This window comes from Limosilactobacillus alvi (assembly GCF_016900115.1).
In the GTDB taxonomy this organism is placed as follows: Bacteria; Bacillota; Bacilli; order Lactobacillales; family Lactobacillaceae; genus Limosilactobacillus; species Limosilactobacillus alvi.
On the sequence record NZ_JACJJQ010000002.1, the window covers coordinates 1 to 57671 of the forward strand.

The 57671-nt window shown below is 41.0% G+C and carries 46 protein-coding genes and 2 pseudogenes (1 of these 48 running past the window's edge); 45 read left to right on the forward strand and 3 right to left on the reverse strand.

Annotated elements, in window-relative coordinates:
• Positions 1-197: 197 nt before the first annotated feature.
• From H5993_RS00475 to H5993_RS00655, 38 genes and pseudogenes are all read left to right on the forward strand, one after another.
• Positions 198-1130: a glycosyltransferase family 2 protein gene (locus H5993_RS00475; protein WP_204775797.1), complete on the forward strand. Its 933-nt coding sequence runs from the start codon at positions 198-200 to the stop codon at positions 1128-1130.
• Positions 1127-2227, forward strand: coding sequence for an AI-2E family transporter (locus H5993_RS00480; protein ID WP_204775798.1), 1101 nt, complete (start codon positions 1127-1129; stop codon positions 2225-2227). The genes H5993_RS00475 and H5993_RS00480 overlap by 4 nt, the downstream gene beginning before the upstream one ends.
• Before the next feature lie 82 nt (positions 2228-2309).
• Positions 2310-2774 carry an acyltransferase family protein gene (locus tag H5993_RS09680; RefSeq protein WP_428980923.1) on the forward strand — a complete coding sequence of 155 codons (465 nt, stop codon included), beginning with the start codon at positions 2310-2312 and terminating at the stop codon, positions 2772-2774.
• Positions 2725-3363, forward strand: coding sequence for a hypothetical protein (locus H5993_RS00490; RefSeq protein WP_204775869.1), 639 nt, complete (start codon positions 2725-2727; stop codon positions 3361-3363). The genes H5993_RS09680 and H5993_RS00490 overlap by 50 nt, the downstream gene beginning before the upstream one ends.
• 649 nt (positions 3364-4012) lie before the next feature.
• Positions 4013-5848 (forward strand): DUF6020 family protein, encoded by a 1836-nt coding sequence (locus H5993_RS00495; RefSeq protein WP_204775800.1) that lies wholly within the window; start codon positions 4013-4015, stop codon positions 5846-5848.
• Complete coding sequence (locus tag H5993_RS00500; RefSeq protein WP_204775801.1) at positions 5841-6788, forward strand: glycosyltransferase family 2 protein; 948 nt, start codon at positions 5841-5843, stop codon at positions 6786-6788. The genes H5993_RS00495 and H5993_RS00500 overlap by 8 nt, the downstream gene beginning before the upstream one ends.
• Before the next feature lie 22 nt (positions 6789-6810).
• The gene (locus H5993_RS00505) at positions 6811-8529 is read left to right on the forward strand and encodes a glycosyltransferase family protein (RefSeq protein WP_204775802.1); all 1719 of its coding nucleotides are present in this window, start codon (positions 6811-6813) and stop codon (positions 8527-8529) included.
• A gap of 15 nt (positions 8530-8544) precedes the next feature.
• Positions 8545-10125 (forward strand): peptide chain release factor 3, encoded by a 1581-nt coding sequence (locus tag H5993_RS00510; protein WP_204775803.1) that lies wholly within the window; start codon positions 8545-8547, stop codon positions 10123-10125.
• 379 nt (positions 10126-10504) lie between these two features.
• Positions 10505-11203, forward strand: a pseudogene (locus H5993_RS09435) (DUF6056 family protein).
• A 180-nt stretch (positions 11204-11383) separates the two neighbouring features.
• Positions 11384-13414 (forward strand): ArnT family glycosyltransferase, encoded by a 2031-nt coding sequence (locus H5993_RS00520; protein WP_204775805.1) that lies wholly within the window; start codon positions 11384-11386, stop codon positions 13412-13414.
• 34 nt (positions 13415-13448) lie between these two features.
• Positions 13449-14423: a glycosyltransferase family 2 protein gene (locus tag H5993_RS00525; protein WP_204775806.1), complete on the forward strand. Its 975-nt coding sequence runs from the start codon at positions 13449-13451 to the stop codon at positions 14421-14423.
• Positions 14423-15115, forward strand: coding sequence for an acyltransferase family protein (locus H5993_RS00530; protein WP_204775807.1), 693 nt, complete (start codon positions 14423-14425; stop codon positions 15113-15115). Before H5993_RS00525 ends, H5993_RS00530 begins: the two co-directional genes overlap by 1 nt.
• A 76-nt stretch (positions 15116-15191) precedes the next feature.
• Positions 15192-15416 carry a hypothetical protein gene (locus tag H5993_RS00535; protein WP_204775808.1) on the forward strand — a complete coding sequence of 75 codons (225 nt, stop codon included), beginning with the start codon at positions 15192-15194 and terminating at the stop codon, positions 15414-15416.
• Between the two features lie 333 nt (positions 15417-15749).
• A pseudogene (locus H5993_RS09440) lies at positions 15750-16174 on the forward strand (glycosyltransferase); the annotation flags it as partial.
• 68 nt (positions 16175-16242) lie between these two features.
• Complete coding sequence (locus H5993_RS00540; protein WP_204775809.1) at positions 16243-19191, forward strand: LTA synthase family protein; 2949 nt, start codon at positions 16243-16245, stop codon at positions 19189-19191.
• Between the two features lie 155 nt (positions 19192-19346).
• On the forward strand, positions 19347-19847 hold the full coding sequence (locus H5993_RS00545) for a hypothetical protein (RefSeq protein ID WP_204775810.1): 501 nt from the start codon (positions 19347-19349) through the stop codon (positions 19845-19847).
• A gap of 162 nt (positions 19848-20009) precedes the next feature.
• A complete protein-coding gene (locus tag H5993_RS00550; protein WP_204775811.1) occupies positions 20010-22193 on the forward strand; it encodes a peptidoglycan amidohydrolase family protein in 2184 nt (727 codons plus the stop codon).
• 126 nt (positions 22194-22319) lie between these two features.
• Positions 22320-24572: a KxYKxGKxW signal peptide domain-containing protein gene (locus tag H5993_RS00555; protein WP_204775812.1), complete on the forward strand. Its 2253-nt coding sequence runs from the start codon at positions 22320-22322 to the stop codon at positions 24570-24572.
• 207 nt (positions 24573-24779) lie between these two features.
• Positions 24780-26027, forward strand: a complete 1248-nt coding sequence (yfmF, locus tag H5993_RS00560) for an EF-P 5-aminopentanol modification-associated protein YfmF (RefSeq protein ID WP_204775813.1) — start codon at positions 24780-24782, stop codon at positions 26025-26027.
• A 1-nt stretch (position 26028) separates the two neighbouring features.
• Positions 26029-27306: an EF-P 5-aminopentanol modification-associated protein YfmH gene (yfmH, locus tag H5993_RS00565; protein WP_204775814.1), complete on the forward strand. Its 1278-nt coding sequence runs from the start codon at positions 26029-26031 to the stop codon at positions 27304-27306.
• 93 nt (positions 27307-27399) lie between these two features.
• The gene (locus H5993_RS00570) at positions 27400-28494 is read left to right on the forward strand and encodes a helix-turn-helix domain-containing protein (RefSeq protein ID WP_204775815.1); all 1095 of its coding nucleotides are present in this window, start codon (positions 27400-27402) and stop codon (positions 28492-28494) included.
• Between the two features lie 24 nt (positions 28495-28518).
• Complete coding sequence (pgsA, locus tag H5993_RS00575) at positions 28519-29103, forward strand: CDP-diacylglycerol--glycerol-3-phosphate 3-phosphatidyltransferase (RefSeq protein ID WP_180871564.1); 585 nt, start codon at positions 28519-28521, stop codon at positions 29101-29103.
• A 314-nt stretch (positions 29104-29417) separates the two neighbouring features.
• Entirely contained in the window at positions 29418-30668 is a 1251-nt protein-coding gene (locus H5993_RS00580) for a competence/damage-inducible protein A (RefSeq protein ID WP_204775816.1), read from the forward strand.
• 81 nt (positions 30669-30749) lie between these two features.
• The gene (gene recA, locus H5993_RS00585; protein WP_180871566.1) at positions 30750-31820 is read left to right on the forward strand and encodes a recombinase RecA; all 1071 of its coding nucleotides are present in this window, start codon (positions 30750-30752) and stop codon (positions 31818-31820) included.
• Between the two features lie 405 nt (positions 31821-32225).
• Positions 32226-33779 carry a ribonuclease Y gene (rny, locus tag H5993_RS00590; RefSeq protein ID WP_370524326.1) on the forward strand — a complete coding sequence of 518 codons (1554 nt, stop codon included), beginning with the start codon at positions 32226-32228 and terminating at the stop codon, positions 33777-33779.
• A gap of 255 nt (positions 33780-34034) precedes the next feature.
• The gene (gene mutS / locus H5993_RS00595; RefSeq protein ID WP_204775864.1) at positions 34035-36602 is read left to right on the forward strand and encodes a DNA mismatch repair protein MutS; all 2568 of its coding nucleotides are present in this window, start codon (positions 34035-34037) and stop codon (positions 36600-36602) included.
• 9 nt (positions 36603-36611) lie between these two features.
• Positions 36612-38588 (forward strand): DNA mismatch repair endonuclease MutL, encoded by a 1977-nt coding sequence (gene mutL / locus H5993_RS00600; protein ID WP_204775817.1) that lies wholly within the window; start codon positions 36612-36614, stop codon positions 38586-38588.
• A 14-nt stretch (positions 38589-38602) separates the two neighbouring features.
• Positions 38603-39205, forward strand: coding sequence for a Holliday junction branch migration protein RuvA (gene ruvA, locus H5993_RS00605; RefSeq protein ID WP_204775818.1), 603 nt, complete (start codon positions 38603-38605; stop codon positions 39203-39205).
• Between the two features lie 24 nt (positions 39206-39229).
• Complete coding sequence (gene ruvB / locus H5993_RS00610; protein WP_204775819.1) at positions 39230-40255, forward strand: Holliday junction branch migration DNA helicase RuvB; 1026 nt, start codon at positions 39230-39232, stop codon at positions 40253-40255.
• Positions 40252-41166: a tRNA-guanine transglycosylase gene (locus H5993_RS00615; protein WP_204775820.1), complete on the forward strand. Its 915-nt coding sequence runs from the start codon at positions 40252-40254 to the stop codon at positions 41164-41166. The genes ruvB and H5993_RS00615 overlap by 4 nt, the downstream gene beginning before the upstream one ends.
• A gap of 80 nt (positions 41167-41246) precedes the next feature.
• Positions 41247-41651 (forward strand): preprotein translocase subunit YajC, encoded by a 405-nt coding sequence (gene yajC, locus H5993_RS00620; RefSeq protein WP_204775865.1) that lies wholly within the window; start codon positions 41247-41249, stop codon positions 41649-41651.
• 131 nt (positions 41652-41782) lie between these two features.
• Positions 41783-42730, forward strand: coding sequence for a DHH family phosphoesterase (locus H5993_RS00625; protein ID WP_204775821.1), 948 nt, complete (start codon positions 41783-41785; stop codon positions 42728-42730).
• A gap of 23 nt (positions 42731-42753) precedes the next feature.
• Entirely contained in the window at positions 42754-44136 is a 1383-nt protein-coding gene (locus H5993_RS00630) for a DEAD/DEAH box helicase (RefSeq protein ID WP_204775822.1), read from the forward strand.
• A 389-nt stretch (positions 44137-44525) separates the two neighbouring features.
• Positions 44526-47174 carry an alanine--tRNA ligase gene (alaS, locus tag H5993_RS00635; RefSeq protein ID WP_204775866.1) on the forward strand — a complete coding sequence of 883 codons (2649 nt, stop codon included), beginning with the start codon at positions 44526-44528 and terminating at the stop codon, positions 47172-47174.
• A gap of 476 nt (positions 47175-47650) precedes the next feature.
• Complete coding sequence (locus H5993_RS00640; protein WP_204775823.1) at positions 47651-47791, forward strand: hypothetical protein; 141 nt, start codon at positions 47651-47653, stop codon at positions 47789-47791.
• Between the two features lie 81 nt (positions 47792-47872).
• Positions 47873-48133, forward strand: a complete 261-nt coding sequence (locus H5993_RS00645) for an IreB family regulatory phosphoprotein (protein ID WP_180871574.1) — start codon at positions 47873-47875, stop codon at positions 48131-48133.
• Positions 48133-48570, forward strand: coding sequence for a Holliday junction resolvase RuvX (ruvX, locus tag H5993_RS00650; RefSeq protein ID WP_180871575.1), 438 nt, complete (start codon positions 48133-48135; stop codon positions 48568-48570). The genes H5993_RS00645 and ruvX overlap by 1 nt, the downstream gene beginning before the upstream one ends.
• Before the next feature lie 9 nt (positions 48571-48579).
• A complete protein-coding gene (locus H5993_RS00655) occupies positions 48580-48891 on the forward strand; it encodes a DUF1292 domain-containing protein (RefSeq protein WP_204775824.1) in 312 nt (103 codons plus the stop codon).
• Positions 48892-48958: 67 nt separating this feature from the next.
• On the opposite strand, the gene rnhC is transcribed toward H5993_RS00655, so the two are convergent.
• Positions 48959-49864, reverse strand: coding sequence for a ribonuclease HIII (gene rnhC / locus H5993_RS00660; RefSeq protein ID WP_204775825.1), 906 nt, complete (start codon positions 49862-49864; stop codon positions 48959-48961).
• Between the two features lie 65 nt (positions 49865-49929).
• Between rnhC and H5993_RS00665 the strand changes: the two genes are divergently transcribed.
• From H5993_RS00665 to H5993_RS00680, 4 genes are all read left to right on the forward strand, one after another.
• On the forward strand, positions 49930-50457 hold the full coding sequence (locus H5993_RS00665; protein ID WP_180871578.1) for a CvpA family protein: 528 nt from the start codon (positions 49930-49932) through the stop codon (positions 50455-50457).
• 20 nt (positions 50458-50477) lie between these two features.
• Positions 50478-52850, forward strand: a complete 2373-nt coding sequence (locus H5993_RS00670; RefSeq protein ID WP_204775826.1) for an endonuclease MutS2 — start codon at positions 50478-50480, stop codon at positions 52848-52850.
• A gap of 102 nt (positions 52851-52952) precedes the next feature.
• Positions 52953-53267 carry a thioredoxin gene (gene trxA, locus H5993_RS00675; RefSeq protein ID WP_180871580.1) on the forward strand — a complete coding sequence of 105 codons (315 nt, stop codon included), beginning with the start codon at positions 52953-52955 and terminating at the stop codon, positions 53265-53267.
• A 365-nt stretch (positions 53268-53632) separates the two neighbouring features.
• On the forward strand, positions 53633-54343 hold the full coding sequence (locus H5993_RS00680; protein WP_204775827.1) for an EAL domain-containing protein: 711 nt from the start codon (positions 53633-53635) through the stop codon (positions 54341-54343).
• 292 nt (positions 54344-54635) lie between these two features.
• Here the strand turns inward: H5993_RS00680 and H5993_RS00685 are convergent, their stop codons facing one another.
• A complete protein-coding gene (locus H5993_RS00685; RefSeq protein ID WP_204775828.1) occupies positions 54636-55280 on the reverse strand; it encodes a YslB family protein in 645 nt (214 codons plus the stop codon).
• 153 nt (positions 55281-55433) lie between these two features.
• Between H5993_RS00685 and murI the strand changes: the two genes are divergently transcribed.
• From murI to H5993_RS00700, 3 genes are read left to right on the forward strand one after another with little or no spacing between them, the layout of a single operon-like run.
• Entirely contained in the window at positions 55434-56231 is a 798-nt protein-coding gene (gene murI / locus H5993_RS00690; RefSeq protein WP_204775829.1) for a glutamate racemase, read from the forward strand.
• A complete protein-coding gene (locus tag H5993_RS00695; RefSeq protein ID WP_204775830.1) occupies positions 56232-56825 on the forward strand; it encodes an XTP/dITP diphosphatase in 594 nt (197 codons plus the stop codon).
• Positions 56825-57346 (forward strand): metallophosphoesterase family protein, encoded by a 522-nt coding sequence (locus tag H5993_RS00700; RefSeq protein ID WP_204775831.1) that lies wholly within the window; start codon positions 56825-56827, stop codon positions 57344-57346. Before H5993_RS00695 ends, H5993_RS00700 begins: the two co-directional genes overlap by 1 nt.
• A 141-nt stretch (positions 57347-57487) precedes the next feature.
• On the opposite strand, the gene H5993_RS00705 is transcribed toward H5993_RS00700, so the two are convergent.
• A protein-coding gene (locus H5993_RS00705) for a matrixin family metalloprotease (RefSeq protein WP_239457926.1) crosses the window boundary here: on the reverse strand, positions 57488-57671 show its end. The gene runs 524 nt beyond the window's last position; 184 of the gene's 708 nt are visible here — the last part of the coding sequence; its start codon lies off the right edge, out of view; the stop codon is at positions 57488-57490.

Sequence of the window (57671 nt, forward strand, 5' to 3'; positions counted from 1 at the left end):
AGTGAGTATACAAAAAATGCAGGAAAAACGACAATTTTATTCCGCCGTTTTCCTACATTTTACAACCGCCCTCTACAGATCATAGAATTTGGCAAAACAAACGCTAAATTCTATGATCTTTTATTGTTTATGGAGATAAAACTGTTATAAAATTAAAAGGATTACGTAGTCTTTAGAATGTTAATTGAGGAACTTTTATGAAAAAACTATCAATTGTGGTTCCATGTTACAACGAAGCCGAGGCTTTACCACTTTTTTACCCAGCGGTTGAAAAAGTGGTCAGTAAGATTAAAGAGTTAGAAATTGAATATTGGTTCGTAAATGATGGTTCAAAGGATGAGACATTAGCCGAAATGCGGAAGCTCCATGAGCAAGATCCAGAGCGTGTTCATTACGTCTCGTTTTCGCGAAATTTTGGGAAAGAGGCCGGTTTGTATGCTGGACTAGAAGCAACAACTGGCGATTATGTCGTGGTAATGGATGCTGATTTGCAGGATCCACCATCTTTTTTACCAACGATGTATGAGGAACTCCAATCTGGGGAGTATGACTGTATTGGAACTCGGCGAACTGATCGAACTGGCGAAGCAAAAATTAAGTCCTTTTTAAGTGACCAGTTCTATAAGGTTATTAACCGAATTTCCAATACTAATATTGTTCCCGGTGCGCGTGATTACCGAATGATGACACGCCAGATGGTCAATGCCGTACTTTCAATGAAGGAATATAGTCGTTTCTCTAAGGGAATTTTTTCTTGGGTCGGCTTTAAGACGAAATATCTTGATTACCATAATGTTGAACGAGTTGCAGGTAAGACTGATTGGAATACGTGGCAGCTTTTCCGTTACGCGATGGACGGGATCTCTGACTTTTCTCAAGCACCGCTTTCTTTAGCCGTTTGGTTAGGAACGACTTCTTTTGTTATTTCAGTTTTAGGGATGCTTTGGGTAATCATTCGTCGATTAATAAACCCAGCATCTAGTATTTTCGGTTGGGCTTCGACAACTTGTATTATCCTGTTCTTGGGGGGGCTTCAACTTCTCTGTATTGGGATTGTTGGAAAATACATTGGTCGAATTTACCTCCAAGTTAAACATCGGCCGATCTATATTGTGAAGGAGAAAAAATGAAACTAAATCAGTCGCGAATTTTATATTGGTCGTTAGAATTGTTAATCCTAGCGGCTTTTGTTTGGATCTGTTCACAGCTTGATTTTGTCTTCCATCCAATCGTCGTTTTTGTATCGGCGATTATTGTTCCCTTAGTCATTTCGTTATTCTTATACTACATGCTAAACCCAATTCAGAAATTACTCTTGAAGATTAGAATTGGAAAGTTTCGTTTTCCGCGAAGTTTAGCTAGTTTAACGATTGTTTTGGGAATTATTTTGATTATTGTTGGGGCCTTTTCGGCCCTTGTACCATCATTAATTAATGAACTAACCCAACTAATTAAGTGGTTACCCACCGCAACAAAAGAAACACAAAAGGTTCTTGTTCAATTGTCTCAGCATCCTGGTTTAAAACATATTAATTTTGAACAACTTTATCAACAATATAACGGCCAGCTAAATAAGTATGTAAAGGTCCTATTGACTGGCTTGACTTCAAGTGCGGGGACTGTAATTGGAACGGTGACGAATATTGTTGTGGTAGCAGTAACGGTTCCGGTAATGCTTTTTTATATGTTGAAAGATGGCTATCGCTTTGTTCCAAGTATTCAACGATTACTTTCCAAGAAGCATGCGGATGAAGTTGGTAGTCTACTTCAACAAATGAATGCTACCTTGTCCGCCTATATTTCAGGCCAAACAATTGAGTGTCTGTTTGTGGCGGTTGCTACAAGCATCGGCTATTTGATTATTGGTCAACCTTTAGCAACCTTTTTAGGCTTAATTGCGGGAGTTACTAATATGATTCCGTATATTGGCCCTTATATCGGAATTGCCCCGGCATTGTTAGTTGCCTTAACCGTAGCTCCGCAAAAGATACTGTGGGTAATCATTGTTGTGATTGTTGTTCAACAAATTGATGGGAATATTATCTATCCGAATATTATCGGGAAGACGTTAAACATACACCCATTGACCATCATTATCTTATTGATGGCTGCGGGTAATCTCGCGGGAATTCCGGGGATGATTATATGTATTCCATTTTATGCCGTGGCAAAGACGGTGATCAATTATGTTTGGACGATTTATCGGTTAGAGAAGCGTGAAGAATAAATAGTGAATATGGAGTTTTTAAATGAAAAACAGTAGGGTTAGGAATTCTGAATTTGAGTTCCTGAGAATAATAAGTATGTTTATGATTGTGTTGTGCCATTTTTGTGCTCATGGGACTTTGGACATAACTAATGTAAATGCGGCTCAAGGGCATATTATGGAGGTTAATTTATTTTTCCTTTTCTTAGGTCCCATTGGAGTAACACTATTTGTTTTGATAGGCGCTTATTTTTTGTGCGAAAAGAAGTTTAATTTTCGTAGACCAATTAGTCTAGTATTACAAACGGTATTTTATAGTTTTATATTATATCTTTTTTTCTTATTGAAAGATAATCATCTTCCATTCCAAGCGGAAAGTTTAAAGACTTTGTTACTTCCCTTTCCGGAACCGAGTGGTTATTGGTTTGTAGAAGCATACCTAGTATTATTAATACTAATGCCATTACTCAATCTACTAATTCAAAACTTAACTAGATACCAATTATTCACAACAATAATTGGGGGGGATAGTTTACGGCTTAATACCAGATTTACTTACTATTTTTGATGGTAAACCCGATGTTAGTGCCGCCCAATGGGGTTATTCGAATTTTACAGGAATGATTTTAGCATATTTCATTGCTGCTTACATGAAAAAATATAAGAATCAGTACTTTGACAATCGATTTTTGATGATATGCACTGCATTGGTTTTATTTTTACTTTTATTATTAGTTTGTCTAGTAAGTAAAAGTGTAAGAGGCGAATATTTGATTCTTGAAAAATTAACTGGTATTTATGGTCCGTTTGCTTTATTTACAGCTACTGTCATGTTCTGTATTTTCAAAAATATTAATTGGCATTCAAGAGTTGTTAATATCTTTGCACATACAACATTTGGAGTCTATTTGATTAGTGATAATTCATTTGTTAGGGTATTTTTATGGCACGAATGGCTCCCTAATGGAAGCTTTGCTGATACCACAGCGGTAAATTATTTAATAGTAGTTCTTTTGGGCTCATTATTAGTTTATGTTATTTGCTCGTTAATAGATTTAGTTGGATATCAGTTGATTTTTGGGCAGTTATTTAATAGATTAAGCAACTTTTTGGATAATAGACTAACGAAATTTCTCGGTAAAAAATATGAAAGTTAAAAATTATGTTATATATGAAATGGTCCTTATCTTTGCATGAGGAGTAGCGCAATATTATTTATGACATACAGGAAAAGTGAATGTCTTTTCTGATTGGTTGTTTTTTGTAGCGAGAACAGAAGAAATTTAGGATAATTTAAAGATTTGAAAATTAAACTTCATAGCAAAAAAACTTTCCATAATGATAAGTAATTAACCTTCATATACTGGTTGTATATTTAATGATAATTACTATTCTTGTATTGCAAGAATGGCTACACGGTTAGGCCTTAGTAGATTACGACTGGGGTTTTCAAGCTTCAGAAGTAGATGAGATTTATCGAAATTTAAAGGAAGGAGTAGTTTTTGCTTTTGTAGCGACTCTTACCTTTCAGAGAACAGGAGTTACCAATTTTCTATTTTATCCTAACTTTTTTCTGTATCCATGGGCAGTTTATGCTATTTTAAACCTGTTTCAGTGTTTTACGTTTGGTAATCATTGATTAGTTTGCTTACTTTTTTAAAAATCAGTTAGCATTATTTGTTGCATCACTTTTATAAGGTTTGGTTCTGTATCATCTGTCTATTGTTAGTATCGTAATTAATTGGTTATCATGGTGTGTTATTTGTGGTAAAGCTGTAATTGGAAGAAATAAGGAAATGTAGATTAATGTTATTAAGAAAAAGATCAACAAAAATTCTTTTAAGTATACTATTAGCAGGTTTTTCAACGTTAGCATTAAAAAATGCATCAATAGTAGTAAGTAATTTTTTAAATAGTCCGGGTTTCGTGGTCTTGTTATTTTTACTTCTAATTATCTTTTTTATGGGGAGTTTTAAATTAATTACAATCCCCCCAAAAAATGACACCTTGATCTATATCACGATTTCCTTATTGATTGGAGTTTGTTGGGTCTTTGGATTTAATTTACATGTTGTTGGATCAGTAAAAATAAATTCTTTAGTGACGTGGGTAACAATAGTATTAGCTTTACCGCTTTTATTTACATTGATAGCGTTGTTCTATCAATGGGGACTGAAATATTTAAATATTTTACTAAATCAAAATCCATTAGAAAAATTAGCCACTAAAGAACCAAAAAAATACACTATCTTTGAGTTTATCCTAATTTTTATTTGTTGGGTACCAACTTTAATTGCTTCTCTTCCAGGAAATTATGTCTATGATGCGGGTTACCAGTTAGCATATCATGTTGCAACTGGTAATTATGACCTTCATCAACCATTAGCTCACTCACTGTTGTTAGTTTTATTTGTCCTAAAGATTGGCAAGGAAATCTTTCACAGTTACCATGTAGGTTTATTATTATATACCGTAATTCAAATGTTAATCTTGGCTTTTTCTTTTGAACTAATTTTAATGTATATGAGAAAGAAAAGAGTATCAGGATTAGTTTATATTTTGACATTACTGTTTTTTGCATTAGTTCCACAAAACCCATTAATGGCAATTTCTGCTACGAAAAATATTCTATATGTAGCGTTCTTAAATATTTTCGTTATTAGTTTTTTGTTAAAAAATGAAATTATTAATCGTTGGGGTATAAAAAGTTATTGGGTTATCCTTGGGTTGTTTGCCTTTCTTAGTGCCGCTATTATGAGCCAAGGAATCTATATTTTTCTTTTTGGTATTATTCTGTCTCTAATTTTAGAAAAAAAGAATCGTCGCCAAATTTTTATTCTAGGCCTAATTGTTACAAGTTTATTTAGTATATATAATGGACCGGTAACTAAAGCGCTCAGGGGAGTTCCGTATGAACGACATTCAGCGGAAATGTTGAGCGTCCCAATTATGCAATTATCAAGTGTTGAATCATCGAAAAATGTTCTTTTAACTAATAATCAGCGGAGGTTAATTAAAGAGTATATTCCTAATTCAAACCAATATTATGAATCTGGAGTCCAAGCAATTTCAGACCCTTATAAAGATACTTTTAATAGTAAGAAATTTGAAAGCAATAAGCTGGAATTCATTAAATTATGGGTAAAAGTCGGTTTAAATAATTTTTCAAAATATGTGGATGCCTTTGCCAAACTAACGGCTGGTATTTGGTATGCCCCAACTGACAATAGGTTTCCGCAAACAATTAATGGGCCACATCAATTTATTGAGTATGTTACGGCCTATCCGCATACAACAGATCCGTATTGGTTTCATATCAATAATTGGGGAAATAAGATATTCCCGGCAGGATCAAAGTTTTTAGATTGGTATACACGAGATTATCCTTATCAAAAGATTCCAATAATTTCTTTTCTAATGAGTCCAGCTTTTAGTTTTATCCTCTTTATTTTATTTATTGGTTGGCAAATTCTTACCAAAAATAGAGAGTATGTCTTTATTACAAGCATCTTGTTAGGGGTATTTGGGACATTATTTTTGGGGCCAATTGTACTGTATCGGTATGTTTATCCACTAATTTGCATGGGACCAGTAATGCTAACGATTATGCTTAAAGGTAGAAAGGAGAGTATTAATGGATAGATTAGCAATTTTAATTCCTTGCTATAATGAAGCAAAAACAATTCAAAAAGTAGTTAAGGATTGTTTGAACGCAACTAAAGATATTGATGGGACGGTTGTTTATGTATATGATAACAATTCCACTGACGATACAGTTAATCTTGCTAAAGAAGCTGGCGCAGTTGTCCGTCACGAATACTCGCAAGGAAAAGGAAATGTCATTCGACGGATGTTCCGAGAAATCGACGCAGAATGTTATATTATGATCGACGGGGATGATACTTATCCAGCCGATGAGATTCCAAAGATGGCAAAGTATGTCCATGAACAAAACTATGACATGGTAATTGGTGATCGGCTCTCTTCAAGTTATTTTGAAGAAAATAAGCGACCTTTCCACGGAATTGGTAATAAGCTTGTTCGGGGAAGCATTAACTTTTTCTTTAAGAATGACATTCGGGATATCATGACTGGATATCGGGCATTCAGTTATCAATTTGTGAAAACTTATCCAGTGCTTTCGAAGGGCTTTGAAATTGAAACTGAGATGAGTATCTTTGCTATTGTTAATAATTTGGCAATGAAGAATCACATTATTGAATATCGGGATCGTCCTGTTGGGAGTAGTTCAAAACTAAATACTTATTCCGATGGTTTTAAGGTCCTTAGACTAATCGTGACGCTTTTTCGAAACTATAGGCCATTACCTTTTTATAGTATCTTAGGCTTATTACTAACTATTCTTGCAGTTATGTTTTTTATCCCGGATGTATGGATTCCATATCTGCATACAGGTAAAGTGTTGAATTATCCAACTTTAATTGTATGTGGCTTCTGTGTATTGGCAGGAATTATATCTCTTTATGCTGGTTTAGTGTTAGATGCACTTCAGAGAAAAGAGAGAAGGGAATTTGAGTCTAGACTTCAAGAAGTGAAGGCGATGGAAGAATTGGCAAAGTAAGAGTTTGAAAAGGTTATAAATAATGAAATTAAAAAGTAGAAGGATAAACAAATACAATGTCACTTTAATGCTTATATTTTTAGCGATAAGCATACTCACCTTCTTCCCAGTAATGAGATTGGGGAAAATTTTTGTTTACAATGATGGTGTCTTTCATTTGCAAAGGTTAAATGAGGTTTATCTAAATTTAAAGAGTTGTTCTCCGACCTTTATTGCTAGTCATACATTTGGAAAAATGGGGATTGCATCTTTTGAGTTCTATCCGAGTGTATTTTTGTATCCTTGGGCACTTTTAAGGTTCATATATAAACCAGTAACTGCGTTTTATGTTGGTTATATTGTTATCTTTTTTGTAACTATGGTAGTTTCTTATTTTACGATGCTATCATACTCTAAGGGAGATCGTGTAAGAAGCATTGCTTTTGCTCTTATTTATGGTTTTGCTGGTAAACACATAACGGAATTTATGAAGTTCCAAATAGGTGAAGTTATCGCTTATACTTTCATTCCAATTGCCTTCTTAGGATTTTATAAGCTAATGTTAACGTCTGAAAAAAAGCAGGGGGGAAGGTTATTAGCCATTGGCTTAGCACTAATAGCATATAGTCACGTTTTATCATTGTATTTAACTGTCACAACTATGGCATTTATTTTTATCGTCTTATTTTTATTAAAAAAGATTGATATAAGAACTTTCTTAGTTTGTGTTAAAAGTGCAATATTATTTTTACTTTTAGTAGGTTGGCAGTTAATGCCGTTTATTGAAAATGATTTTAGGCATAAAGTAAGTACACCTAATTTTTTGTTCCATGTAGATCCAATCGAATTTTTATGGCATAACTCATGGCATAATATTTTTGATGATGCTTCATTAGGGTTAGTTATTTCTATATCTCTTGTTTTTGGATGGATTGTTATCAATAATCAAATCGAAAAATGGATTTACGTTGTTGGTGTTTTTACGACTATGGCAGCAACGAACCTCTTTCCATGGGAAATAGTAAAAAGAACTGGTTTATATAATTTAGTTACTCCTCTTCAGAACTCATTTCGCTTTTTGATTGTATCAGTATTTTTCTTATGTATAACGGCATCACTCCTGTTAACAAGAATTATAAGAATAAAAAAATACGGGATTATATTAACCGTTGTACTATTTCTAGGATTCTTATTTAGCTACAAAGAAAGTTTAGAAGGTTATTACAGCGTTATTTCAAACAATCAAGCAACGAATGTAGTAAGGAGCCAGAAAGATAAACAATTGCCAATGTTTATGGTTATTAATAATACGGAGTATGATAAGATGAACAACTATTTATCTCCGAGTGGCTCAACAGACTACATTACAAAACTCGCAGCAAAGGATAATAACTATAAAAATATTAAAAATGATCACTTACTTATTAATGGAAAGGTAAAATCCAAAGTTCGATTTTCAGATAAGAACAGAATAGTTTTTATTTTTGAAGCTAAAAAAGGTGACAAGATTGACATTCCAGTAATGAAATATAATCGAACTAGAATAGAGGTTAACGGGAAAATCGTTAAATCTCAAGAAAGTAAACGTGGAACAGTAGAATTTATGTTAAGTAGCTCTGGAAGGCAGAAAGTGAGTGTTTATTATCACCCAAGTGTATTGGATGGTTTATTGTTTATAGGCGCTATTTTTATATGGGTCATTATTTTAAATACATCACTTAGCCAGAAATTAAATTATCTAGTAACTAAAAGTTTTTGGTAGGGGAAAGGAATTTTTATGGCAGAAGAAATTAAACTAAAAAAGGCAGTAAACAAACGACGTACCTTCGCAATCATTTCACACCCGGATGCCGGGAAAACCACGATTACTGAACAATTACTTCTGTTTGGTGGTGTTGTCCGTGAGGCTGGGACTGTTAAAGGACGAGGAAGCAATAATTTTGCTAAGTCTGACTGGATGGAAATCGAACAAAAACGGGGGATCTCGGTTACTTCATCAGTCATGCAATTTGACTATGATGGTAAACGAATTAATATTTTGGATACTCCAGGGCACGAAGACTTCTCTGAAGATACTTACCGGACCTTAATGGCTGTTGACTCGGCTGTTATGGTGATTGATGGGGCGAAAGGGATTGAACCCCAAACTCGGAAGCTTTTCAAAATTTGTAAAATGCGGGGAATTCCGATTTTTACTTTCATTAACAAGTTTGACCGGGATGCCCGCGAACCGCTTGACTTGATGAATGAAATTGAAGAAACTCTAGGAATTGAAACTTACCCAATGGATTGGCCGATTGGGATGGGGCGGCAATTCTTAGGAGTTTATGATCGTTTTAACCACCGGGTAGCTTTAACTCATCCTACAGATCCTGAAAAGCCATATCTTCCATTGGGTGAAGATGGGATGGTTGATGGTGATAATCCAATTGCTGGTGAGGGTGAATGGCAAGACGCCCTTGATGGAATCGAATTAGTTGAAATGGCCGGAAATGAGTTTGATGAAGATAAGATTGCGGCCGGTGACCAAACACCAGTCTTCTTTGGTTCAGCTTTGACTAATTTTGGGGTTAAGACCTTTTTAGAAACTTATTTAAAGTTTGCACCAGCCCCTAGTCCACATAAACAAGAAGCCGGCGAAGCCGTTAAACCACTAGATTCTGAATTTTCTGGTTTTGTCTTTAAGATTCAAGCTAATATGAACCCTAAGCATCGGGACCGGATCGCCTTTGTTCGGATCTGTTCAGGTGAATTTACTCGGGGGATGGATGTAACCCTTGAACGGACTGGTAAACCATTACGTTTGTCAAACGTAACTGAGTTTATGGCTAATACCCGGGAAAATGTTGAAACTGCGGTTGCTGGTGATATTATAGGGCTTTATGATACTGGTAACTTCCAAATTGGAGATTCAATCTTTACCGGAAAACAACCAATCAAGTTTGAAAAGTTACCGCAATTTACTCCTGAACTCTTTGTCCGGGTTTCAGCTAAGAACGTGATGAAACAAAAATCTTTCCACAAAGGGATTAATCAATTAGTCCAAGAAGGGGCGGTCCAACTTTACCAAAGTTATACCTCAAATGATTATATTCTGGGAGCAGTTGGGCAACTTCAATTTGAAGTCTTTAAGTTCCGGATGCAAAATGAGTATAATTCGGAAGTGATTATGGAACCACTTGGTAAGAAAACTGCTCGTTGGATTGATCCAGAACAATTGGATACCAAGATGGCATCTTCACGAAATCTACTAGTTAAGGATATTCATGGAGATCCCCTTTTCTTATTTGAAAATCAATTTGCCGAAAGTTGGTTTAAGCAAAAGTATCCAGATGTCAAGTTGACTGCGAAATTATAGAAAAGATAATGCTTTAGGATCGGTGAAATACAGAATGGTGGTTAACAGTTCAAGATAAAGATGACTGTGAACTTGTTCGTTGTAATGATATTAACTTTTGTTAGTAGTTATTTAACGCCTTATATGCAAGATGACCTTTTGTTTTCAAATAATTCCTTTCTTTAAATTAAAAAAGCTTGGGGAGATTATCTAGAAAGCAAAGGTCGTCTATTTGGAAAAATCTATACTAGAATTTTATCAAATGGGAAAATAGTATCGAGTGTCTTAGTTACAGTGATATTTACGATATATATCTATTATCTTTGTAAATTAACATTTACTTTTGAAAAAGATAAGTATTATTTTTGGCGATTTATACTCTTACTATCAGGGTTGTAGTGTGGTTTTATGGCGCTCTGGTGCAGGAAATTATTTAGTAACTATAGCTTATCTAGATAAATTTATTACTTTAAATAAAAAAAGATTATTGAGTTTGATTAGTTTGTGTGGGTTAGGTTTTCTAGCGGGCTTTGGGAATCAAAATACTTCTGGTGGAGTTATTTTGATCACTCTTCTGATTCTTTTGAAAAATTGGTTAGTAACTAAAAAACTTAATAAACAACAATTATTGAGTGTTGGTTTTCTATTATTGGGTTTCTCGGGCCTGTTGCTTTCACTAGGGGATAAAAAAAGAGCTAAAATGTATGATTCACAATGATTACAGTTGAGTACGTTGGATAAGTTTAAGTCTAGCTTAAAATCAATGGTTTTGTATTTCATTAATACGCCATTAAACATTGTGTTTCTGATTTTCTATCGGTATTTTAAGAAAAGTCCTAATTTTAAATTGGGATTGATTTTTATAATAGCTGGTGTTGCTACTGGTGCGGTTCTTTGTTTGTCTCCTGAAGGAATGAATGTTGGAAGGACGTATTTTGGAGCGTTTACTTTGGCCCTCATTGGAATGTTTAGGATATTATCGTTAAATTGTGGACAACGGGTAGAATGGTTAATTAGCGTAATTATACGTTTGTCTTTTTTGCGTACTTTGCTTACAAGTTGCCAAGTGCGTTATCTTTTAATAAACGATATGAGCTAATAGAACAGTCTAGTCATAGAAAGGTTTATTTACTAGCAATCAAATACCAAAGTAATAAGTATACAATGGCAGGGACTTATATCGAATTAAGTAAGGATAGTAATGCTTTTCCAAATTATGTTTATAATGTAGCATTTGGGAAAACAGTTTATTTAAAATAACTTAGGAGAAATCGATGAAATGAAGATAAAAAACTATGCCAACAAAATTCTGTTAATTCTTTTGCTAATAATTTCGGGATTAATTACTCTTAACAGTGCACTATTTCCGGGAGTAAGACAACCTTGGAAGTTAGCTAAATTCTATCCAATTTCAATTAACATTCTGGCAACGATTGTCCTTACCTATTTTATTTTTAAGTTAGGAAAAAATTTACACAAAAGCGTTAAAAAAAGGTTGATCCTCTGGGTTATTCTTGGAATACAGTTACTTTTCCAAGTTTACTTATCTTGGACTACCTATGGTGCACAAGGTGTTGATGATATGGATATGCGACTACAAGTTGGTTCGTTACTTCATAATATTTTCACCTGGTCACCATATTATAGTTGGGCTCCGCAGAATACAGTTGCAACTTTGATAACGGTTAGTTTTATCAAATTAGCTAGTTTTATTGGAATTAGTAATGTTGGTGTAGCGGTCAATTTATTTTTATTTTCTTTAACTGACTTGGCTATTTTATTTGGTTTCCAGGCATTAAAAATCGTTAACCAAAAGTTAGCTGATTATTATATACTACTTGCGGCATTTTTCTTGCCATTGTATGTGACTGCCTTAATCTTATATACAGATCCAATTGCTCAGTTTTTCTTAATGATGAGTGTATATTGTTTTGTGAAGTATACTCATCAAAGTGGAATTATTAGCTATACATGGCTATTTGCTACGACTATTAGTCTTGTCCTAGCTGCTTTGTCGAAAGAAAATCTTTTAATTGCTCTGATTGCTTTAGTAATAACTCTATTATTTGAGGAACGAAGTAGTCTAATAATTAGACTGACAAAATCATTAGCGGTGTTAGTTATATTTTTTGGGATATTTTCGCCGACAAATTCGTTAATTAAAAAGCAAGTTGTTACCGAAAGAGACCAAATTTTTCCATTAACTTATTGGGTATATATTGGCTATAGTAATGCAACTGATGGAACGGTTATAAAAAATGGGATTAGTACTTGGGATCAAGTGGCTACTGGTCATGTGACCGTTGATCAAAAAAAGGCATTTATTAGGTCACAGGTTAAGCAAGATATTAAGCAACTTGGTCCAATTGGTGTTGTTAAACTATGGCTAAAAAAAATTAACGTTCAGTGGTCGCTTGGAACAGTTGGGACTGAGGATCACCAGTTTAATTATCTTCAAAAATACCATTTAATTTTAGATTATATTTTTGGTAATAAGAGTCAACCGGTAAATACGATTTCTCAAGCAACGTATCTAATTACGTGGATTGGAATTTTAATTAGTTGTTGTGTTTGCTTAAAGAAGAAAGTGAAAATGGAACCCCTCACTCTGTTTATGAGCTTATATGTGATTGGGATTTTTATTTTTCATACTTTATTCTGGGAAGTACAACCTCGTTATGCTTATATAGTAACGTTACCGACTATTATGTTGGCGACAAACGGTTTGAGGTTAGTTGCTGAATTTGATTTTTCAAAACTAGCAATAAGAAGGTGTGGTAAAGTTACACTGGTTGGTATAAGCTTGTTATTGTTGGCGATTGGAACTGGTCAATTACTTGAAAAAAATGAAACTACTAGTGTAAGTACCGTTGTTTTAGGACAAAATTTTTTCCGCCAGGAAGCATATCAGCTAAATCCAGGTGTTGAACTAAAGGAAACGGTTAGTCTAAAAAATAGGGCGAATACCTTTAATTTAGCATTGTGGAACCGTCATAAAGTTAAGGCGTGGTTAGAAAAGCCAGATGGAAAAAAAGTTATGGTTAATCAAAAAGAAAATGTAACAAATCGCTTTAACCCTGGTAAGTACACTTTGGTGGTGAAAAATACCTCGTCAAAAGTGCAACGAGTACCTGTCTTTAAGAGTCTTGATAACCTTGGGGTTTTACAAGCTCAAATAAATAATGTAAAGCATACGTACTTGCCATTCACATTTTCAATGATTTCATCACAAAGGGTTAAGTCGGTTACAATTTACTTAGTGTTTATCTTAATCTTAGCGGGAATTTTGCTACTAGCATTTCTTATATAGGTTCAAAGTTGAAGGGAAGGAAAATAATTTGGATATGAATCAGAAGAAAAACTTATTGACAATTATTATTCCTTGTTTTAATGAGGAAGAAGTCCTTCCTGAAACAGTTAAGGAACTTGGTAATATTCTAGAAAATCTTATTTCTCTTGGAAAAATTTCTTCAGAAAGTAAGTTACTTTTCGTTAACGATGGTAGTAAAGATAAAACTTGGCAATTAATTCAAGATTATACAGATAAATACGAATATGTAACTGGCATTAAGTTTACGCGGAATTATGGACACCAAAATGCCCTATTGGCAGGGATGACGGTTGCAGTTAAGCATGCTGATATGTTAATTACCATTGATGCTGACTTACAAGACGATGTGAATGCCATTCCGAAAATGGTTGATGCTTATCTTGAAGGTAATGACGTTGTATATGGGGTGCGGAATAGTCGGGAAACTGATACGGTATTCAAACGGCAAACCGCACTTATGTATTATGGCTTAATGAAAAAACTAGGGGTTAATTTAGTGCCAGACTCAGCAGACTACCGCTTGCTGAGTAAACGGGCAACTAAGGCTTTGCTTGAGTACAAAGAACGAAATCTTTTCTTACGGGGAATGGTGCCCTTAGTTGGTTTTAAGTCAACAAAGGTATATTATCCGCGTAAGGAGCGTTTTGCTGGTACCTCAAAGTATCCTTTAGGAAAAATGCTTCATTTTGCTCTCGATGGGATTACTTCTTTTTCGATTGCACCGATTCATCTAATCTTGGGGATGGGGATTATCATTGTCTTCATCAGTATCGTTTTGATGATATATACGGTCTATCAAAAGTTTGCTGGACATGTTGTGTCTGGTTGGTCTTCTTTGATGGTGTCAATTTGGCTCCTTGGAGGAATTCAATTAATTTCGCTGAGTATAATTGGTGAATACGTTGGAAAGGTCTTTACTGAAGTTAAACGCCGGCCACGTTTTAACATCGAAGAAGAAACTTTTACTAAAAAATTTAAGGAGAGCTAATGGTGGAGAATGTAGAAACGCAACTAAAAAAGTCTGATCAGCGTATACAATGGGTTGATCTTGCGAAGGGAATCGCAATTTTACTTATGATAATTGGACACGAGATTCCGGGTGGTTCAAAACTATATGCTCTGATTTTTTCTTTTCATATGCCCTTATTTTTCATTTTATCTGGTTACACTTCAAAAAAAGTAGCTAATTTGAATACTTTTTTGTCTAAAACTAAAAAATCGTTTTACAGAATTTGGTTACTGGCTATGGTAATGATTGTAATCAATACTGTGCTACAGTTTATTTTTTGGGGACATTTTAATTTACTTGAAAAGTTAGTAAAGGGTATAGTTTGGGGATCAAATATTCCAGCAAAGGGAATTGGAAATGTTGGAGTAATGTGGTTTTTAATTGTTTTTTTCTGGGCAAAGATGTTATTCTCCCTGTTATTAATGACCATGCCTAAGATGGAAATAGGTATTTGTTTGTTGGTGTTATCATTTATTTCGTATTTAATTAGTTCTCATTTTTGGTTGATTCAAGGATGGGATATTGTTCCCTTTGCGGCCTTGTTCATGTGGGGGGGGGTATGTTGCAAGAAACTCCTATCAACTAATTCAACCTTCCAAGTGGCGTTATCCATTTATATTGGTAGCTACTATTCTATGGGCTTTTCTTGTTTTAAAAAATATTCACATTGAATTAGCAGTTCGGTTATATCCATTCTTTATAGTGTCAATCATAGAGGCTTTTGCTGGTGCTATGATTTGTTGTTTGGTGGCGCAAAAGTTAGTAAAGATTGAAATCATTAGAAGAATTTTTGAACCAATTGGAAAACATACTTTGGTATTATTATGTATACATCATCTTGATTTTTATTGGATTACTTGGGGTGGTCTAGTAAATCAATGGTATTTAGCAGTAGTTTTAAGAACAGCACTAGATTTAGCATTATTTTCAGTTTGGCTAATGATTGTGCACTTTGCAAATAATAATAATTAATACTAAAAGCGCCAAATGATACAAATACATCTTTACTTCGTGCTTTACTATAAAAAATTATAATAGTTGGCTCTATCGAGTAGCTTTTCTACAGCTTATTCATTGTTGTCTCAATATTGTCGAGCTAATAGTACTTTATACGGTTGGTAAACAATTGAGTCAACCTAGAAATCGGACTGTCTGGTTTGTAGAAGATTGGCTATTTATCGTAAATATTGGGGTTTTGAATATAATTGGAGAACTAGTTAAGGATGCAAGCTTTAGCTTTGCAGATTTAGTGACAGCTCTTTTTCCAATTCTTCGTTCTGCTTCATCTATGATTACTGGTTTGCTAACTTCAGCTTATGGGGGATGGTACCCTTAGTTAGATTTAAATCCACTAAGGTCTATTATCCACGAAAAGAGAGATTTGCGGGCAAATCTAAGTATCCGCTTAGTAAGATGCTACATTTTGCTTTAGATGGGATTACCTCTTTTTCAATTGCTCCAATTCATTTAATATTAGGAATGAGCATTATTATCGTGTTCATTAGTATTTTCCTAATGCTATACACAATTTACCAAAATTTGCAGGGCACGTTGTTTCTGGTTGGTCTTCTCTAATGGTTTCAATTTGGTTTCTCGGAGGGATTCAATTAATTTCCTTAAGTGTTATCGGTGAATATGTAGGGAAGGTGTTTACTGAAGTTAAACGGCGTCCACGATATAACATTGAAGAAGAAACTTTTACGACAAAGTTTAATAATAATTCAAAATAGTAAGTTATGGTAACGGTTGGTTTTACCAACCGTTTTTACATAGAAAATTCAATATTATGGGAGTCATCATGGTTAAAAAGGTTATTAGTTGGTCATTTAGTCAGGTTTTAATAGTTTTGTTCGTGTTTAATTTACTTCTATGGAATAATTCATTACCATTTATAAATTACGGTAATGACATATCGAATTTAATTCTTTGGAGTAAAGATTCATTACCATATATCGGTAATAGTATTGGCCTGACAAAACTTGTTATTTTACAAGGTATTCACACTATTTTAAATATGGTGGAGATTTGGGTTTTATTGGAAGTAGGGCAACAATATAAAAAATTGTCAAAACCAACTGGTTGGATTATACAGAATTGGTTATTAGTAGTTATTGTAGGTAGCCTAAGTTTATTGGGAGGCCTACTGAGGGGAAAATATTTTCAGTTTTCGGATTTAATCACTGTGTTTTTCCCTATCTTACGAGGCGCATCTAATATAGTCATTGCATTGTTGGTAACTCCGTTTATTATTTTCCTAACAAAAGAATTAACAAGTGAAATCAAAACTAAAATAAATTGGGTTATTGAGTTACTTTTTTTAACACAAACAATCTTTAATGTAAATTTGTGGGGAATTAGTGGGCAAGATACAGCTCTAATTTACGTATTAATTATTCTTCTTGGAGCAAATCTGCACGAATGCACTGGAAGTAAGAAAGTCCCAATTACTATTCTCGGTGTAGGTTTTATATTGGCTCTAGGAATGCCATTGTTTTCATCATTAGCTCATTGGAACCTATCAACAGCAACACGTTTTTCAAGTTTAGGGAATGGTTTTGTTATTGTTGGGTTAACTGAGTTATACAGAAAAATTAAATTTAGATTGTCTTTAAAATTATCTAATCTAATTGTACCATTAAGTATAATTTCTACATTACCTATAGTTAGTACTTATTGGACTAAGCTGATCACCAATCTTCCAGGAGATCTAATTTTACGTTTTGAGTACGTTCTTATATGTGCTATTGGGATAACAATTATTACTTACGTCATTGGTTTGGGGTGGAAATATATCATTCTAAATACTGACCTAAAGAATTTTAGTGAAGTACAATTTCCGACAACATTTGACGAAGGAAAGAGTGCCATAAAAAAATATATTGTTAAGTATCAAAGGCAACTTTTTGCACTCTTTACAATTTATTGCGTAGCCTATTTATCTTTTGTAGGTGTATTAACGACATTTAAAGCTTCAATGCTTGTAATGATATTTGTAAGACTCCAAGGTATGATCATTGTTAATGCTTTCTTTTTATGGTTAATTTATCGTGGTTTGCTTGCAATTACAAATCGCTACTGGGTTAGTTTAATCATTTCACTTTTTGCAGAAATCTTTTGGACGATCGCTAATCAGATCAAGATTGAAGTACGAAATGATCCGATTCTACCTGCAGAAGTAAAAATGTTTCAGGCTTATGGTGACGTTTTTAAGATGGTACCGAATGGTGTCTTAATAATAGCTATACTTTTGATTTTTGCTTTAGTTTTCGGTATTTTTTATCTAGAAAGAAAACATCAAGTAAAGATAGAGCAAAGGCCACTTAAACGATTAATTGTTATTGTTATTATTACACTAATTTTTGGTTCATCTTGTTTCTGGAATCATCCTGGTAATCGAGTTGGCATGCTTTTGAAAGCTTTTGGCAATGATCCAGCTTTCTACGACCAACTAGAAGGAGTACAAAACAGTGGACCATTAGTTCAACTTTTAAATAATATAGATGTTACTGTTATGAATCGACCAAAAGATTATAATCGAGTAACCATGGAGAAAGTTGCAAAACATTATCGACAAGAAGCAAAGAAAATAAATAAGCAACGAACGAATGAACTTCATAAACAGTCAATTATTTTTAATTTAAGCGAAAGTTTTTCAGATCCTCGTCAGGTACCTAATATATTGATTTCAAAGAATCCAATTAAACGAATTGATGCAATTAAAAGTCAAACTACCAGTGGTTTAATGCTTAGTTCCGGATATGGTGGAGGAACAGCAAATATGGAATATATGACCCTGACAGGATTACCAGTTGCTAGTTTTATGCCAATGTTAACAATTCCATATACCCAATTAGTACCGGGAATGAGTTATTCATGGTCATTTAATCAACTTTTTAAGACGTCAACGGCAATTCACCCATATGAAGGTACTTTTTATAGTCGTATTTCTGTATATAAGAAATTTAAATTTAATAAGTTTATGTATTTAGGAAGTAAATATAAAATTAAGCATCAAAAAAAGCTGGATCGTTCCCCATATTTATCTGATCAAACAGCATATGAGAACACATTAGACCAACTTAAATTACATCCGAATGGTCAATTTATCAATTTGATATCGATGCAAAACCATTTTCCATTTGACCGTAACTATTATGATTTACCAAGTGAATATAAACTAAAAATCACAAATCAAACGTCAGTGTCACAATTGAAAGATTATGTTGGCGGGATTCACCATACTGATCAAGAAGTTCAACAGTTTATTACCAAACTTGATCAATTGAAACAACCAGTTACCGTTGTCTTTTATGGTGATCATGTTCCTGGGATTTATGCTAATTCGTTTGCTAAAGATGGCGAGAAGCTCCATGAGACCGATTACTTTATTTATTCAAATAAGGCGGCAAGAGCACAAGGGGCTAAGAATTTGACCAAGGATACCAAGTTTGTGGCGCCAAACGAATTTATGGCAATGGTAGCTGAACAAACTAATTCCAAAGTTACTCCATATTTAGCTTTCTTAACTGATGCTTGGCATGATTTACCGGCAGAAGTAATGAATATGACTGGTGAGCAATCAAATAGTTACGCTCCTCATCCTCAATTTGTTACCCGCCAAGGCAAGATCATTAGTCAAAAGCACTTTACCAAGAAACAAAAACAGCTTTATCATGACTATCAGTTGATTCAGTATGATTTAACTGCGGGAAAGCAGTATTTGATTAAGGATTGGAAGATGAAGTAATTTTTGATTTAGGAGCTTAATTTTATTAGAAATCTTAAGGGAATCTGGGTTAATGCTTGTTACTGAGATTTCTTTTGGTATAATAGTTGTTAAAGTAGTGACGATCATAAGAAAAGTGATTGAAATTTATTAAGGACTTAGGAGAAAGATTACCAATGAAAAACTTTAAAAAGAGTTTCGCTGCGGTCGTAATGTTAGTTGCAATGATGTTTTTCGTGGCTGGATGTGGCAATTCTAAGAAAGCATCTGATTCTTCAAGCAACACGACTTCTAGCAAGGTTGTAAAGAAGAGTGTTAAGGCAAACAAGAATTCAACCAAGGATTCCAACGCAAAGAAAGAATCTTCTGAAAGTAGTTCTGCTTCTAATAGTAACAGTAGTAACACTTCTTCCAAGAACGATGCTAATAGCCAAGCAACTACTGATGATAACAGCTCAAGTTCATCTAAGAGTTCTTCATCAGCGGTTGACTCAAGCCGTCAATTGGGCTTAGGGGATGTGGCTACTTGGACCGATGCAAATGGTGTAACTCACCATGTTGACAGTGATGGGATGGATCGGCAAACGAAGAACGGCCAAACGACTTACGCTGATTGGTCTGGTGCTTTGCCAAGCGAAGCTACGATCATTCGTTCTAGCTCGAGTAGCTCTAACTAAATAAAGCGAATTCAAAAATTGAAAGGAAGATTTCCGTGAAATTCAGGGAATCTTCCTTTTTTTGTGTTTTTAAGGTTTTCTTAAACTTGTCAATTGAAAAGTAATTACGTGACGAGTAAGATGAAAGGCGTGATGAATTATTTGTGAAGGAGCTATGAAGGAATGGAATCAAAGACGCACTTTAAAATGTATAAGGCAAAAAAACAGTGGTTATTAGCCGGTATCACTGCCCTGGGCGTTCTCTTCGGAAGTACAATGATGGCCCAAGCGGATACAAATACGGTGGTTGCTAACTCGACTAATGATCAAGTTACAGCTACGACAGTGGCTTCAGCAAGTACTAATAGTCAAACGGTAGCTAATAGTAATAGTAGTAGTACCGACGTAAATGCTGGGGCAACTCTTCAAACGAAGTCAGTTAATATTACTCCCGTAAGTAGTACAGAAGTTCAAGCTTCAAAACAAGCCACGACAATTACTAAGCAAGTAACAAGTGCAGCTCCAACAGAAACTTACGAAAATGGTCACTGGTACCTTAAAGATAGTGATGGTAATAAATTATCTGGTTGGCGGAATCTTTCGGGTAACCGGGAAGCTTACTACAATCCGAGTACATACCAGATGGAGTATGGTGAAAGTTATATTGGCAATCATTGGTACTACTTCAACAAAGTAGATGGCGATGTGGCAACTGGTTGGATTAAACTTCCAGATGGTCGAGAAGTTTACTATGACGTTAAAAAGGGAACCGATTCTGTTTCTGGGCAAGGAATGCTCCATGGTATGCAAACTTTGCCAAACACTAACAAGGCCTACTACTTCGATCCGATCACTGGGGCCGAAAAGACAGGTCTTCAAACCATTAACGGTAAGACTTATGACTTTAGCCCAGCACGAGTTGAAGACTCTGAAGCTTATGCCAATAATTCATGGCGTTACTTTAACCAAGATGGAACTATGGTAACTGGTTTTGTCCAATTAAGGGATGGTCGGACCGTTTATTATAATGGTATGGGTGAAATGCTTTACGGTGAAAACTATATCAACGGACACTGGTACTTCTTTAACAAGGTAACCGGAAAGATGGCGTCTGGTTGGACAACCTTACCCGATGGTCGGAAAGTTTACTATGATTTGAAGGCTGACGGCTCTGGGCAAGGGATGCTCCATGGTGCTCAATTAATAGACGATCACCTTTATAACTTTGATAACATTACGGGTGCGTTGAAGGGCGAGGCGAAGAGCACGGTTTACTTTAATCCAGCCACAAAGCAACTCCTGTACTTTAATGAAAATGGTGAGTTAACTAAAGACACCACTATTAAGTTAGGCGACCAAACCTTTAAAGTTAGTGCTAATGGGGGGTTACAACTTACTAACGGTGAAAACTACATCAACGGTAACTGGTACCTTTACGATGCTAAGAGTGGTCAAGTTAAGACCGATTGGCAAAAGATCAGTGATGGTCGGACTGTTTACTATGATCCAACTACTGCAGTTATGAAGCATGGCGAAGCTTACATTAATGGGGCTTGGTACGATTTTGATACCAATACTGGTGCCATGAAGACTGGTTTTGTTACTCTACCAGATGGCCGTTATGTATACTACCAAACTAATGGTCAAATGAAACACGGTGAAATGTACCTCAATGGTTACTGGTACCATTTTAACGAATCAACGGGTACAATGAGCAAAGGCTTCACCAAGCTTACCGATGGTCGGTTAGTCTATTATGATGACCAAGGTCACATGATTTACGGGTGGAAGAACTTTGGTGGGAAAGAATACTACTTTAACCTATCAACCGGTGATGCTGCGCGGGGTGACGTCTGGATTGGTGGTAAAGAATACTTCTTCGATTCTGGAACTGGTGCTCAAATCACGGATAGTTACACGATCAAATTAATTTCCTGGTTCTACCATCGGGTTGGTAAGATCACTTATTCAATGTATGGTTCTCGGGATGGAGCTGATGGTACGGCCGATTGTTCTGGTTCAGTGACCCGGGCCATTTATGAAGCCTCTGGAGTACCATATTCTTATCTTTACAACACCGAAAGCCTTCACGGCTACTTAATCCAAAATGGCTACCACTTAGTTCATGAAAACTCAGGTTATGAAAATGACCACCGGCTTGGTGACGTTATTATCTGGGGCCGGAAAGGTTACAGTGCTGGTGAATTTGGCCATACTGGGATTATGACTGGTTCGGGTAGTGATGCCAAGATGATCTCGACTTGTTACTACACGGATGGGCAAAAAAATACTGCCATTCAAAACTTGAATTATAACTATTATTGGAATTATGATGAACGGCCATACTACTATGTATACCGGAAGTAGTTTATCAAACAATCAATTTTTGCGGAAATTGGTTGTTTTGCCTTCTAAATAATTGAAGGAGTTTTCGATAAATGGTAAAATTTAACCGTTAAGCAAAATTTTGATTATCAATTGAAGGAGTTTCGCATGAGTAAACAAACACCAGAAATTAAGCGTCATTTTAAGATGTACAAGAGTGGTAAATTATGGTTAGTTGCCGGGATTACGGCGGTTAGTTTGATGGCGGGGGGCCAAGTGGCCGCCAATGCTGCCGATAACACTGCAACCGCATCAACAAGCACAACTGCAGTAGCAAGCGCAAGTGCTAGTGATTCAAGCGTTGCCGCTTCAGCGAATAGTAGTGCTAGCTCAAGCGCAACGCCGGCATCATCTAGTGCAAGTTCTAGCGCAACGCCGGCAACTTCAGGGACAAACGCTAATTCAAGTACTACCACTAGTACGTCAGCTGTCTCAGCAGCGCCAAGTGTAACTTTTGAAAAGGCAGATTCTAATGGTAATGAAACTAGCACAACGTCTGAAATGGCTGGTTTCTTTAAAACCACTGGGAAGGCAGTTAAGCAAAACGGCCAATTAACCTTAACGATTTCGATGAATGATCAATCAGCTTCATTTGCTTCAATGATTAAGCAATTGAGTTTGGCTGATGGTAACAATGCCTTTGTTTCCAGTAATAATGGAAAAGATTGGACGGTTACCACGAGTGACATCAAGGATGTTTACAAGTTAAACATGACGATTAACTTTGGGGTGGGTAACCACAATGAAGTTGCTTACCTTAAGACCAATGTGATGGAAGCTTTAGCGGCAGCTGAAGAAACAGCTTCAGCTAGTGCTAGTGCTTCCGCATCTGCGGCTCAAAGTGCTTCAGCAAATTCATCCGCAAACTCTTCGGCAAACAGTAGCACATCGTCTTCAGCAAATTCATCCGCAAACAGCAGTGCTAACTCTTCGGCAAACAGCAGTGCTAACTCTTCGGCAAACAGCAGTGCTAACTCTTCGGCAAACAGCAGTGCTAATTCATCTGCTGACTCTTCCGCTGCAAATGCAGAACCAAAGGAAAAGTATATTAATGGTGCATGGCGGTTAGTAACGGCTGATGGCAAGTACCTCACTGGTTGGCAAACCCTGAAGGATGGCCGGGTAGTTTACTACAGTGAAAAAGGTGCCATGTTACATGGTGAAGCTTATATTGGTGATGCCTGGTTCTACCTTGATGATGTTACTGGTGCCGTAAAGTCTGATTGGGTTACTTTAAAGGATGGTCGGGTAGTTTACTACGCCTCTGATACTAGGACGGGTAAGGTAACCGGGATGGTCCACGGGATGCAAACTCTTCCTGATGGAAAGACTTACTACTTTGATGATGTAACCGGTGCTTTATTAAAGAACACCACGAAGACAGTCAACGGAGTAACTTATTCAATTGATAAGAATGGGGTTATGACTAAGGCGACTGCCCATGAAGTTTACGAAAACGGTGCATGGCGGTTGAAGTCAGCTGATGGTAAGTACCTTACTGGTTGGCAAACCCTGAAGGATGGCCGGGTAGTTTACTACAACGACAAGGGGGCTATGCTTCATGGTGAAAACTACATTGATGGGGCATGGTTCTACCTTGATGATGTTACTGGTGCCGTAAAGTCCGGTTGGGTTACATTAAAGGATGGTCGGGTAGTTTACTACGCCTCTGATACTAAGACGGGTAAGGTAACCGGAATGGTTCATGGTATGCAAACCCTTCCTGATGGAAAGACTTACTACTTTAACGATGTAACTGGTGCTTTATTAAAGAACACCACGAAGACGGTCAACGGAGTAACTTACTCAATTGATAAGAACGGGGTTATGACCAAGACTGATACTACGAAGACTCATGAAGCCTACATTAATGGTGCATGGCGGTTGGTAACGGCCGATGGTAAGTACTTAACTGGTTTCCAAAAGTTGAATGATGGTCGAACAGTTTACTACGATGCTAATGGTGCAATGCAATATGGTGAAAAGTACCTTGGTGGTTACTGGTACTTCTTCAACAAGACAACTGGGGCAATGGCTACTGGCATTACGACCTTACCAGATGGCCGAGTCGTTGATTACAACAGTCAAGGCCACATGGTTTATGGGGAACAATACGTCAACGGTGGTTGGTACAACTTTAAGCAAGGCGATGGTCACATGCTTAAGGGTTGGGTAACCTTAAAGGACGGCCGGATCGTTTACTATGGTACCGATGGTAAAATGATTCACGGTTTCACCCACATTAATGGCCTCTTAGTTCACTTTGACGAATCAACTGGTACCTTAACCCGAAATAGTTACATTTACTATAATGGTCAACGTTTCTATGCCCGGAACGACGGGGCCATGAGCCGTGCCTAGGTTACTAAATTAAATTATTAAGCTTAAAGTCTTAAGATTAGGATTTCCTAGTCTTAAGGCTTTTTTGTATTGATTTGGGTTGAGTTGACAATTGAATGGCAAATATTTTTCAGAAAAGTATGTATTCAGTGGTAAGGTTTGTTATCATTGTTAGAGTGGTTTTATAACGATACATACTTTATGCTTAGTAATTGGGAGGAATTCTAATTGGATTTTCAGTTAGCTAACGGGGTAAACGTGCACATTATCCCCACACAACAATTTAAGCAAACCAAGGTCTTAGTAAACTTTACAACCTTGCAGACGCGGGAGAATGCAGTAGTACGTAATCTATTAGCAAACCTATTAGTCACTAGCAGTGAAAAGTATCCAACGCAAACGGTACTTTCCCGTCACTTGGCTAACCTGTACGGAGCAGCCGTCAGTGGTTATGTTACTCGGATTGGACATGCTCACACTTTGCGGTTAAAGGCAACCTTTGTAAATGAACACTTTGCCCCCCACGTCCTTACCGAAATGATTGCTACCCTGGGAGAATTAATTTTTCATCCCCTAATGGTTAACGACCAATTTGACCTAACTACTTGGCAACGGCAACAGGCTAACCTGGTAGCAACCTTAAAATCTTGGGATGACGACAAACAATTTTATTCCGTTCGCCAATTGGAAAAACTGTATTACCAAACCGGCTCGGTCATGGAAATCCCAAGTTCAGGGACGCTACCACAAGCTGAAGTGGTCACTAATGAAGCAACAGTCGCTGCTTACCACCAGATGTTAAATGAAGATCAAGTAGATATTTTTGTGATTGGGGACGTTGATGTAGATACGGTCATGGCGAGTCTCCGACAACTACCGTTCCAACCACGGGAAAGTCATTTACCAGCCACCCTTTTCCATCACCAACCAAAAGAAGCTTTCAAGGAATTGGTTGAACACCAACCAATTCAACAGGCGCACCTCAATTTGGCTTATACTTTCCCGGTTTACTTTGGGGAGCCTGATTACCGGCCCGCAATTGTGATGAACGGAATTTTGGGTGGGACCCCTTATTCTAAGCTCTTTGTCAATGTCCGCGAAAAAGCTAGCTTAACTTACACCGCAAGTAGTGGTCTGCGGGCCTTTTCTGGCCACTTAATTATTTCGGCAGGAATTGGAGCGGATCAGGTAAACCAAGCCGAAAAATTAATTAAGCAACAGATTGTGGCACTGCAAAATGGCGATTTTGATGAAACTACCGTAGCTAAGGTTAAAGCCGGTTTAATTAACCAGTACTATGCCAACCAAGATGATGAAAACTATCTACTTGGACGGGCTTTAGCGCGGACAATTTTACACCAGGCGCAGCCAAGTGATTATCCGACAGCAATCCAAGCAGTTACGCCGGCAAAGATTGTTGATTTAGCCCAACAACTCGAACCAGCGGCCCGGTATTTCCTTGAAGGGGAGAATTAAGATGGAAACCCGAACTTATAGTGAATTTAATCAAACGGTGTATGAAACCACCCTCGAAAATGGCCTGCGGGTCCGATTAATCCCGATGACCGGGTTTCACAAGACCTATGCCATGTTGACGACCGATTTTGGGGCGGTCGATCGGTCGTTACCAGATGGTCAGCCAATTCCGGCTGGGATGGCCCACTTTTTGGAACACAAGTTATTTGAAAAGGCGGATCATGATGCCTTTGATCTCTTTGGGGCCTTAGGAGCTGATGCTAATGCTTTTACCGCTTTTACGCAGACCAGCTACCTCTACTCCACGACTGGGCATTTCAAAGAAAACCTCGACGTGCTTTTAGATTTTGTCCAAACCCCATACTTTACGGATCAAACAGTCCAAAAGGAAATTGGCATTATTTCCCAGGAAATTCGGATGTACAATGACAATCCAGATAGCCGGCTTTATATGGGCATGTTGGGAAATCTTTATCCCCACGATCCCTTAGCGGACGACATTGCCGGGACCGAAGAATCATTGCAAAAGATTACCCCAGAGCTATTGTATGCGGCCCACGCTGCCTATTACCAACCAGAATATCTGACCCTTCAACTGGCGGGGAACTTAGATCCTGAAGAAACTTTACAGTGGATCAAAGATAACCAAGCCCAAAAGGCTTTTAAAGCGCCAACTGGAAAGGCCATAACTTTCGAAGTTGCAGATCCAACTGGCAAAGATATCTTACCTTACCGGCACTTAACAATGCCGGTTAGCCGACCGAAGGTAATTGTCGGGTTACGGGGTGTTCAATCGACAACTGATCCCCGGGTCCGCTTAAAGCGCCAATTGGCAATTTCATTAATGTTGGAACTCCTCTTTGATGATACCGGCCGACATTATCAAGACTTGTACAACCGGGGAATTATCGATGATTCCTTCAGTTTCAACTTTGAAAGTAACCGGGGCTTTAACTTCGCCTTGTTTGCGACTGAAACCGAACAACAGGCCGCCTTTCGAGATGCCATTAGCCAGTTAGTGGAAAACGCTAGTGTGGAACTGGCTGCGGTGAAGGATCAATTTATGATGTTAAAAAACGGCATTTTAGGTCGCCTAGTTGGTGCTTTAGACTCGCCGGAAACGGTGGTTAACCGGTTTGCGACCCGGGACATGGGGAGTTTAACGATTTTTGATGAAATTCGGACGCTAAAGGCTTTGACCTGGGAAGAGGTTGAAGCGGTTGCTAAGGACTTTATGGAACCAGAACGGTTAACGGTCTACGAAATTGACGCTAATTAATTCCAAAAGAAATTATAAAAACTTTAAATTCGTTGGGAAAAAGAATGTGCTATACTTGCCTAGGTTATTAGGAAAAAGAATTGAGGATAGAGCATGAGTGAAAATGAAAAACACTTGCAAATTGGGCAACAGTTAAAAGATGCGCGGGTCGCTAATGGCTATACGCTCGATGATTTACAACAAGCTACCAAGATTCAAAAGCGCTACTTAATTGCGATTGAAGACGAAAAGTTTGACGAATTGCCGGGGGATTTCTATGTCCGAGCTTTTGTTAAGCAATACGCCGATACGGTCGGCCTTGATGGCAATGAACTTTTGAAGGATTATGATGATTACTTGCCTAAGACCAAGACGACGGAGTACTCTGAACATTTAAGCCAAGCGGTTGAAACCCGGCGGGGGAGCCATAAAGTGACGACCGATGGCTTTGATCGGGCCCGGAAGTACATCCCCACGGTTATTGTTGGGGCGATCGTAGTAATCATCTTAGGGGCCATTTGGGTGACAACAATTATTAAGAACCATGCGGATTCGGCAACCAAGATTGATTCGAGCTCCGTTTCTGTTTCGGGTGAATCAAGCCGTTCTAGCAAGAAAAAGGCTTCTTCATCAAGTAGCAAGCAAAAAGAATCCAAGTTGAAGTTAACGGAAGCTTCCCGGACTTCCACCAGCGTTGTTTACAACACGACCGCAACTTTAAAGAAGAGTACTGATTTGACGGTCAAGGCTGGAACAAATGCGCTTTACACTTCCGTTAACGTAGATAACACGAGCCGGTTGGCCAAGACATTGCAAGCCAAGCAAACGGGTTCAGTTACGCTTGCAAAGACGGCTAAGAAGGTGGTTATTACCCTTGGTAGTGCTAGTGGGGTAACAATTAAGCTCGGTAATCAAACGCTAAACTTTACCAATAATAATCGTTATCCATCAACTCGGGTAATTACGATTAACTTTGGCTCTAGTTCCACCCAAACGAGTTCTGCGTCAGCAAGTTCAAGCTCGATCTCAACTGCAACAACAACTGGTACTACGGGAACTACGCGGACAACAACCGGGACTACCACTACTAGTACGAGTCAACGGACGACCGGAACAACGACGACGGGACAATCAACGACCACGGCTAACAACCAACGGACGACGACTGCGACGACAACGAATAACACTGCTACCACAACTAGTCGGTAGGCGAGCTTTTGAGGAGGAGTTAGTTTGAATTTACCAAATAAGTTAACCGTCGTGCGGTTAATTATTATTCCATTTTTCTTATTACTGATGGTTTTACCCCTTGGTTGGGGCGACGTTAGCTTTTTAGGGGCCACAGTACCGGTTGCTCAGGTTTGGGCAACGGTCCTCTTTATTGCGGCTACGATTACTGATAACTTAGATGGGCGGATTGCCCGGCGAGATCACTTAGTTACTAACTTTGGGAAGTTTGCCGATCCACTTGCGGACAAGTTGCTAGTGATGACGGCCTTCATTGTTTTAACGGCTAGTGGTAGTGTGCCAGCTTGGGTAACGGTGGTGATCATTTGGCGGGAACTCTCCGTAACGGGGCTCCGTTTACTGATCGTGGAACAAAACGGTCAAGTGATGGCCGCTAAGATGCCAGGAAAGATTAAGACGACCACCCAGTTCATTGCGATTATCTTCTTGTTATTACACAACGCCATTTTTGCTTATGCGCACATCCCATTTGGGGAAATTATGTTGTACATCTGCCTATTCTTCACGGTTTACTCCGGGGCCGATTACTTCATTAAGAGTAAGGATATCTTTAGTGACGGGTTTAAATAAATCAGGTAGGGAGAAAATCTGCCTAACGACCGAGCTGGGATAAGGAGGATGAAGGCTACCAGAATTGGTCTGCCTGCACACTTATCCGTAAGGCCGTGCTTTTTGACCTTAGTTACTGAGTAACATTCGGAGATGAAAAAGAGGCCGGAAAGAAACTCATGTTTCTTCCCGGCCTCATCCTTTTTATAACATTTTCGTTTAAAGCGAGTAAAATAGGTGTTAGCTAAGTAAAATTGGTTTCTCATCAAAATTTAAAAAGCTTTTTTCTAAGAAATCAGGAAAAATTACGTATATATAAAGTAGGGGGATATTTTATGGAAGTAGAGATTATTTCCGTTGGCAACGAACTGATTCTGGGCCAAATCGTGAATACCAACGTTGCCTACTTGGCGGATCAGCTCCGCCAGATAGATTTAGTGGCCCATTACCAAACCACAGTTGATGACGAACCAGAACGGATTATTGCGGCAGTTCGGACGGCCCAAAAACGCGCCCAATTAGTTTTTGTTTGTGGGGGCTTGGGGCCGACTGATGATGATCAAACAATGCCTAGTGTTGCCAAAGCTTTAGGAAAAGAACTGGTCCTTGATGAAGATCACTGGGCGACCATCCAAGCTAACTTTGAACGGCGGCATGTCACGATGACGCCAGAAAATATTCGCCAAGCCTATTATCTAGCTGACGGAATAGCCTTGGCTAATCCGGTTGGTTTGGCCTTGGGGACAATGGTGACGACTGGCAAAGTAACCACAGTGGTGCTTCCCGGCCCACCAAGTGAGTTCAAAGCGATGGTAAAGCAATCACTTTTACCGGAACTAAAAAAGCAGTTTCGAGTTACAAACTCAATTATTACGCGCAACCTCCACTTTGTCGGTCAACCGGAATCCCTTTTGATGGATGAAATTACTTCAACCTTGGGAAATTCACCGGTTGTTGCCACTTCGTATGTTCAACCAGCGGAAATTCAAGTTCGCTTAAAGGTGAGCGGAATGGAGGCAACAGTCGCTAAACAAACTTTGGATCAAGCCGAAGCAAGAATTATTGCCCGGGAAAAACAATATTACTTTGGCACCGGGGACGGATTAAATTTAGCAGGTGAAGTTGTCCGCCTCTTACGGGCAAAAGGGTATCGAATTACCGCGGCGGAAAGCTTAACGGGGGGGCTTTTCCAAAGCACCCTTTGTAGTGTGAGTGGTGCCTCGAATGTTTTTAACGGTGGCTTTGTCACCTATGCAGCCGGGGCGAAAGAAAAATTAGTTGGTGTGCCAGCGACAACGATTCAAAAGTACGGCGTGGTCAGTGCGGAAACGGCTACGGCGATGGCCGAAGGCGCTCGACAAGCCATGGATGCTGACTTGGGGGTTTCGTTTACGGGGGTCGCTGGTCCGGATGCCTTAGAAGGCCACCCGGCCGGAACGGTTTTTGTGGCAATTGCCCAAAAGAATTACCCAACCAAGGCCTGGCAATTAAAATTAACCGGGCTTTTAGGACGGCAAACCATTCGAAATCAGAGTGTGGCCCAAGTTTTACTAGCCCTGTATCATCGCCTACAAGCAGAAAATTAGAACGCGGGTTCGAAAAAGACTTGGTTTTTAGCGAAAAAACTGATATTATTAATGCTAGGATTTGAAAAGGAAGTGAAGTAAGTGGCTGACGAACGGAAAGCGGCCCTCGATACCGCCCTGAAGAAGATTGAAAAGAGTTTCGGTAAGGGTGCCATTATGCGGATGGGGGACGCTGCAGACACGAAAATTGCTACGGTCTCAAGTGGTTCATTAGCAATTGATGAAGCACTTGGTGTCGGAGGATACCCACGAGGCCGGATTATTGAAATGTACGGTCCAGAAAGTTCTGGGAAGACGACGGTGGCCTTACATGCGGTTGCCGAAGTCCAACAACAAGGTGGGACGGCAGCTTACATTGATGCTGAAAATGCCTTGGATCCAGAATATGCCAAGGCCTTAGGAGTTAATATTGACGATCTTTTGCTTTCCCAACCAGATACGGGGGAACAAGGGTTACAAATTGCCGATGCCTTGATTTCTAGTGGAGCCATCGATATTGTGGTTATTGACTCCGTGGCGGCCCTAGTTCCGCGAGCGGAAATTGATGGCGAAATGGGGGACGCGCACGTTGGTTTGCAAGCCCGGCTAATGTCCCAAGCCCTACGGAAGTTGTCGGGGACAATTAATAAGACCAAGACGATTGCCATCTTTATTAACCAAATTCGGGAAAAGGTTGGGGTGATGTTCGGTAACCCTGAAACCACCCCAGGTGGTCGGGCTTTGAAGTTTTACTCCACGGTGCGGCTTGAAATCCGGCGGGGAGAACCAATTAAGGACGGTTCTGATATAATTGGGAACCGCGCTAAGATTAAAGTGGTTAAGAACAAGGTTGCACCACCGTTTAAAAAGGCCGAAGTCGACATCATGTACGGGCAAGGGATCTCTAAGATGGGTGAATTGCTTGATATGGCGGCGGATAAGGACTTGATTAAGAAGAGTGGGGCTTGGTATTCCTACGGCGAAGAACGGATTGGTCAAGGTCGGGAAAACGCCAAAAAGTGGTTAACTGAACACCCAACGGAAATGAACCTCCTAATGAAGAAGGTCCGGGTTGCTTATGGCATGGATCAGCCAAGTGAAGAAGAAGTTGCTGAACCAAAGGATCAAGCAACGGATTCCAAAAGTAAAAGGTCAGGAGCAACTAAGTCTTAAATTTTAGATGCAATTGATGCTGCTGGGGAAAAGCTCCTCGACGGCCTGGTTGGGATCAGCAGAACGAAGGCTAATTTGTTAGCATTAGCCTTGGAGCAAACTAACCAATTTGCTTGGCGTTTGTGAGCCCTTGTAAGGCTGAATCGTTTGGGGGTGACCGACGAGGGAGACAACTACCATTCAGCGACTGCTTTGACCGTAGTTTCTGAGTAATAAGCGGAGATGAAGAGAGGGCGGGAAGTAATTTGAGTTTCTTCCCGCCCTCTCATTTTCTTTCTGAGTTAGCCTGTTGACACCTTATTTCTGCCCGTATAAAATTAAGTCTGTACGTTAAATTTTACGTATCGGTTAAAAATTTTAAAAACCAATAACGAAATAATAGTTGATTTGGAGGGGGAAATGGGTATGACAAACTTATTTACCGCCGTCATCGCTATTGTTGTCGGGATTATTGTCGGTTATGTAATTCGAAAGTCAATTTTGGAACGGCAGATTACACAAGCGCACAATAGCGCCGAGGAGATTATTGAAAAAGCTAAGAAGGATGCGGCGACTGCCAAGAAAGAGGCAATCTTGGAAGCCAAGGAAGAAAGTCACCGTTACCGTGAAAGTGTCGAACAAGAGTTAAAGAGTCGGCGGAGTGAAGTTCAAAAGCAAGAAGAAAGACTCCTCCAACGGGAAACAACCTTGGATCGTAAGGATAATCTCCTTGAACATCGAGAAAATGCTATTAGTTCTCGCGAACGTAAAGTCGAACAGCGAAACGAGCAAATTCAAAAGGATCAACAACAAGTAGCCCAATTGGTACAAGCTCAACAGGAAAAGTTAGCCGAAGTTGCTAATTTAACTCGTGACCAAGCACGAGAGAAGATTTTGAGTCAATTGAAAGATGAATTGCGGGTTGAACGTGAAACTATGATTCGGGAAAGCGAACAGGAAGCAGAATTAGTTGCCGATCGGAAGGCCAAAACCTTGATTGTCGAAGCCATCCAACGTTCAGCAGCCGATATGGTTTCAGAAGCTACGGTTTCAGTAGTTAACTTACCGAATGACGAGATGAAAGGCCGAATTATTGGTCGGGAGGGCCGAAATATTCGGACCTTGGAGACTTTAACGGGGATTGATTTAATTATTGATGATACCCCAGAAGCCGTAGTGCTGAGCGGTTTTGATCCGGTCCGGCGGGAAATCGCTAAGATGGCCTTGGAACATTTGATCCAAGATGGCCGGATTCATCCAGCCCGAATTGAAGAAGCGGTTGAAAAGGCCCAAAAGGATATGGATAACCACCTTCGGGAAGTCGGCGAACAAACCGTCTTTGACCTAGGCTTGCATTCTGTTCATCCGGACCTCATGAAGACGATCGGGCGAATGGAATACCGGACTAGTTACGGACAAAATGTTTTGCAACACTCGATTGAAGTGGCCAAGCTAGCTGGGATTATGGCGGCTGAACTCGGCCAAGACGTAACGATGGCTAAACGGGCCGGCTTACTTCATGATATTGGGAAAGCAATTGACCATGAAGTAGATGGTTCCCACGTTGAACTTGGGGTTGAATTAACCCGGAAATACAAGGAAAGTCCAATTGTGATCAATACGATTGCTTCCCACCACGGCGACGTAGAACCAACTTCGATTATCGCTGTGCTCGTCCAAGCGGCAGATGCCATCTCTGGTGCCCGGCCAGGAGCACGGAGTGAATCGCTCGAGCAATATATCCAACGGTTAAAGCAATTAGAAAAGATTGCTAATGATCATCGCGGAGTTGATCATAGTTTTGCCATCCAAGCTGGTCGGGAATTACGGGTGATCGTAAAACCAAATAAGGTTAATGATCGGCAAGCAGCGGCTTTAGCCCATGATGTTAAGCAAGAGATCGAGGATCAACTCGAGTATCCTGGTCATATCAAAGTTACCGTTATTCGGGAAGTCCGAGCGGTCGATTATGCAAAGTAGGATAAATAAGTAGTGCTGGTGAAGACCGGCTTGAGACAGCGTCAACTGAGTATGGCATCGCGCCCCCTCGTTGACGCTGATTTAATAAAGGTAGGTTTGCCTGGGATGTAGCTTAGAATCGCGTCTACGTAGGAGATTTAGTTGAGATCGAGTGCTTATTCCAAGCGATCACCACATGTTATCAGAACTGAAATTGCAATCATAAAGAATAGAAAAGGTAAGGGGAAAATTTTGGCAAAAGCAAAACTGACGCCCATGATGGCGCAATACCAAAAGGTAAAGGATCAGTATCCAGATGCGTTTTTGTTTTATCGGTTAGGAGATTTTTACGAACTTTTTAACGATGATGCAATTAAGGGTTCCCAATTACTCGAATTGACTTTAACCACCCGGAATCATAGTTCTGCAAATCCGATCCCAATGTGTGGAGTACCCCACCGGGCGGTTGAAAACTATGTTGATATTTTAATTGATAAGGGGTATAAAGTTGCCATTTGTGAACAGATGGAAGATCCGAAAAAGGCTAAGGGGATGGTTAAGCGGGCGGTTACGCGATTAATTACCCCAGGGACGAAGATGGATCTGAAAGGAGACGCCGCCCAATCAAATAATTACTTAACGGCCGTCCTACCAGTTGAAAACGGTTTTAAGCTCGCCTACGCTGACCTTTCAACCGGGGAGCTTAAGGTTACAACTTTGGCTAATCAAGGCGCGGTTTTAAACGAATTAATTAATCTCCAAACCAAAGAAATCGTTTATGAACAAGCCCTGCCAGCCGATTTGGTGGCGACTTTGAATAAGCGCAATTTACTTTTATCAAAGCAAACGACGCAAGAACCGCAAGCTGAAATTGCCTACCTTACTCAAGAATTAACGGATGCTGGCGAAAAACAAGTGGTGACCTTGCTGGTATCCTATCTGCTTACCACTCAAAAGCGGGCCTTGGCCCACATGCAAATTGCGCAGTCCTATGAATTAAATTCCTACATGGAAATTGACCATAACTCTAAGGCGAATCTGGAATTAATGGTTAATATGCGGAGTGGTAAGCGCCAAGGCACCTTGGCATGGCTACTCGATGCCACCAAAACCGCGATGGGAAGTCGACTGTTAAAGCGCTGGCTTGATCGGCCATTAATCAACTTGGATGAAATTACTGAACGGCAAGATAAGGTTGCGGTCCTTTTGGATCACTACTTCGAGCGGAGTAACCTGCAAGAAGAATTAACCAAGGTCTATGATTTGGAACGGCTAGCGGGCCGGGTGGCTTACGGCAGTGTCAATGGTCGCGACTTAATTCAACTCAAAACGTCGTTGAACCAAGTGCCCAAAATTAAGTATGTTTTGGAAACCCTTGAAGCCCCCGTATTTGACCAGATGCTGGCCAAACTAGATCCCTTAGCGGATGTGGCCACCCTAATTGACCAGGCAATTGTTGAAGATGCGCCAGTTTCGGTTACTGATGGTGGGGTAATTAAGGTGGGTTACAATGACCAGCTTGATACTTACCGGGATGCGATGAATAACGGTAAGGAATGGATTGCCCAACTCCAGAAAAAAGAACGCGAAGCAACCGGGATTAATAACTTAAAGATTGGTTACAACCATGTCTTTGGATACTACATTGAAGTTACGAAGGCTAATATTGCTAAGTTGCCGGCTGATCGTTATGAACGAAAACAAACACTGGTGAATGCGGAACGGTTCTCAACGCCAGAATTAAAGGAGAAAGAAGCCATCATCATGGAAGCGCAAGAAAAGTCAACTTCCATGGAATACGACCTCTTCGTAGCGGTCAGGGATAAGGTAAAAGCCCAGATTGGACGACTTCAAAAGCTGGCGGCTAGTTTAGCGGAATTAGATGTTTTACAATCCTTTGCCGTAGTCAGCGAAGATTATCACTTTGTGCGGCCCAAATTAAATCAAGGTCATGAACTAAAGATTAAAGCAGGTCGCCACCCAGTTGTGGAAAAGTTCCTAGGCCACCAAGAGTATGTTCCAAATGATGTGGTAATGGATCCTAATACCGAGATTTTACTGATTACCGGGCCAAACATGTCTGGGAAGAGTACTTATATGCGGCAGTTAGCCTTGATTGCAGTGATGGCTCAGGTTGGGTGTTTTGTCCCCGCGGATTCAGCGTTATTGCCAATTTTTGACCAAATTTTTACCCGAATTGGAGCGGCGGATGATCTGGTTTCAGGAGAAAGTACCTTTATGGTTGAAATGATGGAAGCCAACAACGCCCTTCAACACGCTACTCCAAATTCTTTGATTCTCTTTGATGAAATTGGCCGGGGAACGGCAACCTATGATGGGATGGCCTTGGCTCAAGCAATTATTGAATATGTTCATGATCATGTCCATGCGAAAACCCTGTTTTCAACCCACTATCATGAGTTAACGACGCTTGATCAACGGTTGACACAGTTAAAAAATGTACACGTTGGGGCGAGTGAGGAAAATGGTGAATTAGTCTTCTTACACCGGGTCGAAGCCGGCCCAGCGGATAAGTCATACGGAATTCATGTCGCCAAATTAGCAGGCTTGCCGGATTCCTTATTAAAACGGGCTGATACCATTTTGACCAAACTTGAGGGGAAAAAAGCAACGGTACCAACGCCAGTTTCCGCTACACCGGAACCAAAATTAGTAACGGAAGCCTCCGGGCAAATGGATCTTTTTGATCCGACACCAACAAATAAACCCTCAAATACCAAGGCAAATCGCGTATTGAAACAGTTGAAAGACCTTGACTTAATGGGGATGACCCCAATGGAAGTGATGAATCAAGTTTATCAATGGCAACGAAAGTTAAGGTAGGTGAGCAAAATGGCTGAAATTCGGGAACTTCCCACGGTATTAGCCAATCAAATTGCGGCCGGGGAAGTCATTGAACGACCAGCTTCAGTGGTCAAAGAATTAGTTGAAAATGCAATTGATGCCCATAGTCGGCGGATCGACATTTTGATTCAAGAAGCCGGTCTAGCCGAAATTCGGGTAATTGACGATGGTGATGGGATTGAAAAGTCCCAGGTCCCGATTGCCTTCAAACGCCATGCCACCAGTAAGATCAATTCAAAGTTACAACTGTTTAAGGTGACGACGATGGGATTTCGGGGCGAAGCGTTACCAAGTATTGCCTCGGTAGCAGATTTGAAATTGATCACTACAGTGGCTGGGGCAGACGGCTATTTGTACCACGTTAAGGGGGGAAAGGTGGTTGAAGAAGGTCCGGCAGCTTCTCGTCCTGGAACGGACGTGACTGTTAGCCAACTCTTTTACAACACGCCGGCCCGGCTCAAGTATTTAAAGTCCCCCAAGACTGAACTGGGGCATATTGTCGATATTGTTTACCGCTTAGCTTTGGGAAATCCCACGATCGCGATTAGCTTATCCAATAATGGTAAGGAACTTTTCCGATCAGCCGGTAATGGCAATCTCCATCAAGTGATCGCTGCTATTTATGGGGTGCAAGTAGCCCGGAAGATGGTCGCAATAGCAGGCGCAGACGATGATTTTAAGGTTAGTGGCTATGTTTCCTTGCCAGAGCTTACCCGGTCGTCTGGAAAATACCAGACCCTTTTGATTAATCATCGGTATATCCGTAACTTTACCTTGAATAAAGCTATTATTGCTGGGTATGGTTCCAAACTAATGGTTGGCCGATATCCCTTTGCAGTCCTAGAAATTGAACTAGACCCGGCCCTGGTTGATGTCAATGTTCACCCGGCCAAGCGCGAAGTTCGTTTAAGTAAAGAGGAACAATTATCGGCTTTGATTGCGAAGGCAATTTATGAACGTTTAGCCAAGGAAAATTTGATTCCTGATGTCGGGAAAACCGCCCAAAAATTGGTGGCGGCAAAACAAGTAATGCCGACTCAAACGGCGGTTCAAGAAACCCAAGTTACCTACCAAGAAAATCTTACTCCCCCCAAAGAAGCTCAACAACCAAATCCAGCAGCGGCGGATGGTAATGATAGTGAAGTGACCGCCCCAATTATCATTCACCAAATTAGTGACCTTAAAAGTCCGGTCGTAGCGGCTTTTGATCAACGATACCGGGCCGAAGGAACGATGCCACCATTTGCAGATTTAGAAATCGCTAAAAAAGAAACCTCAGTTCCGCAACCAGAACAGGTTAGTTTACCAATTGAAGATACCGGTGAACCGGCCCAAAAGCGGTTCCCGGATCTCACTTATATCGGGCAACTCCAGGGGACTTTTCTCTTGGCGCAGGCTTCAGACGGTCTCTATATTCTTGACCAACATGCAGCACAAGAACGGGTTAATTATGAACGTTTCCGAAAAGAGATTGGGGAAGTGAGTGCTGACCAACAGAGCTTTTTAACTCCCTTGGTTTTAAACTATTCCCTAACGGATGCCCTCATGATTCGGCGACATTTGGAAGTCCTAGCTGGAGCTGGGTTGCATTTGAGTACCTTTGGTCAGAATAGTTTTTTGATTCAAGAACATCCAACTTGGTTTGTGGCCGGGCAAGAAGAGGCAACGATTCGAGAAATGATTGATTGGGTCTTAAAGGATGGTCGGATTACGGTAGCTAATTTTCGGGAGAAAACGGCAATTATGATGAGTTGTAAACGAGCAATTAAGGCTAACCACCACCTTGATCAACGAGAAGCGGTAGCCTTGTTAAAACGATTGCCAAGTTGTGAAAATCCCTTTAATTGTCCCCATGGGCGGCCCGTATTGATTCATTTGACCGACCGAGATCTAGAAAAAATGTTTAAGCGGATTCAGGATAGTCATCAACCATATGCCGGGGAATTTGACGATCATGAATTTTAGGAAGGAATAAGTTAATGTACGAATATTTGAAAGGTTATGTCACCATTGTTAAGCCAACCTACATTGTAGTTGAGGTCAATGGGGTTGGTTTTCGCCTAGCAGTGGCAAACCCGTATGCCTACGAAGTGAATGCTGATAAGCTAGTGACCGTTTACGTTTATCAAGCCGTTAAAGATGACAGCATTACCCTCTTCGGGTTTCAAAGTGGCGATGAAAAGCAACTCTTTGAAAAGCTTATCAGTGTTTCTGGCATTGGGCCGAAGAGTGGGTTAGCAATCCTTGCTAATCCGGATCACCAAGCTTTGATTCAAGCAATTCGGGAAAATAATGCTAACTATCTCGCAAAGTTCCCGGGGATTGGTAAGAAGACGGCTTCCCGGATTATTATTGAATTGCAAGATAAGGTAGATAGTCTCCTCCCAACAAATGAACTCGACTTTACGATTAAGGCAACCAAAGTGGCAGCTAATCCAGCCTTAGAAGATGCCTTAGCGGCCTTGAAAGCCTTAGGCTATGCGGAAAGAGACGTAAAGCAAGTTGAAAAGAAGCTTTTGCAAGGTGAGGACGCCCTAACAACCGATCAATATCTCCGGGAAGGTTTGAAGTTACTGAACTAGAATTTTTAAGTTAGGGGGAAAAGAATGGCAACCGAAGAACATGGGGTCATGGGACCAGATGTTGAAAATGACGCCGAAGGTCAATTAGAAGTTAGTCTTCGACCGCAGACCTTAGCGACTTATATTGGGCAACAAAAGATTAAAGACGAACTGAAGGTCTATATTGCGGCAGCTAAAGCCAGAGAAGAAGCTCTTGACCACGTCCTCTTATATGGACCACCCGGTTTAGGGAAAACGACGTTAGCAATGGTGATTGCCAATGAGATGGAAGTGGGGATTAAGACCACTTCTGGTCCAGCAATTGAAAAGCCGGGGGACTTAGTGGCCCTGTTAAATGAATTGAAGCCGGGGGATGTCTTGTTTATTGATGAGATTCATCGGCTACCGAAAGTGGTTGAAGAAATGTTGTACTCGGCAATGGAAGACTACTACATCGATATTGTCGTCGGCGAAGGCCCAACCGCTCATCCGGTTCATTTCCCATTGCCACCATTTACCTTGGTGGGGGCAACGACCCGGGTTGGGTTATTATCAGCACCACTGCGGGATCGGTTTGGAATTATTGAACGCTTAGCTTACTACCAACCAAGCGAACTTGAACAGATCATTAATCGGAGTGCGCGGATTTTTACGACGGCAATTAATCCAGCCGGAGCGAAAGCCTTAGCCTGGCGGTCGCGAGGGACCCCGCGGATTGCAAACCGGCTTTTAAAACGGGTACGAGACTTTGCCCAAGTTGCGGGCAAAGATGAAATCGATGAAGCAAGTGTTGATCGGGCCTTGACAATGCTTGACGTGGATCAAAAAGGGTTAGATGCTACCGACCGGAAGATGTTACTTACGATGATAAACTATTATGGTGGTGGCCCAGTTGGGGTTAAAACGATTGCGGCCAATATTGGGGAAGAAGCGGCGACAATTGAAGAAGTTTACGAACCATATCTCCTCCAGATCGGCTTTATTTCCCGGACGCCGCGGGGACGGTTAGTCACTCCAGCAGCTTATGAACATCTTGGAATTCCCTTTCCAGACCAAGGAGGTAAAGCATGACGGAATTTGTCCCATACTTTCAAGCAGCCTGGCTACCAGTTTTAGGTTCCCAATTGCAGGCCGTTGGGGTTCAAACCTTAGCGGTGAAGCTGGTTGATTACGAACGCCAACCGGGATTTAACTTGATTAACCAAGCCGGAGGGTTAAAGTCGTTACTTAACTGGTCAGGTCAGTTAATGACCTTAGCGGGGGACTTTGCTCCGGTTCGTAAAGTAAAAAAGAACTTGGCGAAGACGGGAATCCATTATCAAGATCCGCAGAATCAAGCGAAATTGACCCTAACGCCGGCAACTTATCAACAATGGCAAACAGCTACCAAGGCAGAGATTACCGTGGGAATGTTTCAAAATCCAGATTATTACGCCCCCGTCGACGATCTTGAACGGGCAATGCAAGCCAACATTGAATGGAATCAAGGTGCTTCGGCAACTTTTTTGCCGGTTTTGGGAGCCGGCTTAAAGGCGCTCCGCCAAGCAAGTATCGCTGCTTTACCCAATAATATCGGGGCTTTCATTACTAACTTGCCGCCAGTTGCAGAACTTACGGAATGGCAACGGAGCCTTGAGTTAACCTTAAAACTGTTACCAAAGGGGACTTCAACGGCAGTCGTTGCTCCGAATCTGGCAACAATTGAGTTGAGTCAGAAGCTCGGCATTGACTACATCTTGTCAGCTTGGCCACTTAAACAGGGGTTAGGCGGCAAGGCCTTGGTTGATGGTGAAGTTGTCAACTTGCGGCACCAAGCATTTGGGGGACAGTTCAGTCCGCTTGAAGCTGGTTGCAATTGTCCGGCCTGCACTGGCTTTACGCGAGCAAGCTTGCACGCGATGTTACATGCTAAAGAACCATTAGCAAGTCGCTTACTCTTACTCCATAACGTAAAAGAAATTATCAAACAAACCGGAAAGTAGTTTGCTTTTCAAGACTTTTCTGGTATCGTTGTTGTTAGCAATGTTTATGATAGAAAGGAAGAAAACAGTTGAACAACGGAATGTCTAGTATTTTATTAATTGTGTTGATGGTGGCTTTAATGTACTTCTTCATGATCCGCCCACAACAAAAGCAACAAAAGAAGCATCAAGCTATGATGAGCCAATTAAAGCCAGGTGATCACGTGGTTACGATTGGCCGACTTCATGGGGTGGTTTCTGAAGTTGACAACCAAAAGCGGACGGTTACCTTAGATTGCGAAGGAATCTACTTAGTCTTTGACCTTGGCGCAATCCAACGGGTTGAATCCCAAGCCGCAACCGAAGCACCAGCTAGTGCTACGCCGACTGAAGAAAAAGAAGCTAAGGCAGATAACGACAAAGCCGAAGCTCCAAAGGAAGAAGCCGCTGAAGCTGATGAATCAGCTAAGGATGATGCCGAAGCCCCAAAGGATGAAAAGGAATAACCAAAATCGAGCTACCTTCGTGAGTTTGCGAAAGGTAGCTTTTTAATTTAACAGAAAATATCCCAGACAAACCAAAATTTTGTTATAATTAATTGTTACTGATTAAATAAGACTTTGGAAAGGAAGCCATCATGGACACATTAGCTGAGATTTACAATGCGATTGACAAGTATTCGAAGATTATTATTCATCGCCATCAACGCCCTGATCCGGACGCTATTGGTTCCCAAGTGGGGTTAGCTGAAATTCTAAAGGCTTCCTTCCCTTACAAGGAAATATACGTTGTTGGTAAAGATATCCCCAGTCTTGATTGGATTGGAACAATGGATACGGTCGATGGGGATGATTATAATAATGCCCTTGTCATCGTAACTGATACCGCCAATGCGCCGCGGGTTGATGACCGGCGCTTCGATAACGGGAGTCTCCTAATTAAGATTGACCACCATCCGAATGACGAGCCCTTTGGTGATTTAATGTGGATCCGGCCAGAAGCTTCCAGTACTTCTGAAATGATCTACGACTTTTATCAACACTTTGCTAAGCAACTAGTCTTACCTAAGAAGGCAGCGGATGCCCTTTATGCTGGGATTATTGGCGATACTGGCCGCTTTCTTTACCCAGCCACTTCAGCGCGGACGATGTTAGTTGCCGGTGCTTTAATGGCTGCTGGAGCTGATGCAGCAGCCATTAACCAACGCGAAAACGAAATTTCTTTGGCGGCCGCGCGGTTGTCAGCTTATGTTTATCAAAACCTCCAAATTAAGGATGGGGCTGGGTATTTAGTCTTAGAACAAGCCACCCTAGATGAATTTGGGATTACCGAAGCAGGGACGTCGGCAATTGTTTCGCTTCCTGGTCGAATTAGCGATGTTTTGGCCTGGGCGATCTTCGTTGTCCAAGGAGATGGCCATTACCGGATCCGGCTTCGTTCTAAGGGCCCTGAAATTAACGGCTTAGCTAAGGCCCACAATGGTGGCGGTCATCCACTGGCTTCTGGGGCCCAAGCCGCTGACCATGCCGAAATTAACCAAGTAATTCAAGAATTAACAACTTTAACCAAAAACTTTAAAAAGTAAGCGAATGTAACTGAAAGGAGGCAATGATGCCTAAATTTAATGAGCTCAATTTAGCGCCATGGCTGATGCCAGCGATTGATGATTTAAAGTTCCACGAGCCAACGCCAGTCCAGGCGAAGGTGATTCCGTTGATTTTGCAAGGGAAGAGTGTCGTTGGTCAATCCCAAACGGGGAGTGGGAAAACTCACGCTTTCTTGTTACCAATCTTTTCCAAGCTCGATCCAGCAAATCAAACAGTTCAAGCGGTAATTACCACGCCAAGTCGGGAATTAGCTTACCAAATCTACAGTGCGGCGAAGCAATTAAACCAGTTTGCGCCAACCCCCTTTACCATTCATAACTATGTTGGGGGAACCGATAAGCAACATCAAGTGGAACAACTTTCCCGAAAGCAACCTCAATTGGTCATCGGGACGCCGGGACGGATCTTAGACTTAATTAATTCCCAAGCCTTAGATATCCACTTGGCAACCCAGTTCGTGATTGATGAAGCTGATATGACTTTGGATATGGGCTTTTTGGAACCAGTTGACCAAATTGCGGCGCATTTCCCGGAAGCATTACAAATGATGGTGTTCTCCGCGACGATTCCCCAAGGATTACGGCCATTCTTGAAGAAGTACCTAGAAAACCCAGTCATTGAAGAAATTCCAACCGAAACGGTGATTAATCCAAACGTGGAAAACTGGTTAATGTCCACTAAGGGCCGAGATAAGAACGACTTAGTCTACCGGCTCTTAACGCTTGGGGAACCATTTTTAGCGCTAGTTTTTGCTAACACTCGAGAACGGGCAGAAGAACTCCACGCTTATCTAATGGAACGGGGCTTAAAGGTTGCCTTGATTCATGGGGGCTTAGAACCACGGGAGCGGAAAAAGACAATGCGCCAAGTTCGCAATATGGACTATCAATACATTGTCGCCACCGACTTGGCAGCACGGGGAATTGACCTCGATGGAGTTTCCTTAGTGCTTAACGATGATATTCCAACGGACCTGGAATACTTTATTCACCGGGTTGGTCGGACAGGGCGAGGAAACCTCAAAGGAACGGCGATTACCCTTTACGCACCAGCCGAAGACGACCTAGTTGCTAAATTAGAAGCTCGAGGAATTAAATTTATTCCAAAGGTACTACAAAATGGCCGCGTAAAGACGACTTACGACCGAAACCGTCGCCAATCCTATCATCGGCGTAAAATGGCCCTCGATCCCAGTCTGAAGGGTTTTGTCAAGAAGACGAAGAAAAAGGTTAAGCCAGGTTATAAGAAGCGGATTAAGTCCAAGATTAAAGAGGATGAACGCCAAAAGGCTAAACAAGAAATGCGGCACAAACAACGGAAGGCTAAACGTGCTCGTCAAAAGCAACACCGCATTGAGCGCGCCCGGCAAAAACAGGGCGAATAGTTTATCAGGCGACATAGTGCGCAAGCTAGCTTTTCTGAGGAATTTGCTCCAGCTAAGGACTCATCCTTGAATCCGTCACTGCCGGTTTCCACGGCTGATGGTCCTTATCATCGCAGATTTCCTGGAAAAGTTGTTATTAACTTGATTTCAGTTAGAGCCTTTTGTATAATGTTAGCGTATTTGGGACATGATCTAAGTTAGAACAAGTTTCAGCGAGCCACGGAAAGATGAAAAGTGGTAATTTGGGGCTTAGGTTGCTACCCAGTTTTGAAAATAATAATAATGTGCTTAAAGTGGCTACGAAATCCATCGTTGCAAGCAGAGTGGTACCGCGTCTTGGCGTCTCTGTTCCAACGGTGGATTTTGTTTTATAAGAAAGGATGAGAATGGTGAAAGAACTAAAGAAGCTTAACAGCGCTCAAGTCCGGCGAATGTATTTGGACTTCTTTATCCAACACGGACACACGGAAATGCCAAGTCGTTCCCTCGTACCAGTTGATGATCCAACCTTACTTTGGATCAACTCTGGGGTGGCAACGATGAAGAAGTACTTTGACGGGCAAGTTGTTCCTAAGAATCCCCGGATGACTTCTTCTCAAAAGAGCATTCGGACTAACGATATTGAAAACGTGGGGAAGACAGCCCGGCACCACACAATGTTTGAAATGCTGGGGAACTTCTCCGTTGGGGACTACTTCAAGGATGATGTTATTCCTTGGGCTTGGGAACTTTTAACTAGCGATGAATGGTTTGGCTTCGATCCGGAACGCCTTTACATCACTTACTATCCAAAGGATGATGCGGCCAAGAAGGATTGGTTGAAGGCTGGGGTTAAAGAAGATCACTTAATTCCAGATCAAGATAATTTCTGGGATATTGGTCAAGGTCCTTCTGGTCCTGATACGGAAATTTTCTACGACCGGGGGCAAGAGTTTAACAACCTTCCCGAAGATGATCCCGAAAGTTACCCAGGCGGTGAAAACGAACGGTACCTGGAAATTTGGAATATTGTTTTCTCTCAATTCAACCATACTCCAGAAGATACTTATGAACCATTGCCACATAAGAACATTGATACGGGGATGGGCCTGGAACGGGTGGTTTCCATTTTTGAAAACGCCCCAACCAACTTTGAAACCGATCTCTTTATGCCATTAATCAAGCAAGTCGAAGGCTTCAGTGATGGTAAGCAGTACGGTAAAAACAAGACTGACGATATCCAATTTAAGATTATCGCTGACCACATCCGGTCAATTACCTTTGCCATTAATGATGGAGCTTTGCCTTCTAACATGGGGCGGGGTTACGTTATTCGGCGGCTCTTACGGCGGTCGGTTGTGGCCGGCAAGAAGTTAGGCATCGATGAACCATTCTTGGCTAAGATGGTGCCGACGGTCGGTGAAATTATGAAGGACTACTACCCAGATGTCCTTGAAAACGCCGATTATGTTGCCAAGGTCATTAAGTCTGAAGAAGACCGGTTTAGTGCAACCTTGAACGGTGGTTTAAGCCTCTTAAACCAAGTGATCGAAGAAGCTAAGACTACTGGCACCAAGCAAATTGATGGGCAAACGGCCTTCAAACTTTACGATACTTATGGTTTCCCGGTTGAATTAACCGAAGAATATGCCGCTGACGAAGGTTTGACGGTTGATGATAAGGGCTTCGCGGCTGCCATGACCGAACAACAAAACCGGGCGCGGAATGCGCGGGACATGGATAACGGGATGGGGGTTCAAACTGACCTCTGGACCGACTTTAAGGATGAAAGTAAGTATGTTGGTTACACAGACCTTGAAGTTGAAAATGCCAAGGTAATTGGTTTAGCTAGCGATGGTCAACATGTCGAAAGTGCTGATCCAAGTGCAAAGGATGTCGAAGTAATTTTTGACCAAACGCCATTCTACGCTGAAATGGGTGGTCAAGTTGCTGATACTGGTGACATCATTGATAATTACGGCAAGGTTGTTGGCCGGGTGGTTGATGTTCAACACGCACCAAACCAACAAAACTTACACCGGGTACAATTAAGCGAACCATTGAAGCTTGGGGCCCGTTACAAGTTAGTCGTTGACCGGGCGCGGCACTTGAAGATTGAAAAGAACCACACGGCAACTCACTTGTTAGACCAAGCATTACGGAACGTCCTTGGTGGCCATACGCAACAAGCTGGTTCTTTAGTGGAAGCCCACTATCTGCGGTTTGACTTTAATCACTTTGGCCAAGTAACGGCTGAAGACCTGAAGAAGGTTGAAGATATGGTTAATGAACAAATCTGGAAAGAAATTCCAGTGACGACCGTGGAAACCGATATTGAATCTGCGAAGAAGATGGGGGCAATTGCGCTCTTCTCCGACAAGTACGGTGATACCGTCCGGGTTGTTAAGATCGGGGATTTCAACACCGAATTTTGTGGTGGGGACCACGTTAAGAACACTAATGAACTGGGCCTCTTTAAGATTGTTTCTGAAGGTGGGGTTGGTGCCGGAGTTCGGCGGATCGAAGCGGTGACGGCAAGTGATGCCTTCAAATTTATGCAAGAACGGCTTGACTTACTTGACCAAGCAGCTAGTGAAGTTAAAGCTGCCCAAGTTAAGGATGTGCCACATCGCTTAGCTGAAATCCAAGCTGACTTGAAGGAAACGAAGAAGGCTAACGAAGCCTTACAAGCTAAGGTAGCTGCCCAACAAGCTGGGGCTGCCTTTGATAAAGTTGAAACTACGCCAAAGGGTTCTTTGATTGCAGCGGTGGTTAAAGTTGCTGGAATGGGTCAATTACGACAAATGGCCGACGAGTGGCGACAAAAGAACTTGTCTGATGTACTGGTTCTTGGAACAGCGGTTGACGACAAGGCGAACTTGTTAGTTGCTGTAAGTGATGCCAAGAGCAAGGAACTGAAGGCCGGCGACTTGATTAAGGCGATTGCTCCAGCTATCAATGGTGGTGGTGGCGGTCGGCCAACCCTTGCCCAAGCTGGTGGTAAGAATCCTGCCGGTTTGCAAACCGCAATTGACCAAGCAAAGGAATGGATGAAATAGCAAGGCTGATTTGTAACTACTAGTGGTTAACTTAAAAGTTAAAAGAGAGGATGGGAAAAAAGCTCCTTGACGGCCTGGTTGGGATAAGAAGAACGAAGGTTGATTCATTAGAATCGGCCTTTCGTTCGCACTTATCCCCTAAGGCCGTGATTTGGAGCGAACCAGCCAACTGGTTTGGCGTTTGTGAGCCCATGCAAGGCTGAATAGGTTGGTGCGACCGTTAGGGAAGCAACTGCCATTCAGCTACTGCTTTGACCTTAGTTACTGAATAACATTCGGAGATGAAATATGGGCTGGGAAGAAACACGAGTTTCTTCCCAGTCGCTTTTTTAATTAGAAAAATAATAAAAACCCAGATACAGGGGCTGGATCCAGTATAATATATACTTATCGATGGATTGGCAATGTTTTAGCGAGAATCCGCGACAGTTCAGAAATTCACCCAGAAACTTAGGCTGAAGACTACGGTCTCTACGATGATAAATTTAAACGAAGCAGTAACTGAACGGAAGTTAATTTCCAATAAACCAGTAATGAATAAGCTTAGTTTCACGATCATCACCGCGGTCTTTAAAACCATCGCTGGTAATATGATCGCTTTCTTAATGATTACTTAAGTCAAATTGAAGTCGGAAAATTGTACTTTTAGCCGGGATAATGTAAAATAGGTAATTGATAAACTTGTGGAGGTGACCAAAATGGCTAGCGATGAAACAATGTTTTTTGATTTTGGTCAAAAGCATCAAAAAGACGTTAAAGAAACGTTGAAAACTGTATACGAAGCTTTAGAAGAAAAAGGCTACAACCCAATTAACCAAATTGTGGGGTATCTATTATCTGGGGATCCCGCTTACATTCCACGGCTTAACAATGCCCGCAACTTAATCCGTCAACACGAACGCGATGAAATTATCGAAGAGCTAGTGAAGGATTACTTAAAACGGAATGGTGAACACTAATGAGGTTAATGGGCTTAGATGTTGGTTCAAAAACGGTTGGAATTGCGGAAAGTGATCCCCTTGGCTGGACAGCGCAAGGGATCGAAATTATTCCAATTAATGAAGATGAGGAAGTTTTCGGCCTCGACCGAGTAGCAGAACTAATGAAGGGGCGGCAGATTGCTGGCTTTGTGGTTGGCTTGCCCAAAAATATGAATAATACAGAAGGGCCCCGGGTAGAAGCAGCTCGGCATTATGGGGCAATGTTAGAAGAAAAGTTTGCCTTACCCGTTGACTACCAAGACGAACGCTTAACCACGGTTCAAGCACATCGGATGTTGGTTGAAGAAGCCGATGTTTCGCGCCGGAAGCAAAAGAAAGTCATTGATGAATTAGCGGCGAGCTTGATTTTACAAAATTACCTTGACCGCAAGGGAAAATTAACCGCCAGATTGTGAGGAAGAAAAATGGCAGAAGAGATTAAACCAATTCAAGACGACGGCGAAGTATTTACACTCGTTGATGAAAAGGGCAATGAAGAACTGTACAAGGAAGCCATGCGGTTTCAAAATCCGGAAACTGGTAAGTGGTACATTTGCCTTTACCCGTTAGACCAAGAAAACGACGAAGAAGTTGATATCCAAGCCTTTGCTTTTAATGAACCAGCAGATGAAAGTGAAGAACTTCAATTGCTTCCAATCGAAAGTGATGAAGAATGGGATATGGTTCAAGAAGTAATGAACACCTTTATTGACGATGAAGGTAACTTGAACCTGTAATTTTGGATATTAAAAAAGGCTACCAATCTGAGGTTAAAAAATTCCTCTTAATTGGTAGCCTAAATTTTTAGTTAACTTTTTTAAGGGCTTGCTTAACCTTGTTCGTATTGCCAAAGTGGAGCTTGGCAAAGTGATCAAGATCCTTACCTGCTTTGGCAAGTTTTATGGCTACTTGGTCAACCTTACTCCCAGCACCGATTGGTAAGGTCATTCCAGCCTCATCAGAAAGCTGATTCATGGTTGCTAGGGAATAGGCGCGAGCAACGATTGAAGCGGCGGCAACGGCGACGTGATAACTTTCACCTTTTTCTTTAAAATAAACTCGCTCCCTTAAAATACGCGCTTGTCCTTTTAAATAGTTAAAGTAGGTCTTAGCCTGGACAAATTGGTCAATTAGGATCGCATCCGGCTTAGTGGGAGCAATTTTATCCAACACTTTTAATAAGACAAAGTTATGACAGAGGGCCTTTAGTTGAGCCTGGTTATATTGATTAATTAGCCGATTATAATCATGAGGGGCAAGGTCTAAAACATGGTAAGGACAGCTTTCTTCGATTGTCTTTGCTAGTTCTAAAATTTTAGGGTCAGTTAGCTTTTTTGAATCTTTTACCCCGCGTTTAATGAGCGCGTCAACTTGATCCGCTGGAACAAAAACGGCAGCGGTCGTCAAAGGGCCAAAGTAAGCTCCAGTTCCCACTTCATCCGAACCTAAAACGGCTAAATGGTCAAAATTGGGAGGCAGGTCGGGAGCTGATTTACTTGGTGAATTAGAAGTTACGATTGTCCCCCAACGGTCAGCTTCTTTTTCCGCGAGTGGACCTTGAAAGAGGACCTTGCCAGATTTATAACCAGTAATGGTTGCTCCAGTAATCTTACTAGCAAAAACCGCCCCATTTGGCAATTTGCGGTTAGCAGGATAGGTTGAAGCCATTTTATCTAATTGGTCGGGGGTAACTTTGATAACAGCTTGCATTTCAATCTCCTTTCACATTGAGAGTGTATAATTAATCTTACCAAATTTTTTAAAGAGGATCGCTTATGATTTTAACAACTGCGATTTTAGTGCTCCTTTTAGGCTGCTTTATTAACGGCAAGGAGCGGGGATTAGTCCAAATTTTACTTTCAACCACTACCTATTTCTGTGGTTGGTTTTTAGCCCGGTTTGCGGCCGAACCGTTGGGAAACGCGCTAGCGAGTGTCTTACCGGCAATTGGTAACCATGGCAGTGCTGCAAGTTCCGCTAGTCTAGTCACAACCAGCACGAATACTTTCTTTTACCATGGTGTGGCATTCATGGTAATTTTTTGGGGAACCAGTTTTTTAGGCCGGTGGTTAATGCGGAGTCTGCGGTTTATTAAGAAGGTTCCAGTAGTTGGTACTGTTAATCGTTATAGCGGAGCGGTTCTGAGCTTTTTAGTGGGTTATGTGATTATCTTTATGTTACTTGTGGTTTTCCAATACTTACCAGGTACCTGGTGGCAAAATCAATTGGCGGAATCAGGGCTTGCCCAGTTGATGATCCAAAAAACACCGGGCTTAGCGCGGGCAGTTTTTAATTGGCTGTAGAACGATAGGGGGAGAAATTGATGAATGATAAGATTCTAGCCACACTTGAATTTAATAAAATTAAGGGGCAATTAACTCCATATCTCGCTTCAGCAGCGGGGCAACGGGAGGTTCAATCTCTGACACCAGCAACCGATTTAACGACAATTAATCATTGGTTAGCTGAGACTGAAGATGGGGCCGATGTCCTGCGACTTGAAGGGGGAATTCCCCTGCCAAGTTTAGCCGATGTAACCCCACAATTAAAGCGGTTAAAGGTACAGGCTAGTTTAAATGGAACGGAATTGGCCCAAATTGGTCAAGTTTTACGTGCTAGTATGGCGGTCCAAAACTTCTTTGATCAGTTAGCTGAAAAAAAGGTTCAGCTCCGGACAATCACTAACTCGGTTGGTCGCTTGGTAACGATTCCTAACATTACTAAACGTCTTTTAGTGGCAATTGATCCGGATGGCCGGGTGACTGATGAAGCCTCTTCAAAGTTACACGGTTTGCGGCAATTAATCACGCAGACTGAAGGTGAAATTCGGCAAGCTTTGGAACGTTATACGCGGGGAAAAGCGGCTAAGCATCTGTCAGAGCCAATTATTACTATTCGGGATGACCGGTATGTGATTCCGGTGATTGCGAAATACCGGAATCAATTTGGCGGGATCGTTCACGACCAATCAGCTAGTGGGCAAACTTTGTACATTGAACCGGCAAGTGCAATGGAATTAAATAACCGGTTGCGGTCGGCGCAAATTGAAGAACGCCAAGAAGTGCGGCGCGTCTTAGCGGAACTTTCAAAATTAATTACCCCTTATCGGCAAGAAATTGGGGATAATGAAAAGATTCTGGGTCACTTGGACTTCATCAATGCCAAGGCGAAGCTGGCAGCGGCAACTAAGGCGAGTCTACCAATTGTGAATGATCAAGGGGAAGTTTACTTACGCCAAGCTCGCCATCCATTGATTGATCCGCAGCAAGTGGTTGCCAACGATATTATCTTAGGTAAAGATTACCAGGCAATTGTGATTACAGGGCCCAACACTGGTGGGAAGACAATTACTTTAAAGACCCTTGGAACGATTCAATTGATGGCCCAAGCAGGACTCTTTATTACCGCCAACGAGAATTCGAAGGTCGCAGTCTTCGATAATATTTTTGCGGATATCGGGGATGAACAATCGCTTGAACAAAACTTATCGACCTTCTCTGGCCACATGGAAAATGTTAAACAGATCCTCGAATCGATGACTACGAAATCGCTCGTTCTCCTTGATGAATTGGGAGCTGGGACGGACCCAAAGGAAGGGGCCGCCTTAGCGATGGCGATTTTGGATCAGATTGGAACGATCGGTGCTGAAGTGGTGGTTACGACCCACTATCCGGAACTAAAGGTTTATGGTTACGACCGGGAGCAAACGATTAACGCTTCAATGGAATTTGATCAAGAAACCCTCAAGCCAACTTACCGGCTCCTTTTGGGAATCCCTGGACAATCAAATGGGATTGCGATTGCTAGGCGCCTTGGCCTTGATCGAGCAGTAATTCAAATGGCTGAATCCCTAGTTGAGGATGATAGCCAAGAACTTAATGCCATGATTGGTGATTTAGTTGAGCAACGGAAAGAAGTTCGCGAGAAAAATGAAGCTTTAACTAAGACTTTGGCGGATAGTGAAGCCAAAAATGCAGAATTAACCCAGAAACTCGATCGTTTCAACGAGCAACGGGATAAACTCTATGAAGATGCCCGCAAGAAAGCGAACCACGAAGTTTCCCAAGCTAAGCGGAAGGCGGATCAAATTATCCACCATTTACGGCAATTAGAAATGCAACAAGGGCGCTCAGTAAAAGAACACGAGTTAATTGATGCTCAAGGTGCTTTAAATGCCCTTCACCAGAATCCACGCTTGAAGCATAATTCGGTCCTTCAACGAGCTAAGGCCAAGCATGACCTTCACGTTGGGGATGCCGTCTTGGTTAAGTCTTATGGCCAGCAAGGGGAGTTGATGAGTAAGCGAGGCCATCACAAGTGGGAAGTGCAACTTGGGATTTTGAAGCTGGAAATTGATGAAGCAGATCTGGAAAAAATTTCCAAAAAGCAACTTCAAAAGCAAAAGGACAAAGCCCCAAAGCGGATGCGGGTCCGCACAGTTCAAACCCGGAAGACTGGAGCTCGCCTTGATTTACGGGGGCATCGTTATGAACAAGCCCAAAGCGAGCTTTCAGACTTTATTGACCACGCGCTGTTAAATAACTTACCGAGTGTCACAATTATTCATGGGAAGGGAACCGGGGCCCTACGGAAGATGACCCAAGAGTACTTACGAAGTAACCGGCGGGTTAAATCGTTCTCTTACGCATCACCAAGTAATGGTGGGGATGGGGCCACGATTGTTTATTTTGAATAAGACTTACAAAAAGTAGGCAGATCATTTGAACTATTCACCAAGTTTGGTAGAATTATGAATATAGAAATAAAACGTTCCATTTGTTTAAAGGAGGAAAATCGCATGGCTGTAGCAGTTACGACTGATCAAACTTTTGAACAAGATACGCAAACCGGGGTAACCTTAACTGATTTCTGGGCAACTTGGTGTGGTCCTTGTCGGATGCAGTCGCCAGTAGTAGAAGCATTATCTGAAGAAATGGGGGATCAAGTTACTTTTAACAAACTTGATGTTGACGCTAACCCCGAAACGGCTCAAAAGTTCCGGATTATGAGTATCCCAACTTTACTGGTTAAGAAGGATGGAAAGGTAGTTGACCAAGTAGTTGGTTACCACAGCAAAGAACAATTAAAGCAAGTATTAGAACAATACCTGTAAAAAAGCGGGAGTTACGAAGGTTAGGTTGAACCAACGTGACTCCTTTTTTATTATTCTTGATCCGCTACGAATATGTAAAAATGATCAAAATCAATTCCTACCACGATTTATTATATTTGATTTATAATGTTAAGTTGTTATTTTTCATAAAGCCACCAAAATAACTTATAATAAAGATAATTTAAATTCGAAGATGCAATCGGTTGCTTGATCCCTGGAAATAAATGAGATTTTAAGCAAATTTATCTATTAAATTATTTTACCAACCTTTGCTTACTTTGAGTTGTTACAAAAAATGAACAGAGTGCGTTTAGAGGAGTAAAATTTGCTAAAATCTTAGTCATCAAGAAATGGGAGCGAATCACATGGGAAGTCGGATTAATAATCAATTAGAGCTGTACTGCCAACCCATCTGCCGGATTGATAAGGCCCTTGGTCATCAAGTTAATGATTATGAAATTTTGCTTCGTGACAAGCAGACGGGAGGCTTCCCGGTCCAATTTTTCCAAGCTTTAAAAACCCAGGCTTTAGTTCGTAAAGAACTTGAAGATTGGATGGTTGATCAATTAACTAGCTTAACGCAACGTTGCAATGCAAATTTTGCAATAAACATTGATCCTTGGCAATTGGCTTATTCAGATACTTGGTGCTATTTAAAGCGGTTACGAGCGGTTTCCTCGCGCTTAACGATTGAAGTGACCGAACGAGTAGCGGAATTGAATAACCACCTTGATCAATTTTCTGATTATATTGCACGTTTACGGAAACTTGGATATAAAATCTCCTTTGATGATGTTTCAAGCGGACAGTTTTCGCTTCAAGTGGTTGCCCAGAACTTAGCCTATATTGATCGGGCTAAGATTTCCTTAATTGCTTTTCAGAAGCTTTCACCAGATCAGGTTAAGAATGTATTGGATTTGTGGGCGAAGTTTGCGCAATCGGTCAAAATTGAATTTGTGGTTGAAGGCATCGAAACGGAAGCCGTTGCAGCTGAGTTAGTAAAAAAAGATTATGTTCTCCAGCAAGGCTACTACTGGCAAAAGCCATTTCCGGTAAGTCAACTGATAGTTGTATGAGAAGAAAGGTTTGTTCAGGGTTAATTACGCTGAACTTTTTTGGATTTAAGTCAATCTATTTCCATCGGGAAAAGTTAAAGTGGATACAACCGCTCTGGGATAAGAAAAAGCCGGAGTAGAATTCGGTTTCCGAATTTTCTCCGGTTTACTTATCGGTAAAGAGTGGGTCTTTTTATCACAAGTTTTGCATAGGGCGACCTTTGCAGAGTCATGGGTTACTATCAAATAAACCTTTGTACTCTCTTGACACCTAACCTCATGATTTAACCCTTTCAGGCCGTCAGGAAAGTTTTTACTTAACTTTTTTTGCTTGTTGTTTAGCTTGCTTAGCTGCCAGCTTGGCGGCTTTTTTGGCGGCCCGTGCTTTGATTTTTTGTTGGCGTTTTTCACTGCGGGTTAACTTGTGATGCGGCACTTTTTCCGGAGCCTCAGTTGACTCCGCATTAGTTTCTGAAGTTAGTGCTTGGTCGGCCAACTTAATGAAGGTAACTAATTCAACTTCACCTTCATCAGTGACGGCTTCACTTTCCGTAGTAATGGTAACCCGGTCTTTTTTTAGTTCAGTTACTTTAGCTTCGGTTAAACGGCTAAGCTGGAATTCAATTTCCTTTGCGAGAAAACCAGCTTCCAGGGTAAAAGAGGTGTTTTCTTTTTTGATGCCGACCCGTTCTTCAACAACCGGGCCACTAAGTTCCCAAGTACGAGTATTATCTTTTTTGGTAATTAACTTTAAGTTGCCAAGGCCAAGTTGGTGAGTCAGAGTGACCAACTCTGATACTGAGGCAACTGGGAATTGTCGGGCAAGATCTTTACCAACCCAGTAAAGAATTCCGTTAGTCTCGTTCCCTAAAATTAGGGGTAACAAAACGTCGCGCATCGTTGCCGCATTGATTCCCCGAACACTATTTGAAAGTTGATCATAAAGTTTTTGGGTCATTTGGTTTACTTCCTTATTTGTCAATCGGGTTTTATTATACAAAAAAGCTGGCCGTAAACCTAGTGAATTTAACGAAAACTTGCAAAAGTGATGGGAAAAGATAATAATGTAGTTTCAAGTAAAAAAACGATTAAAACGAAAGAGTGTGAAACAATGGATAAGCGACCAATTGGAGTAATGGATTCTGGCCTAGGTGGCCTGTCAGTTGCTCGAATTTTACAAGAAAAGCTTCCGCATGAATCCTTAGTTTTTGTAGGTGACCAAGGACATTTTCCTTATGGAACGCGGACGCCAAGTGATATTCAGCAGTTAGCACTTGCGATCGGCCGGTTTTTAGTCACCCAAGATGTTAAGATGATGGTAGTGGCGTGCAATACAGCCACGGCAACAGCCTTACCTAATTTGCAAGCGGCCATTCCAATTCCGGTGATTGGGATGATTGTGCCGGGAGTTAAAGCTGCTTTGGCTCAGCAAAAGCATGCCCGAATTGGGGTCATTGCGACGACAGCAACGATCAATGACGGAGCCTATGTAAAAGAGATTAAACATCAATCCCCAGCTACAACAGTGATTACCAAGGCTACTCAACCCTTGGTAAGTATCGTTGAACACCATTTAACAGGGACCAAGCAAGCTCAAGCGGCAGTTGATGAACAACTAGCTAGTTTTAAAACGGCAAAGGTGGATACCTTAATTTTGGGATGTACTCATTTTCCATTCTTAGCCCCAGAAATTCACCAAACCCTCGGGGCAGTTCCATTAGTTGATCCGGCAGTCGAAGTTGTTGCTACCGTAAAAAAACAATTAACGCAACAAGATCAGTTAAATCCAACTGGGGGCGAATTAACCCTGTATACGACTGGAGAAATCACTGATTTAAAACAAGGAGCTGATCAATGGCTTGCTCCGGCACCAATGACTTATCATCAACTAAAATTAGGAGGAAGATAGATGGCAACAATTGTAATTGCAACTAAAAATCCGGGAAAGGCCCGGGAATTTAGTGAAATGTTAGCTCCAAAAGGGATTGAAGTTAAGACCTTAGCTGATTTTCCCCCGTTTAAGATTGATGAAAATGGGACGACCTTTGAAGAAAATGCCACGATTAAAGCGCAGACGGCTTGTCAACACTTGAAGCTCCCGGTATTAGCGGATGATTCAGGTTTAGTCGTTGATGCCTTAAATGGGGCGCCCGGAGTCCGGTCAGCCCGCTATGCCGGTGATCATGATGATGCGGCTAATAATACTAAGTTACTTCGCGAGTTGGCGGACGTTGCGCCAGAAAAGCGGACGGCTCACTTTCACACAACAATTGTTGGGATGAAACCGGATGGCACCAAATTAGTGGCTGACGGTGAAGTGCAGGGCCACATCCTAATGAGATTGACGGGGACTCATGGGTTTGGTTATGATCCATTATTCTATGTTGACGAGCTTGGTACTTCAATGGGGAACCTTACGGATGATCAAAAGAATGCGATTAGCCACCGGGGACGCGCCTTGCGGCAATTCATGGCTAACTTTAATGATTGGTGGGAAGATTAATGAAAATCTTATTAGTTAGTGATAATCATGGGGATGCCCAAATTCTGCAAACCATTTATGACCACTTTAACGGGAAAGTGGATGCTTTTTTCCACTGTGGAGATTCAAATTTACCAAGTAATGATCCGGTAATGACACCTTACCAAACCGTGATTGGAAATACGGACTGGGGGATTACTTATCCCACCATTGTGGAAAAAGAATTTCCAGAAGGTAAAGTGGTAATTACGCACGGTCATAAGTATCAGGTTAATACTAGCTTAACCCCCTTGTTGATGCTTGTACGGGAGAAGCAAGCTTTAATTATGGGCTTTGGTCATACTCACCAATTGGGATGCGAAGTTGTTAAGGGGACTTTATTCATTAATCCGGGAAGTATCAGTCAACCACGGGGTAAATATGCTCGTTTAGGGGGAACTTTTGCAACGGTTGAAGTTACTTCAACCACCTTTGAAGTTCAATATTATAATCGGCAGTGTCAACCAGTTAGTGAATTACAATTTAGTTTAAAAAGAATTTAATGAATAATTGGTAGAAAGAAATCAAACCATTAACCGAAAAAGCGAGAGTAGAAGAAACTTGAGTTTCTTCCACTCTCGCTTTTAGTAACTCTGAGCACGATAATTGCGGGTTAGGGTGGTGGGGAGGCTTTCTCCCTACGGCTAATTATTATTAACCGTTGTTTGCTTGGTACTTGTAGTTGGCGCTTTAGCGTATAATCGTTGGACATCGGTAATATCAATTTGTTGAATCCCGTAATTAGAACCAGCTGGTTGCATTACCGAAATTTGATTGGTATGACTGAGACCAATTGCGTGACCAAGCTCATGTTCAGCCGTGTTAACA

Excerpts from the sequence above, each read along its gene's own strand:
- H5993_RS00480 (WP_204775798.1), top strand. The coding sequence starts at position 1,127 with ATGAAACTAAATCAGTCGCGAATTTTATATTGGTCGTTAGAATTGTTA.
- H5993_RS00580 (WP_204775816.1), top strand. The coding sequence starts at position 29,418 with ATGGAAGTAGAGATTATTTCCGTTGGCAACGAACTGATTCTGGGCCAA.
- H5993_RS00530 (WP_204775807.1), top strand. The coding sequence starts at position 14,423 with ATGGTGGAGAATGTAGAAACGCAACTAAAAAAGTCTGATCAGCGTATA.
- H5993_RS00540 (WP_204775809.1), top strand. The coding sequence starts at position 16,243 with ATGGTTAAAAAGGTTATTAGTTGGTCATTTAGTCAGGTTTTAATAGTT.
- H5993_RS00520 (WP_204775805.1), top strand. The coding sequence starts at position 11,384 with ATGAAGATAAAAAACTATGCCAACAAAATTCTGTTAATTCTTTTGCTA.
- H5993_RS00475 (WP_204775797.1), top strand. The coding sequence starts at position 198 with ATGAAAAAACTATCAATTGTGGTTCCATGTTACAACGAAGCCGAGGCT.
- murI (WP_204775829.1), top strand. The coding sequence starts at position 55,434 with ATGGATAAGCGACCAATTGGAGTAATGGATTCTGGCCTAGGTGGCCTG.
- H5993_RS00625 (WP_204775821.1), top strand. The coding sequence starts at position 41,783 with ATGGACACATTAGCTGAGATTTACAATGCGATTGACAAGTATTCGAAG.
- ruvB (WP_204775819.1), top strand. The coding sequence starts at position 39,230 with ATGGCAACCGAAGAACATGGGGTCATGGGACCAGATGTTGAAAATGAC.
- H5993_RS00685 (WP_204775828.1), bottom strand. The coding sequence starts at position 55,280 with ATGACCCAAAAACTTTATGATCAACTTTCAAATAGTGTTCGGGGAATC.
- H5993_RS00545 (WP_204775810.1), top strand. The coding sequence starts at position 19,347 with ATGAAAAACTTTAAAAAGAGTTTCGCTGCGGTCGTAATGTTAGTTGCA.
- H5993_RS00640 (WP_204775823.1), top strand. The coding sequence starts at position 47,651 with ATGATAAATTTAAACGAAGCAGTAACTGAACGGAAGTTAATTTCCAAT.
- H5993_RS00570 (WP_204775815.1), top strand. The coding sequence starts at position 27,400 with ATGAGTGAAAATGAAAAACACTTGCAAATTGGGCAACAGTTAAAAGAT.
- H5993_RS00550 (WP_204775811.1), top strand. The coding sequence starts at position 20,010 with ATGGAATCAAAGACGCACTTTAAAATGTATAAGGCAAAAAAACAGTGG.
- H5993_RS00645 (WP_180871574.1), top strand. The coding sequence starts at position 47,873 with ATGGCTAGCGATGAAACAATGTTTTTTGATTTTGGTCAAAAGCATCAA.
- H5993_RS09680 (WP_428980923.1), top strand. The coding sequence starts at position 2,310 with ATGATTGTGTTGTGCCATTTTTGTGCTCATGGGACTTTGGACATAACT.
- mutS (WP_204775864.1), top strand. The coding sequence starts at position 34,035 with ATGATGGCGCAATACCAAAAGGTAAAGGATCAGTATCCAGATGCGTTT.
- rnhC (WP_204775825.1), bottom strand. The coding sequence starts at position 49,864 with ATGCAAGCTGTTATCAAAGTTACCCCCGACCAATTAGATAAAATGGCT.
- H5993_RS00510 (WP_204775803.1), top strand. The coding sequence starts at position 8,545 with ATGGCAGAAGAAATTAAACTAAAAAAGGCAGTAAACAAACGACGTACC.
- mutL (WP_204775817.1), top strand. The coding sequence starts at position 36,612 with ATGGCTGAAATTCGGGAACTTCCCACGGTATTAGCCAATCAAATTGCG.
- H5993_RS00505 (WP_204775802.1), top strand. The coding sequence starts at position 6,811 with ATGAAATTAAAAAGTAGAAGGATAAACAAATACAATGTCACTTTAATG.
- H5993_RS00670 (WP_204775826.1), top strand. The coding sequence starts at position 50,478 with ATGAATGATAAGATTCTAGCCACACTTGAATTTAATAAAATTAAGGGG.
- H5993_RS00665 (WP_180871578.1), top strand. The coding sequence starts at position 49,930 with ATGATTTTAACAACTGCGATTTTAGTGCTCCTTTTAGGCTGCTTTATT.
- H5993_RS00695 (WP_204775830.1), top strand. The coding sequence starts at position 56,232 with ATGGCAACAATTGTAATTGCAACTAAAAATCCGGGAAAGGCCCGGGAA.
- trxA (WP_180871580.1), top strand. The coding sequence starts at position 52,953 with ATGGCTGTAGCAGTTACGACTGATCAAACTTTTGAACAAGATACGCAA.
- rny (WP_370524326.1), top strand. The coding sequence starts at position 32,226 with ATGACAAACTTATTTACCGCCGTCATCGCTATTGTTGTCGGGATTATT.
- H5993_RS00655 (WP_204775824.1), top strand. The coding sequence starts at position 48,580 with ATGGCAGAAGAGATTAAACCAATTCAAGACGACGGCGAAGTATTTACA.
- H5993_RS00615 (WP_204775820.1), top strand. The coding sequence starts at position 40,252 with ATGACGGAATTTGTCCCATACTTTCAAGCAGCCTGGCTACCAGTTTTA.
- H5993_RS00555 (WP_204775812.1), top strand. The coding sequence starts at position 22,320 with ATGAGTAAACAAACACCAGAAATTAAGCGTCATTTTAAGATGTACAAG.
- H5993_RS00630 (WP_204775822.1), top strand. The coding sequence starts at position 42,754 with ATGATGCCTAAATTTAATGAGCTCAATTTAGCGCCATGGCTGATGCCA.
- H5993_RS00495 (WP_204775800.1), top strand. The coding sequence starts at position 4,013 with ATGTTATTAAGAAAAAGATCAACAAAAATTCTTTTAAGTATACTATTA.
- H5993_RS00525 (WP_204775806.1), top strand. The coding sequence starts at position 13,449 with ATGAATCAGAAGAAAAACTTATTGACAATTATTATTCCTTGTTTTAAT.
- H5993_RS00500 (WP_204775801.1), top strand. The coding sequence starts at position 5,841 with ATGGATAGATTAGCAATTTTAATTCCTTGCTATAATGAAGCAAAAACA.
- yfmH (WP_204775814.1), top strand. The coding sequence starts at position 26,029 with ATGGAAACCCGAACTTATAGTGAATTTAATCAAACGGTGTATGAAACC.
- H5993_RS00680 (WP_204775827.1), top strand. The coding sequence starts at position 53,633 with ATGGGAAGTCGGATTAATAATCAATTAGAGCTGTACTGCCAACCCATC.
- ruvX (WP_180871575.1), top strand. The coding sequence starts at position 48,133 with ATGAGGTTAATGGGCTTAGATGTTGGTTCAAAAACGGTTGGAATTGCG.
- H5993_RS00700 (WP_204775831.1), top strand. The coding sequence starts at position 56,825 with ATGAAAATCTTATTAGTTAGTGATAATCATGGGGATGCCCAAATTCTG.
- ruvA (WP_204775818.1), top strand. The coding sequence starts at position 38,603 with ATGTACGAATATTTGAAAGGTTATGTCACCATTGTTAAGCCAACCTAC.
- yajC (WP_204775865.1), top strand. The coding sequence starts at position 41,247 with ATGTCTAGTATTTTATTAATTGTGTTGATGGTGGCTTTAATGTACTTC.